This window comes from Streptomyces sp. Wb2n-11 (assembly GCF_001049855.1).
GTDB lineage: Bacteria > Actinomycetota > Actinomycetes > Streptomycetales > Streptomycetaceae > Streptomyces > Streptomyces altiplanensis.
Genome location: NZ_CVPB01000001.1, coordinates 3,339,631 through 3,396,794 on the forward strand (window position 1 = coordinate 3,339,631; position 57,164 = coordinate 3,396,794).

The window sequence follows — 57,164 nt, forward strand, 5'->3', positions numbered from 1 at the left end:
CGCCAGCGCTCGGCCGCCTGCTCCGCGCTCAGCTCGGTCAGGCCGATCTCCCGGCCGCGCGCCGCCGCCAGCACCCGCACCTTGTCGCGGACGGTCAGCGCCTCGGGACCGGTGATCAGGTACGTGCGCCCCGCGTGCCCGTCCTCGGCGAGCGCCACCGCCGCGACCGCGCCGATGTCGGCCTCGTGGACCATCGCGCTGACCCGGTCGACGAAGGGCTCCGCCACCTCGTCCTGGGTACGGATCGCCTCCGCCCACTCCAGCGTGTTGGCCATGAACTCGACCGGCATGACCAGGGTCCAGTCCACGTCCCCGGCCTCCACCGCGTCCTGGAGCGGGGTCGGGCCGCCCCCGTTGAGGACCGTGATGCGCCGTACGCCCGCCTTCGCCGCCAGTGCGACGATCTCGGGGCCCGTGGTCAGCGGCGCGAAGTACGCTCCCCCGAACGTGATCAGGTGCAGGCCCGTGACGCCTTCCAGCGCGGGGACCAGCGTCTCGGGGTCGGTCAGGTCTCCGCGTACGGTCTCGACCCCGGCCGGGAGGTCCGCCTTCGCCGGGTCACGGGTCAGCGCCCGCACCCGCTCGCCCCTGCGGAGCAGTTCGGCGACCACCTGGCGGCCCACGGTCCCTGTCGCTCCGGTCACGAGAAACGTCATTGCAGGCTCCTTGGCTCGGCTTCTTCCACCACCGTAGGAACCCTTGCGGACAGCTCCTGTCCGCAAGAACGACGCGACCGGTGCTCAGTACGCGAGTTGCTCGATCTCCTCCGCGACCACCGCGCACGCGTCCGCCGCCGGGTCGATCAGCGGGAAGTGCCCGACGTCCTCCAGCAGGGTCAGCCAGACCGGCTCACCCGCCTTCACCGCCGCGTCGGTGTAGGCCTCGGCGACCGCCTGCGGTACGACGACGTCGGTGCGGCCCTGCACCAGGACCGTGGCGATACCGGTCGGCAGCAGCGCGGCCGGATCGGCGTACGGCCTGCGCTCGTCGAAGTCCTCCTTGCCGCCTACGAACTCGACGGCCGCCCCCGCGCACACGTCCAGCTCGCGCGCGGTCCCGAAGTCCGCGATCGGCGCGAGCGCGACGACGCCGCGCAGCGCGGGCGCCGCCGGCAGGTGCCACGGCGCGTCGGGGGGCAGTACGTGCCGGGCGGCCGCCCACAGCGCGAGGTGACCGCCGGCCGAGTGGCCCGTGAGGACGGTGCGCCGGATGTCGGCGCCGGGCAGGGCCTCCCGTACGAGACCGGGCAGCAGGTCCATCGCCGCGGCCACGTCGTCGAACGTCTCCGGCCAGCGCCCCGCCACCGGGCCTTCCCCACCGTGCCGGCGCGGCGGCTCCCCGCCCCGCCGGTACTCGACGTTGGCGACGGCGAAGCCCCGGCGGGCCAGGAAGTCCGCGAACGGCGTGATGTGCTGCCGGTCGTACCGGGCCCGCCAGGCGCCGCCGTGCAGGACGACGACGAGCGGGGCCCGGTCCCGGCCGTCGCGCGGCGCGTAGAAGTCGACCACCTGATCGGGGTGTTCGCCGTACGCGGCGGTCGCGTCGGGCACGACCGCCGCGTGGGAGAAGGCCGACTCCGCCTCGACAGCGTCCCGTTCGGCTGAGGGGTCCGGCATGCGGGGACCAACCCTTCGGTGCGTACAGCCCATCGATCCAGGTGTCGGGACGCTACCAGCCCTCAGGCCCGCGCTTCTCCCAGGTCCTCACCCGCGAGGCGACGCAGGACCTGGCCCAGCTCCCGGGCCGCCCGCTCCGCGTCCGCGAAGCCGACGTACAGCGGTGTGAAGCCGAAGCGCAGCACGTCGGGGCGGCGGAAATCGCCCACCACTCCGCGCGCGATCAGCTCCCGCATGACCTCGCCCGCGTCCACACCGTCCTCGCACCGCAGCGAGACCTGGCTGCCGCGCTCGTGGTGCGGGGCCGGGGTCACCGAAGTGACCCGGCCCGCGGGCGCGTAGCTGTCCACGCACTCCAGGAAGAAGTCCGTCAGAGCGAGCGACTTCTCGCGCACGTCCTCGACGGCGACGCCCTCCCACACGTCGAGCGCGGCCTCCAGCGCCAGCATCGACAGGATGTCGGGGGTACCGACCCGGCCCCGCGCCGCACCGTCCGCCGGGGCGTAGCCGGGCGTCATGCCGAAGGGGTCGACGTGCGAGTGCCAGCCCGGCAGCGGGGAGTCGAAGGCGGCCTGGTGGCGCTGCGCGACGTACAGGTAGGCGGGCGCGCCGGGACCGCCGTTGAGGTACTTGTACGTGCAGCCGACCGCGAAGTCGACGCCGTGCGCGTCGAGCCCGACCGGCAGCGCGCCCGCGCTGTGGCACAGGTCCCAGACCGTCAGCGCCCCGGCCGCGTGGGCGGCGGCGGTGAGTCCCGGCAGGTCCTGGAGGCGGCCCGTGCGGTAGTCGACGTGGTTGACGAGGGCCACGGCGGTACGCGGGCCGAGGGCGGCCGCGAGGTCCTCGGGGGCGACGGGGACGACCCGGCGGCCCGTCATCCGGGCCGCGGACTCGGCGATGTAGCCGTCCGTGGGGAAGGTCGAGGCGTCGACGAGGATCTCGTCCCTGGCCTCCGGCGCCAGCCGGACCGCACCCACAACCGCCTTGAAGACGTTGACACTTGTGGAGTCGCCGGCCACGATCCGGCCCGCGGCCGCGCCGACGAGCGGTGCTATCCGGTCGCCGATCCGCTCGGGCGCGGCCCACCAGCCGCTCTCGTCCCAGGAGCGGATGCGCATCTCGCCCCACTGCCGGGTGATGACGTCGGCCATCCGCTCCGGCACGTGGCGCGGCAGCGCGCCCAGCGAGTTGCCGTCCAGGTAGATGCCCTCGTCGTCGAGCGCGAACAGCTCGCGGTGCTTGGCGAGACCGTCGGCGGAGTCGAGCGCGGCCGCCCGCTCCTGAAGGTCCGCGGAGTTCGGGAAACCGGTGGAATCAGACATGGCTACGGGCCGTCCAGAGCTCGGGGAAGACGTTCTTCGTGGCGCGCTTCTCCAGCCAGGCCACACCGGCGGAGCCGCCGGTGCCGACCTTGGAGCCCATGGCGCGCCGGGTCGCGACGAGGTGGTCGTTGCGCCATCGCCACACCAGCTCGCCGACGTCGGTCAGCAGCTCGCCCAGGCGTACCAGTTCGGCGTTCTGGTCGCCCTGGTAGATCTCGGTCCAGACCGCTTCGACCTCGGGCGAGGGCTCGTACTTCTGCGACAGGTCGCGATCGAGCACGGAGTCGGGCACCGGCAGACCGCGCCGTGCGAGCAGCCGCAGCGTTTCGTCGTACAGGCTCGGCTCGTGCAGCGCCTTCTCCAGCTCGGCGTGCACGCGCGGCGCACCGCGGTGCGGGACGAGCATCGAGGCGGACTTGTCGCCGAGCAGGAACTCCATCCGCCGGTACATCGCGGACTGGAATCCGGAGCCCTCGCCGAGCGCGCTGCGGTACGAGTTGAACTGCGCGGGGGTGAGGTGGGCGAGCGGCCGCCAGGAGGCGTTGAGGGCCTCCAGTTCGCGCAGGGAGCGCTTGAGCGCGTCCGTGGCGACCCGCAGGTCGTCCTGTCCGAGCGCCTTCGCCGCGGTTTCCCACTCGTGGACGATGACGGTGAACCACAACTCCATGACCTGGGTCGTCACCAGGAAGACCATCTCCCCGGGGTCGTCGGAGAGGGGGTGCTGGAGGTGGGTGAGGACGTCCGCCTGGACGTAGTCCTCGTAGGGGGTGGTGCCCGCGAAATCGAGGTTCGGGGTGTCCGAACCTGCCGCCTGGGCATCGGGGTTTTGTGACATCGCTGTCTCCTCGACACGAACTTCCAGGTAGCGGTCCGCCCCTTCCTTGTGGCTACGGAGCCCCGGTCCCTTCCCGGCATCATAAGACGTAGCCGCGGAACGCGGGAGGCCCGCGCCTGACGGCACGGGCCTCCGCGGCTGTCACCCCTGGTCAGCCGAGGGTGTCGGCCGCCGCCGGGGACGAGTCCCGCAGGAAGGACGAGCAGCGCTCGTACTCCTCCTGCTCACCGATCGACTGCGCGGCGCGGGCGAGCGCGTGCAGCGCGCGCAGGAAGCCGCGGTTCGGCTCGTGGTCCCACGGCACGGGGCCGTGGCCCTTCCAGCCGGCGCGGCGCAGCGCGTCGAGGCCGCGGTGGTAGCCGGTGCGGGCGTAGGCGTACGACTCGACGACCCGGCCGTTCTCGAACGCCTCGTCGGCGAGCTGGGCCCAGGCGAGCGAGGACGCGGGGTACTTCGCGGCGACGTCGGACGGCGCCGTGCCGTTCGCGAGCAGCTCGCGCGGCTCCGGGTCGTCGGGCAGGTGGGTCGGGGGCGGTCCCCCGAGCAGGTCTTGGTGAATGGCCATGGGCCCCAGTCTGCCTGGCGCGCGGCGCGGCCGCCGCCAGGGGGCACCGGCCGCCGCGCGGAGCGCCCCGCGGACGTGTCCCCGGCCGGCACGACGCCGCCGGGCCCGGCACCCCTCGGGGAGGGGTGCCGGGCCCGGCGTACACACCGCACCGCACTGCGCGGACGCCGCGCAGTGCGATCGCGCCTACTTCAGCTTCGTGCCGGTGGAGCGCAGGTTCGCGCACGCCTCGGTGACGCGCTTGGCCATCGACGCCTCGGCCAGCTTGCCCCAGGTGCGCGGGTCGTACGTCTTCTTCGAGCCGACCTCGCCGTCGACCTTCAGGACGCCGTCGTAGTTGCGGAACATGTGGTCCGCGATCGGGCGGGTGAAGGCGTACTGGGTGTCGGTGTCGAGGTTCATCTTCACGACGCCGTTCTCCAGCGCGGTGGCGATCTCCTCGGCCGTGGAGCCGGAGCCGCCGTGGAAGACGAAGTCGAACGGGGACGTCTTGCCGTACTTCTCGCCCACGCCCTCCTGGAGGTCCTTCAGCAGCTCGGGGCGGAGCACGACGTTGCCCGGCTTGTAGACGCCGTGCACGTTGCCGAACGAGGCGGCCAGCAGGTAGCGGCCCTTCTCGCCCAGGCCCAGCGCCTCGGCGGTGCGCAGCGCGTCGTCGACGGTCGTGTAGAGCTCGTCGTTGATCTCGTGGGTGACGCCGTCCTCCTCGCCGCCGGTCGGGGTGATCTCGACCTCAAGGATGATCTTCGCGGCGGCGGCCTTCGCGAGCAGTTCCTGGCCGATGGCCAGGTTGTCGGCGAGGGTCTCGGCGGAGCCGTCCCACATGTGCGACTGGAAGAGCGGGTTCAGACCCTTGGCGACGCGCTCGGCCGACACGTCGATCAGCGGACGCACGTACGTGTCCAGCTTGTCCTTGGGGCAGTGGTCCGTGTGCAGCGCGATCGTCACCGGGTACTTCTCGGCGACGATGTGCGCGAACTCGGCCAGCGCGACGGCGCCGGTCACCATGTCCTTGGAGTACTGGCCGCCCAGGAACTCGGCGCCACCGGTGGAGATCTGGATGATGCCGTCGCTCTCGGCCTCCGCGAATCCGCGCAGTGCCGCGTGCAAGGTCTGGGTCGAGGTCACGTTGATGGCCGGGTAGGCGAACTTGCCTGCCTTCGCCCGGTCGAGCATCTCGTTGTAGACCTCGGGGGTTGCGATGGGCATCTGTCCGCTCCTTATGACGTGCGGGTGTGTGGTGCTGGGCCCTGACCTGGGGGCGACGTCATCGTCGCCCCTATCTTTCCAGACTCTCGCCGCGGCTCCACCCTGCGTACGGTCCGGACATGGGGGAAGGGCGGACCGTTTCACATGAAACAATCCGCCCTCGAACGAACACGCAGGTCAGGGTGGCTGCGGGTCGCGGTTACGCGAGCCCGAGTTCCTCCAGCGAGTAGGCGTTGACGTACGGAAGGCCCGCCTCCGCGATCTTCGGGGCCGCGCCCCGCTCCACGATCACCGCGACACCGACGACCTCGCCGCCCGCCTCGCGGACCGCCTCGACGGCGGTCAGCGGCGAGCCGCCGGTCGTCGAGACGTCCTCGACGACCAGGCAGCGGCGGCCCTTGACGTCCGTGCCCTCGATGCGGCGCTGCATGCCGTGCGCCTTGCCCGCCTTGCGGACGACGAAGGCGTCGAGCCGCTGCCCGCGCGCGTGCGACGCGTGCAGCATGGAGGTGGCCACCGGGTCGGCGCCCAGCGTCAGACCGCCCACGCAGTCGTAGTCCAGCTCGGCGGTGGCGTCGAGCATCACCTGGCCGACCATCGGCGCGGCCTCGCCGTCCAGCGTGATCCGGCGCAGGTCGATGTACCAGTCGGCTTCGATCCCCGAAGACAGGGTCACCTTGCCGTGCACCACGGCCTTGTCCTTGATCTGCTGGAGCAGCTCACCACGTACGTCAGTCATGCCCATGAGCTTAAAGCCGTCGTCGCCGCCGCCGTGTCACAGCCGCCGCCAGGTCCAGGTGGTCTCGGTCTCCAGCGGCTCGATGGGGGTCACGTACCGCGGCATCGTGTTGAGCCCGTTCGGCGGCCCGGTCTGCGGCTCCACGCACACCGCTTCGGCCTGCTCGTCGTACACGACGACCCACTCGGCGCGGCTGGTCACCCTCAGCTCCAGCTGCCCCGGCCAGGTGAGCGTGACGTCCACGCCGTCCGGCATCCCGAAGCAGTCGTCCCACGGGCCGGGCCGGGGCTCGGTCCGCCGCCCGGTGGGGAGGTGGTCGTCGCCGCGCTCCTCCTGCCAGGCGGGGGTGAAGTCGATCCGCACGTCCTCCCCGCCGAGGTTGCGGAGGAACCAGGGGTGCCAGCCGGCCTGCGCCGGGAAGGAGTCGCTGTACGTCTCGACCCCCATCGTCAGGGTGAGGGAGTCCCCGGTCAGCCCGAAGGCCTGGGTGACCCGGCCCTGGTACGGCCACGGGTCGGCCAGGTCGTACGTGAACGCGGCCTCGCTCTTCTCGGCGCGGGCCGTGTGCCAGGCGGTGTCCCGGCCCGTGCCGTGGATCGCGTGGGGCGGGGAGTTGAGGGGCATCTGGTGCAGGGTCGCGCCGCTGAGGAACCTGCCGTGGTCGATGCGCCCGCACCACGGCACCATCGGGAAGCAGCCGTACCGCTCCCCCTGCCGCAGCAGTTCGGTTCCGCCGATGCGCAGGCCGGTGATGCGGCAGCCGTTGTCCTGGGCGATGGTCAGCTCGGCGTCGCCCGCCGCCAGTCGCGTCTCTTGGGTGCTCACGTTCCCGACCCTAAGGTCTGCCGCCCGGCGGGGCGTGCGCGACGGCGCTGTCGCACCGCGTTCCACCGCCGCCGGGGCTCAGCGCCTGCGCCGCAGCACCCGTCCCACCACGACCGCCGAGGCCAGCACGAGTGCGGCGGCGGGGGCGACCCAGCGCAGGGTGTCGGTCGTCGACGTCGACTGCGGGGCGGGGACCGGGGCGTACCGCCCGCGCGGCGGCGCGTGGTCGACCTCCTCCGCACTGCGGCCGATCATGGTGCGCCGCGCATGGGCCGCCTCGGCCGGCGGCTCCGCCGGCGAGGGGACCCCGGGCACGTCCTCCAGGCCGGGTACGTCGGCCTGCGGATCCAGCGACGGCGGCGGCACCTCGGTGTCGAAGACCGACGGCCGCGGCTCGCCGCCCCCTTCGGCATCGGCATCGGCGCCGACCCCGGCGTCGGCCTCGGCCGGGCCGGAACCGGGGCCGGGGTCGGCGTCGCCCGCCGTGCGCGCGTCCGCCCGCGTGCCGCCGGCCGGGGTTTCCGCCAGGCGGGTGGTGAAGCGGTCCAGCAGGCGGTGGGACGCGGACAGCGTCGCCGGCGCGTCGAGCTCCGCGATGCGGCCCTCGCCGCTCGCCGTGCCCGTGTACGTCACCGTCGTACCGCCGTCGGCCTCCTTCAGCCGTGCCGTCAGCACCACCTTGACCGCCCCCGTGCCACGGACCTCCGTGCCCTCGCCCTCGACGGCGAAGGTGCCGTCAGGGCGGCCGGTGACCCGCAGGGTTCCCCGGTACGTGATCGTGTGACCGCCGATGCGGACCCTCAGCCGCCCGGTGAGCGGACCGGACGCCTCGTCGGCGTCCTGCTGGAGGCCGGGCACGCAGCGCGCGACCCGGGCGGGGTCCCCCAGCGCGTGTCGCAGGGCCTCTGCCGGAACCGGAACGAACACTTCATGCTCCATGGGACCCGAGCCTACTCACGCATGCCCGCCCGCACCCGCCCCTGCGAGGAATCCGCACAAGTGATCCGGCGGGTGCCACGGGCGGTCAGTGCGCGTACCGCGGGTGCACCAGGGTCGACGCCACCGCTCCCGGCACCCGCGCCTCCTGTGCCGACCGCTCCCCGGCCCGGAGCACCGCCGGTGTCAGCGACCGCAGCCGGGGGGCGTCGGCCGCGAGGCCGAGGCCGGGGCGCGCGTCCCGCGCGGCGAGTACGAAGCCCCAGTCGTGCGGGGCCACCGCCGTGCCCGGGTCGCGGTCGGGGCCCCCGACGAAGCCGGAGAGGCGGCCGGTCGTACGGTACGGACGCGTCCGCAACCCCGCGGCCCGCAGCGTCGCGTCGACCGTCCAGTAGACCCGCGGCCGGGTCGCCAGCGGCCCCGCGTGGACGGCCATCCGTCCGCCGCTCGCCAGGACGCGTGACGCCAGCCCGAAGAACTCCTGGGAGTACAGCTTCGTGCTCGGTGTGATGCCGGGGTCGGGCAGGTCCGAGATGACCACGTCGTACGGCCGCCGGCCCTGTCCCTCGTACCGCAGCCAGGTGAACGCGTCGGCGGTCTCGACCCGCAGCCGCGGGTCCCGGTGGGCTCCTCCGTTCAGCGCCGACAGGGCGGGGTCGTCACGGGCCAGCCCGACGAGGTCCGGGTCCAGCTCCACCACCGTGAGCGACTCCACGTCCGGGTAGCGCAGCACCTCCCGCGCCGCCAGCCCGTCGCCGCCGCCCAGGATCACCACGCGCGCGTGGCGTCCGCGCATCGCGGGGTGGACCAGCGCCTCGTGGTAGCGGTGCTGGTCGCGGCCGCTGACCCGCAGCCGCCCGTCGAGGAAGACGTCGAGCCGCCCGTCCGGGCCGCTGGTGACGACGATCTCCTGCACGTCCGTCTGCACGGCGACTCGCACCCCTTCCCCGTACACCGCCCGCCGTACCGCCCGCTCGAAGTCGCCGACGAGGACCGTCGCGGTGGCGAGCAGCGCCAGCACCACCGTGTTCGCGACGACCAGCAGGCAGCGCTCGCGCCGCGTCAGTTCGCGCCGGAAGAGCCACAGCACCAGCGCCCCGCCCGCCACCGTGTTGACCGCCCCGGTCAGCAGTGCCCCGGTCAGCTGTCCGCACAGCGGCAGCAGGAGGAACGGGAAGGCGAGTCCGCCGGCCAGCGCCCCGACGTAGTCCGCGGCGAAGAGGTCCGCCACGTCGCCGCTCGTGTCCCGGCCCTCCCCGCGCCGGGCCACGCGCTGGATCAGCGTCATCAGCAGCGGGATCTCGGCGCCGATGAGCACCCCGATGGCCAGCGAGAAGCCGACCAGGACGTACCGTGCCCCGCCGAGCCAGGCGAACGTCGCGTAGAGCACCAGCGCCGAGGCGCCGCCGACCAGTGCCAGCGCGGCCTCCATCAGGCCGAACCCGACCGCGGCACGGCACCGCAGCCGCTTGGCGAGCAGCGAGCCGATGCCCATCGCGAAGACCATCACCGAGAGCACGACGGACGCCTGGGTGACGGAGTCGCCGATCAGGTACGACGCGAGGGCGACCAGTTCGAGTTCGTACACGAGACCGCACGCGGCGCAGACGAAGACCACACCGAGCACCAGGAAACGGCCGGTCCGCGGACGCACAGGCAGGGCCGCCGGGGCTTCCGGCGCCGAAAGCGGCACAGGTGCATCGATCACCATGGGAACGCTACGTCACAAGAAGCTGACCGCACGTCACCCATGGGAGTGCACTTACAGGGACGCATGCATACGTGCGCCGACCCGTGATCGCGTCGCCACCAGTCGGCCCTCCTGCGGGTACGCGTGCCAGGTGCGCCACCGCACCTGGCCCTCGCACCGCTGCGCCAGCATCGCCGTGAACGCGTGCGGACTGCCGGGAAACGTACCCGCCAGGCCGTGGGGGTGGTCGGCGACGAGCGCGAGGAGTTCCTGCGCCCGGCCCGCGAACTGCCTCCGGGAGAGCGTCTCCACGCGGGCGGCGAATTCGTACTCCCACGTTCCGACCCGTTTGGCCACACCCAGTGGCAACGGCGTACTGGTGTCGGCCATGCAGGCGACCGTCTCGGAACAGAAACTTTCGTCCCCCTCCAGAAGCACTTGGTGGGAGGCCCCGAGGAGCCTCAACTGGATTATCGCGCCGTTCAGTTGCAGGTCGAGGACGGCGAGGGCCGGCAGCGGCTCGCGCCCCAGCGCCCAGGCCAGATCGGCGGCGCGCGTGTCGGTGTAGGCGGTCTTGAGGGTCGTGAGCATGAGTGGGCTCCGCAAACAGGCGTTCAGAAAGGCGGACAGGGGTCACCCGGGGGTGCGTGGGGGAATTCGGGGACCGCCTGCTCGGGTCCACATGAGGTCCGAGGGCTGGTGTTCTCGACAGCGAGGGAATCACGGTGAGTGCTGCCGTCACAGCGCTTTTACCCAACTTGACGTGGTTTCCATCCCCCGGGTGACCACCCGGTTCAACTGTTCAACAGGAAAGCGCCCGGCGGGAGTTCACCTGCCGGGCGCGTGGGTCTGACGTTCTGCGCGGTGCTGTCGCGGTACGCGGAGCGAAGGCTTCGTCCCGCGGTGGCGGCGGAGGCGACGGCCCCGTGTCAGTCGCCTCCGCCGCCCCCTCCACCACCGCCGCAACCGCCACCGCCGCCCCAGGACGAACCGTCGTTCTGACTGCCCTCCCACCAGCTGCCGCCACCGCTGTAGCGGCCGCCCGATCCCCGGCCGCGCTTCCCCGCGAGCGCGGTCAGTCCCACGATCGCCAGCACCACGATCACCAGCAGGCCGAATCCCACGATCCCCACGGCCCCCACCGTCCTTCCGGTCCCCCGAAGCGAGGTGCTCGCTTCTTCCGTGTCTTGCGTGACCGGGTGATGCCCTCGGCGCTCCGGCGCCAAAGCAGACTTGAGCAACTTCAGAGGGTTCTATCGAAGGAACGGCCCCTGACCTGCATATATGTGCAGGTCAGGGGCCGTTCGCACACCACTGGGCCGTCTGCGGGCCGTGCTCTTTCCCAACGATTGTTCAGGCTCCGAGGTGTCCCCCGTCGCTGACGCCGAGGAGAGGGATCGTGAGCCGGCGTTCGACGGCGGTGGGCAGGGACCACAGCTCGGCACGCCGCCTTTGGTCCTCCGCCCCCTGACGGGCGGCGCGGCGGATACCGGACACGGCCAGGGGCAGGGCGGCCAGGGACACGGCGAGCCCGGTCCCGAGGAGCACACCGGCGAGTACGGCGCCGTCCGCCAGGGCGAACGGAAGCGCGAACCCGAGGCAGAGCGCGCCGAGGCCGCCGAGGACGGAAACCATCCACCACAGTGGCGTGAGCGGGTGCTCGTTGCGCAGGTGGTCGACCAACTGTCGGTCGGTGGGACGCCGCCGCGGGTGCCTTCCGGCGGCGATGAACAGCTCGGCCCGCCCGCGCAGCGCCCACACAGCGTGCACTCCCACCCATGCGACGGGCAGCACGAACAGCGTCACCAGCACCAGACCCGCCTGGATCGCCCGTGACACCGACACCCAGCCGGCGGCGCCGGCAACCATGGACGCCACGGCGGCTCCCACGAGTACGGCGCTCGCCGCGCTCGTGGCCACGAGCCATCGCCGGGCCCGCCGCACCCGAGCACTGAGAGGGAACTCGACCGCGTCCAACAACTTCTCCAATCGATGACCGCAAGCACTTTACGCAGCCCTCCCAGGAGGATGCGCCCCGATACGCACCGCCCCGGATGCGAACGGCCCTTGCCTGCGCAAAAGCGCAGTCCAAGGGCCGCCCGGGCCTCAGTGGACCGTCTGCGGGCCGTGATCTTCCCCAACGATGCGCCGGAACACCGAGTTGACGGCACGACGGGCACGCTCGCGGTCCCACGAACGTCTCGGTGGCTTGGGCGCTCCCGGCCAGGCCCAGCGTGCGTACGCCGCCGCAGTCGCGAGCGCGGCCGGGCGGGTGAGCACCCGTCACATCAGGAGCAGTCGGTTTTGGGGGTTTCCCGGTTCCCAGCGTCCCCACGCGTGCGCGGGAGAGCGGAAACTCCCGCCACGAAGCGTCGCGATGGGCCTCTCGGGCGTCAACCTACGCCGAAGGTGGCTGGACGGGCCATCCGCTCCGCGAGGCGGCCACGACCGCCCCCACGGCGGTCGAGGCGCGAGCGTGCGCTCTGCGTTCACCGCTTGTTGAACCCGCAATCAAGAGGTGCAGATAATTGCCGCAGAGCGGTGTTTATCTGCATATTTTGGTAACACGGATTAATGTCAAAGCGACTGCTGAGACGAGGGAGACAACCATGCGTAGAACCGCAGGCACCGCACTCATCGCCATTCTCTTGGCCATCGGCCCCGTAGGCGCAGCGGCCAGTCACGCCACCGAGCAAGTGAGCCCCACCGCCGCCACCGCCACCGTCCAGGCCCAGGAAACCAATGGCGACAAGGACGACAGTGACGACGGCCTTTGGGGCCTCTTCGGCCTTCTGGGACTCGCCGGCCTCATCCCCCGGCGCAAGAACCGCGAACACCAACCCCACAGGGACACCACCCGCTAGTACCGGCATGTGACCCGGAGAGCGCCACGGTGATCAAGAAGACGCACGAAATGGGCATCCGCAGCGGACACGCCTGCACGGCTGCCCTGGCCTCCATCGGCCTCACCGTGGCCGCCCGGGTCGGCTCCTTGAAGATGGAACCCGGCACCGGGCTCGCCCGCGCCGACCGCTGGGGTCCCTTCGTCGGCGAATGGGCACCCACGTTCTTCGGTCTGGGCCCCGCCCTCTCCCGCTACGAACAGCAGGACGGCACCCTCACCGGCGCCCACGTGCACGAGTTCCGCGAACGTCAAAGGGCCGGCTGAACAAGTCCGCGGCAGCGCCACCGCCAGAGGCGCTGTCGCGGCTTCACAAATACAAGATCATGAACACTTTCGACGACGGCCCCGGCCAAGTCCGACAACGCCCCGAGGGCGTGAGCGACACCATGGTGCGGGCCCTGGGACCACTGTCGAAGGCACTGGAAACAACAGAGCGGCCCCGCGCCGTTCGTCGCGATGCCGAGCGTCCGTCCCTCACTGCGCAGCGCTTCGAGGCCCTCCCGTACCCCTGGGAAGCAGCGCACCGGCCGAGCGATGCCGTCGACGTACTCGCGCCGGAGGTCGCCTGGGTCGTCGCTGAGCCCAAGTGCCTCCCGCAGATGGACGAAGCCCGCCGGGTGGGCCCGCTCCCGGAGCCGCTCGCCGATGACGGATTCCGCCCCCTGGCCAGTCTCCGCGACCGCGCAGAACCGCGGGCCCGGTCGACCAGGCTCCCGCGTCGGTCAACCAAGGTGCTGTCGGGATCGAAGAGTGCCAGCACACAGCGACGCTACGCGACCAGGGGCGGGTAGCGAGCCTTGGCCACTACCCGAGCGAGTACGAGCGTGACGGGCCCGGAGGAGCACGGCCCGGACACTCTGTCCGGGCCTTTGGTCTCCTGCTTCGCGCGTCGGGACCGGGCCGTCCGTGGGCCGTCCGAGGGTGGCCAACGACAACGGACGACGACAGTTGCCGACCACTCCCGCCCTGCTCGGAGACAGTGCGGTGGGTACCGTCGCAGGTGCCAGTCACCGTAGGCAAGTTGAGCAACTCCAGAGCTTCCGCCCAGGATGGCCGTCATGATGACGCCGACAGACCAAGCACGCGGCCGGGACCACGGCCGGCGCCCCCTGCTCAACCGCAGGCTGGCGGAGTTCGGGACGACGATCTTCGCGGAGATGTCGACACTGGCCCTGAGGACAGGTTCGATCAACCTCGGCCAGGGCTTCCCCGACACCGACGGCCCCGAGGAGATCAGGGAGGCGGCCGTCCGTGCCCTGCGCGACGGCCGCGGCAACCAGTACCCGCCCGGCCCCGGCGTCCCCGAACTGCGTACCGCGATCGCCGCCCATCGGGAGCGCTTCCACGGACTGGTCCACGATCCCGACACCGAGGTGCTCGTCACCGCCGGCGCCACCGAGGCGATCGCCGCGTCCCTCCTCGCCCTGGTGGAGCCCGGCGACGAGGTCGTCGCGCTGGAGCCGTACTACGACTCGTACGCCGCCTGCATCGCGATGGCGGGCGGCACCCGCGTCCCGGTCACCCTGCGCCCGCGGGAGAACCGGTACGTGCTCGACCTGGACGAGTTCCGCGCCGCCGTCACCCCCCGCACCCGCCTCCTCCTCCTCAACACCCCGCACAACCCCACCGGCACCGTCCTGACCCGTGAGGAGCTGACCGAGATCGCCGCGCTCGCGGTCGAGCGCGATCTCCTCGTCGTCACCGACGAGGTCTACGAGCACCTGGTCTTCGACGGCGAGCACATCCCGCTCGCGTCGCTGCCCGGCATGCGCGAGCGCACGGTCACCATCTCCTCCGCCGGCAAGACCTTCTCGTACACCGGATGGAAGGTCGGCTGGATCACCGCGTCCCCCGCCCTGGTGACGGCCGTCCGCAGCGCCAAGCAGTTCCTGACGTACGTGTCGGCCGGGCCCTTCCAGTACGCCGTCGCCGAGGCCCTGCGGCTGCCCGACACGTACTTCACCGGCCTCCTCGACGACCTGCGGGCCAAGCGCGACCTGCTGTCCGCCGGGCTCGCCGACGCCGGCTTCGAGGTCTACCGCCCGGCCGGCACGTACTTCGTCACCACCGACATCCGCCCGCTGGGCGAGACCGACGGCTTCGCCTTCTGCCGTGCGCTGCCGGAGCGGTGCGGAGTGGTCGCCATCCCGAACGCGGTCTTCTACGACCACCGGGAGGAGGGCGCGCCGTTCGTGCGGTTCGCCTTCTGCAAGCGGACCGACGTGCTCCAGGACGCGGTGGCCCGCCTGAGGGGCCTGGCCGGCGGCTAGCCCGGCAGACCGGCCGGCGGCCGGGCTGTCCGCCGCGGCCCGGCCGGCGGGCATGAGAAAGCCCGGCCGGGGGCCGCGGTCGTGGTGACCGCGGCCCGGCCGGGCTGCCGCTGAGCTGCGGGGCGCACCTGGTGACGGCCGCCCCGGTTCCGCCGTGGAGCGCGCCGCTCAGGCGCCGTCTTCGCTGTCGCCCTCGGCGGAGTCGACGTCCTTCTCCAGGCCGAGCTGCTCGACGAGCCACTTGTCGAACTCGATCGAGGCGCGCACCCAGCCGACCGTCGACGAGACGAAGTGCTCCAGGCTGACGCCGGTGCCGATCAGCATCTGCGCCTCACCGATGAGACGGACGGTGCCGTCGTCGTGGGTGTGGCTGTAGACCTTGGGCCACAACGTGCGGCGGTTCCAGTCGTCGATCAGTTCGAGGAGCTGGACCTTCTCCTCGATCGCGTGCGGCCGGTCGTAGAAGGTCCGTACCGAGAAGACCTGCTGGTCGTCCTCGCCGCGGAACATGAAGTACGTGCGGAATTCCTCCCACGGCGCGGCGAGGTCGCCCTCGTCGTCGACGACGTACTTCAGCTCCATCTGGTCGAGCAGCTGCTTGACGAGGTCCTGGTCCGGGACGACGGGGCCGGCCGGCCCTTCCGGCTGCGGTTCGGGCTGGCCCCCGAAGTCGGGAATCGAGGACGGGTCGATAGACATGTTCAGTACTCCTGGGATCTCGCGTGTGGGGTCTCGGGTGGCTGCCTGACATCGACCCTAGTCGCGAAAGCGGGCCGGGGTCCTTCGCCCTCCGCTGAACTCCGCCGAAACCACTACCGCGCGGCGCCCACGGTCAGTCCGTCCTCGGAGCGGTCCACCCGTACCGTGTCGCCGTCGGTGATCTCGCCCGCCAGGATCTCCTTCGCGAGCCGGTCGCCGATCGCCGTCTGGATGAGGCGGCGCAGCGGCCGGGCGCCGTAGGCCGGGTCGTTCCCCTTGTCCGCCAGCCAGGCCAGGGCGGCCGGGGTGACGTCGAGGGTGAGGCGGCGGTCGGCGAGGCGCTTGGCGAGGCGGCCGATCTGGAGCTCGGCGATGTGCGCCAGCTCGTCCCCCGACAGGGCGGAGAAGACGACCAGGTCGTCGAGGCGGTTGAGGAACTCCGGCTTGAAGGAGGCCCGCACGACCTCCAGGACCTGCTCCTTCTTCACTTCCGCGCTGGTCAGCGGCTCGACGAGGTACTGACTGCCGAGGTTGGAGGTCAGGATCAGGATGGTGTTGCGGAAGTCCACCGTCCGGCCCTGACCGTCGGTGAGGCGGCCGTCGTCGAGGACCTGGAGCAGGATGTCGAAGACCTCGGGGTGCGCCTTCTCGACCTCGTCGAGGAGCACGACGCTGTACGGGCGGCGGCGGACCGCCTCCGTGAGCTGGCCGCCCTCCTCGTAGCCGACGTAGCCGGGCGGGGCGCCGACCAGCCGGGCGACGCTGTGCTTCTCGCTGTACTCGCTCATGTCGATGCGGACCATGGCCCGCTCGTCGTCGAAGAGGAAGTCCGCGAGCGCCTTGGCCAGCTCGGTCTTGCCGACACCGGTCGGGCCGAGGAAGAGGAACGAGCCGGTCGGACGGTCGGGGTCGGCGATGCCGGCGCGGCTGCGGCGCACCGCGTCCGAGACCGCCCGTACCGCCTCGTGCTGTCCGATCAGGCGCCTGCCGAGCTCGTCCTCCATGCGCAGCAGCTTCTGCGTCTCGCCCTCGAGCAGGCGTCCGGCGGGGATGCCGGTCCAGGAGCCGACCACGTCCGCGATGTCGTCGGGGCCGACCTCCTCCTTGACCATGGTGTCGGTACGGGCCTCGGCCTCGGCGGCGGCGGCTTCCTCCAGCTCGCGCTCCAGGCCGGGGATCTCGCCGTACAGCAGCTTGGAGGCGGTGTCGAAGTCGCCGTCGCGCTGGGCGCGCTCGGCCTGGCCGCGCAGGTCGTCCAGCCTCTCCTTCAGCTCACCGACGCGGTTGAGGCCCTGCTTCTCCTTCTCCCAGCGGGCGTTGAGGCCGCGCAGCTCCTCCTCCTTGTCGGCGAGGTCGCGGCGCAGCTTCTCCAGGCGCTGCTTGCTCGCCGGGTCGGACTCGTTCTTGAGCGCGAGTTCCTCCATCTTCAGCCGGTCGACGGAGCGCTGGAGTTCGTCGATCTCGACGGGCGAGGAGTCGATCTCCATGCGCAGGCGCGAGGCGGCCTCGTCGACGAGGTCGATGGCCTTGTCGGGGAGGAAGCGGGAGGTGATGTACCGGTCGGAGAGGGCCGCGGCGGCCACCAGCGCGGAGTCCGCGATCTGCACCTTGTGGTGGGCCTCGTACCGGCCCTTGAGGCCGCGGAGGATCGCGATGGTGTCCTCCACGGTCGGCTCGGCGACCAGCACCTGCTGGAAGCGGCGCTCCAGGGCGGGGTCCTTCTCGATCCGCTCGCGGTACTCGTCGAGGGTCGTCGCGCCGACCATGCGCAGCTCGCCGCGGGCCAGCATCGGCTTGAGCATGTTGCCCGCGTCCATGGCGGAGTCGCCGCCGGCGCCGGCGCCCACGACGGTGTGCAGCTCGTCGATGAAGGTGATGATCTGGCCGTCGCTCTCCTTGATCTCGGAGAGGACGGTCTTGAGCCGCTCCTCGAACTCGCCGCGGTACTTGGCCCCGGCGACCATCGCGCCCAGGTCCAGCGACACCAGCCGCTTGTTCTTCAGCGACTCGGGCACGTCGCCCTTGACGATGCGCTGGGCGAGCCCTTCGACCACGGCCGTCTTGCCGACGCCGGGCTCACCGATCAGCACCGGGTTGTTCTTCGTACGCCGCGACAGCACCTGCACGACGCGCCGGATCTCCTGGTCCCGCCCGATGACCGGGTCGAGCTTGCCTTCGCGCGCGGCCGCCGTGAAGTCGGTGCCGAACTTCTCCAGGGCCTTGTACTGGCCCTCCGGGTCGGGTGTGGTCACCCGGCGCCCTCCCCTGATCTTCTCGAACGTCTCCAGCAGTTTCGCGGCGCTCGCGCCCTCCTGGGAGAGTACGTCCCCGGCCTTGCCGCCCTTGGCCGCGATGCCGATGAGCAGGTGCTCGGTGGAGAGGTAGTCGTCGCCCAGTTCCTTCGCCCGCTGCGAGGCGTCGGCGATGACCGCGAGCAGCTCGCGGTTGGGCTGCGGCGGGGCCACGGTCGACCCCGTCACGCTGGGCAGCGCGGCGAGCGCGCGCTCGGCCCCGGCCCGTACGGCCGCCTGGTCCGCCTCGACGGCGGCCAGCAGGTCGATGATGTTCTCGTTGTCCTCGCCCGCGAGCAGGGCCAGCAGCAGATGCGCGGGGGTGAGGTCCGCGTGCCCGTCCTGCACGGCTCGATTGCTTGCCGACTGGATCGCGTCCCGGCTCTTGTTGGTCAGCTCTGCGTCCACTGCGCTCTCTCCTCCTCGGCGGGGCGGGGAGCTTTCTCCCTCAGCTATGACTTGTTCAGCATCCGCAAAGTTGAGTCTATTCCACTCAAGGCGAAGAAGGACAGCACGGCTACGCTGCCACCATGGCCATCGACGTACGCAACCCCGGTCCGGAGTACCTCGCCTTCTGGCGCGAGTACCACTTGTGCACGCTGACAACCCCGCGCCCGGACGGCTCGCCGCACGTCGTCCCGGTCGGCGTGACGTACGACCCCGAGGCGGGGCTCGCCCGCGTCATCACCAACAAGACCAGCACGAAGGTCGCGAACGTGCAGGCGGCGGGGTCGGACGGGGCGCGGGTCGCCGTCTGCCAGGTCAAGGGCGGTCACTGGGCGACGCTGGAGGGGCGGGCGGTCGTCCGTACCGAACCGGAACTGATCGCGGAGGCGGTACGCCGCTACGCCGAGCGGTACGAGCGCACGCCGGCGCCGAACCCGGACCGCGTGCTGATCGAGATCACCCTGGACCGCGCGATGGGCCGGGTTCCGGGCGCGGTCTGATCGGGGTCCGGTCCCGGATCCGGGACCGGGTCAGGGCCCGGACTCCGATCCGCGTGCGGACAGCACAGCGGCGCCACCGTGTTCAGGTCCACGGTGACGCCGCTGTGTGGGGGAGCGCCTGAGCGATTTGTAACGACGGGGGAATCGCTTCAGGCGCTGCGGGGGGTGGCAGTGCTGGTTTCTGGTTCGAACAGCTGATGGTCACGCTGGTCGAGATTGACGAACACCATGCCGTAGCGCACGACACAGCGAACGGGCTTCGGCGCCCCCCGGGGCCTGCGGAGGCACCGGTAGGCACGGACGTCCTCATCCTCTTCACGCGCGACCAGGATGGGCTCGCCGAACAGGGTGACCATCAGCGAGTCGCCACGGTGGGGAATGGCCGTGACCAGGTCGATGAAGTGCCACCCCGAGCGGTAGGCGGTGGCCATCTCGCGCCTGAAGGTGCGGTCGTCCGGTGGGACGGTCATGCGTCCGTCTCGGCCGGCGCGACGCCCCAGCCGGTGTCCGACGGACCTTCCGCCTGTACGTTGCCCCAGCCGGTGTCCGGCGGGCCGGACAGCTGAGAGTTGCCCCAGCCGGTGTCCGGCGGCGAGTCCATCACGCCGCTGCCACCCAGGGCCCCGAAAGCCACGGCCACAGAGAAAGCAACGGCAAGCGCCGAGCGAAGCAATATTTTGTACATGGTCGGCTTCGTCCTCACTTGAAGGTTTCCTCTCCCCCGTGTCACAAAGACGATGGCTCATTCAGGCACGTCAACGCCACAGAACCGATGCATCATGTTCCTGCATGTTCAGGACCCTGGGGGGTGGAGATTTGCCTATAAATGAATCAAAACCGACACATCCCCATGCCGTCACCGAGCTGTGTGACGACGGAGCGGAGTTCTATGCCAGCGCCCTGAGCGCGGGACGGATAGCGCGCGCCGAGGTGCATACGGCCCCGTGTCTGCTGGATTTCGCCTTGCTGCATCCCGATCCGGACGACGAAACGTGGCTCCGTCCGGTTCCACCGTCCGTCGCACTGGCGCAGCGGCTCCACCCCCTGGAACGGGAGATCCAGGACCGGAGACGCCATTCCCTCGAACTGACCGAATCCTTCGAGCCGTTCATGGCCATCAGCGCCCAGGACCCGGCGCCCACGCACGCGATCACCGTGCTGGAAGGCTTCGCCCGGATCAACGCGGCGCTCAACCTCGCCACCGCGGAGTGCCGCAACGAAGTACTGACGATCCAGCCCGGCGGACGGCGCACCGAGCACATTCTCAACCAGGCCCTCGAACGCGACAGGCCGCTGATAGACCGCGGGGTCCGGATGCGCACCCTGTACCAGCACACCGTCCGGCACAGCCAGGGCACGATGGCCTACGTGGACCGGATAGCCGACGGAAAGGTCGAGATCCGGACGCTCGAAGAACTCGTCGAGCGGCTCATCATCTGCGATCAGACGGTCGCCTTCATCCCGGCCCGCGACGACCAGCAGGTCGCTCTGGAACTCCGCCACCCCGGCCTCGTCCAGTACCTGATCGGCGTCTTCGAGCAGTTCTGGCAACGGGGCGTGCCCCTCCAGGAGCAGGTCTCCTACAAGCACACCCCCGACGGCATATCCGGTGTCCAGCGCTCCATCGCCAAGCTCCTCGTCGAGGGGTACGTCGACGAGGCCATCGCCCGCCGGCTCGGCATGAACGTACGGACCGCCCGCGCGCACATAGCCAAGCTCGCCGCCACCCTCGGCAGCGGAAGCCGCGCCCAACTCGGCTACCTCATCGCCCAGTCCGGCATCCTGGAGCAGGACCACTGACCACCCTCCTCTCCTGACCACGGTTTCGCCACCGCCATCTTGTTGCACCGCAAAGACGGGGGAGCCCGGATGAGCGGGGACGGGGAGGAACCAGCGCGTTCACCTGGCGACCGGGAACGGCGCGGCGCCGCGATCCGGCTCCACACCGGAGCACTCCTGCCCCGGTGTCCCCCAGCACTCCCGTCACCGCCGTGCAGCGCAGCATCACGCGGCCCCCCGACCGGGGAAGGCACCGCCGAGGCGGTGGCCCGCAGGACGGGCACCGGCGTACGGACCTGCCGCGCCCGCATCTTCCCCAACTCGGCCTGGCGAAGCGGTAGTTTCACACCATCTCCATCTGTAAAGTCGTCCTCCCCCCACGTCTGTGACTCCTCTTCTCCAACAGAAAGAGCTGCCGGCCGTGTACGTGGACACCCGCACCTCCCTGCGCGCCGTCGCCACGGCCACCGCGCTCGCCATGAGCACCGGAGCGCTGTACGCACTCGGCGTCACCCCGGCCTCCGCCGCCTGCGCCCCGCCCACCTGGCAGGCGCAGTTCTTCGCCAACACGACGTTCACCGGGACGCCCGCCGCGACCGTCTGCGACGCCGCCGTCAGCGAGGACTACGGCACCGGCGACCCGGCCGGGGTCACCCTCCCCCCGGACGGCTTCGGCGTCCGATGGTCCCTGACCCGCGACTTCGGCTCCGGCGGCCCCTTCACGCTCACCGCCGAGGCGCTCGACGGCATCAGGGTGTACGTCGACGGAGTGCGCCGGATCGACCTGTGGCAGGACGTCACCACCGTCCGGAGGAAGACGGCCGACATCACCATCCCCCGGGGCGTCCACACCCTGCGCGTCGACTACGCCGCCTTCACCGGCTCAGCGAGCGTCAGGTTCGGCTACGCGCCGCGCACTTCGCCCGACGTGGACACGGTGCCGCCGCTCGCCCCCGCGGGCGCGAGGACGGCGTACGACACGGCCACACGCAGGGCCACCGTCACCTGGTCGCCGAACGCCGAGATGGACCTGGCCGGGTACCGCGTCTTCCGCCGCCTCAAGGGCTCCGGCACGTACCTCGACGTCACGGGCGCGCCCCACATCACCGGCACGACGTACACCGGCGTCCCGCCCGCGACCGGCGAGGTCTGGTACTACGAGGTCCGCGCCGTCGACAAGGCCGGCCGCGAGGGTCCCGGCAGCGCCGACATGCCCGTCACCACCGTCGACAGGACGCCTCCCGCGGCCCCCGCCGGCCTCGCGGGGAAGCAGGAGGGCGGCGACACCAACTCCCTGACCTGGCAGGCGGTCACGGACGCGGTGAAGTACGAGGTGTACCGCGCGGCCGGGGACTCGCGCGAGTACGCGAAGACCGCGACGGTGGAGACCCCGGCACACACCGATTCCGGCCTCGACCCGGCGGTGGCGTCGTACAAGTACACGGTCAAGGCCCTGGACGCGGCCGGGAACGCGTCGCCGTACGCCCCGCACATCACCCTCTCCCACGACACCGCCCCGCCCCCGCCGCCCACCGCGCCCGCCGTCACCGCCGAGGACGACACGGGAGTCACCCTCTCCTGGCGGAGCGGGGCCACCGCCGGCACCGAGGCGTACACCGTCTACCGCGCTCCCGAGGACCTCGACGTCGAGACGGTGGTCGGCACGACGGAGGCGCTCACCCTCCAGGACACCACCGGCCAGGCGGGGCAGCGCTTCCGTTACCGCGTCGCGGCCGTCGACGCGGTGGGCAACGAGTCGGCGAGGACGGAGTGGGTGTACGGTCGGCGGGCGGTCGGCCCGGACGCCGTACCGACCGCGCCGCAGGAGCTGACGGGCACGCTCACGGGCGGCCGGCTGGAACTGGGGTGGGCGGCGGGCCCGTACGTCCCGGTGACCGGGTACCGCGTCTACAGGAGCGCGACGAGCCCCGTCCCCACCGGCGCCGGCGCGGAGCCCTACCGCGTCACGCGGGACCCCGCCCTGGCCGTCGACGACGTCCCTGCCGACGAGCGCGGCCACTTCTACGCGGTCGTCGCCGTGACCCGGTACGGCGTCGCCTCGCCCGCCTCGGGCTCCTTCAGGCCCGTGTACCAGGCGCACCGGCCGCCCGCCGCGACCCGGATCTACGACGTGTCCGGCCACGACGGGATGGTGTGGTTCGTCTGGGACCACGTGGAGGCCGACGAGGGCGCGCCCGCGGTCACCGGCTACCGCGTCTACCGGGCGACGGAGCCCGGTGTCACGAAGGAGAACGCGACCGCACTGCCCCTGACCACGGACAACGAGTTCAGGGACACGGACGTGACCAACGGGGCGGCGTACTACTACGCGGTGGCCGCGGTCGACGCGGAAGGCGGCGAGGCACCGCTGTCGGCGGAGGTCTCCGCGACGCCGGAGGCCGACGCGGCCCCCTGACCGGGGGCCGCCGCCGGAGCGCCGGGCCCGCGGGGTGATCACGTCCGGCGTTCCCCCGCGCGGACCCGGTGCCACGCCCCGGACACGCCGAAGGGGCCGGCGGACACGAGGTCCGCCGGCCCCTTCGGCCGGCCCGCGGGGCTACGGCCTGTTCAGGTCTTCTGCTCACCCGGGCGTCTGCCCGGCCGCCAGACCACCAGCGCGCTCGCCTGCTGCACGTCCTCGTACCGGACCAGGTCGCGCCGGTACGACGCGTGCACCTGCGCCTCGCGCTGCTGCAACGCGACCGCCGCGCCCTCCACCGCCGCCGAGAGTTCGGCGACGCGCTGCTGGAGCGCGATCACCTGGTTCTCCAGCTCGATGATGCGCTTGATGCCGGCCAGGTTGATGCCCTCGTCCTGCGACAGCTGCTGCACCTGGCGGAGCATCTGGATGTCACGGGCCGAGTAGCGCCGGCCACGCCCGGCCGTGCGGTCGGGGGAGACCAGGCCGAGGCGGTCGTACTGCCGCAGGGTCTGCGGGTGCAGACCGGAGAGCTGTGCCGCGACCGAGATGACGTACACCGGCGTCTCGTCGGTCAGCTGGTACGGATTACGGCGCTGGCGCGGGTCCATCTCATGCTCCCTTCGCGGCCTGGAACAGCTCCGCCCGCGGGTCCTCCCCCGCGGTCGCCTCACGGTAGGACTCCAGTGCCTGGCGGGCCTTGTCGTCAAGGCTCTTGGGCACTTCGACCTCCACGGTGACCAGCAGGTCGCCGCGGGTGCCGTCCTTGCGGACCGCGCCCTTGCCGCGGGCGCGCATCGTGCGACCGCCCGGCGTACCGGCCGGCAGCTTGAGGGTGACCGGCGGCCCGCCCAGCGTCGGGACCTTCACCTCGCCGCCGAGCGCCGCCTCCACGAAGGTGACGGGCACGGTGACGGTGAGGTTGTCGCCCTTGCGGCCGAAGACGGGGTGCGGGTCCACGTGGACCACGACGTACAGGTCGCCGGCCGGACCGCCCCGTTCACCGGGACTGCCCTTGCCGCGCAGCCGGATCCGCTGGCCGTCGGAGACACCCGCCGGGATGCGGACCTGCATGGTGCGCGAGGACTTGGCGCGGCCGCTGCCCTTGCACACGTCGCAGGGGTCCTGGGCGATGAGCCCGCGGCCCCGGCAGTCGACGCACGGGTCGGTGAGCGAGAAGCCGCCACCGCCACCGCGCGACACCTGTCCCGTACCGACGCAGGTCGGGCACACGCGGGGCGTGCCGTTCTTGTCGCCGGTGCCGGAACACGCCTTGCAGGGTGCCTGGCTGGACATCCGGAGCGGGACCGTGGCCCCGTCGACCGCCTCGGTGAAGCTGAGCGTCACCTCGGACTCGATGTCCTGGCCGCGGCGCGGCTGCGTCCGCGCACCCGGACCGGCACCCCGGTTGAACAGGCCCCCGAACACGTCCCCGAGGCCGCCGCCGAACCCGCCGGCACCGCCGGTCTGGGCCCCGCCCTGGGCGCCTCCGAAGAGGTCGCCCAGGTCGAAGTTGAAGGTGCCGCCACCGGCGCCCGGGCCCGGACGGAATCCGCCGTTCCCGAACAGAGCACGCGCTTCGTCGTACTCCTTGCGCCGCTTGGGGTCGCCGAGGACGTCGTTCGCCTCGGAGATCTCCTTGAAGCGGTCCTCCGCCTTGGCGTCGCCCTTGTTGGCGTCCGGGTGGAACTCGCGGGCGAGCTTCCGGTACGCCTTCTTGATCTCGGCCTCGGTGGCGTCCTTCGGGACGCCGAGAACCTTGTAGTAGTCCTTCTCGACGAAGTCCTTCGTGCTCATCCCCGACGTCCCTCCTTCCTGCCGTTACGACATGTACTGCTCCTGGTCACGTCAGCCCTCTTCCGGGCCACCGCTCTCCTCGTCCGGCGCCTTGGCCGCGGGCTCGTCCGCCTTGGCGGGCGCGGCACCGGGCTGGGGCTCGGCCACCGCGACCCGCGCGGGACGGATGGTCCGCTCGCCGATCCGGTAGCCCGGCTGCAGGATCGCGACGCACGTCGTCTCCTCGACGTCCGGTGCGTACGAGTGCATCAGGGCCTCGTGGATCGTCGGGTCGAAGGGCTCGCCCTCCTTGCCGAACTGCTGCAGGCCCATCTTGGCGGCGACCGTCTCCAGCGATTCGGCCACCGACTTGAACCCGCCCACCAGCTCGCCGTGCTCACGGGCGCGGCCGATGTCGTCGAGGGTCGGGAGGAGCTCGCTCAGGAGGTTCGCGACGGCGATCTCCTTGACCGTGACCCGGTCCCGCTCCACGCGGCGACGGTAGTTCTGGTACTCCGCCTGGAGCCGCTGGAGGTCCGCGGTGCGCTCGTTGAGCGCCATGCGTACCTGGTCCAGCTGCGCCGTCAGAGCTACGTCCTGTACGTCCCCGGCCGGGGCTGCCGGGCCCGACTCCTCGGTGGAGTCGGCCCCTGCCTTCTCGGGCACGGCAGCCTGCGGTTCGGCGTCTTCGGGAGTGGCGCCTGAGGGGACGTCGGGCTTCTCCTCGAAGCCCGGAGTCTCCTCGGTCATGCGGCGCCTCCCTGCCGGCCGGCGTCCTTCTCGTCGTCGACGATCTCGGCGTCGACGACGTCGTCGTCCGCCTTGGCCTGCTCGGCGCCGGGAGCGTCGCCGCCCGCGGCCTGAGCGCCCTCGGCGTTGGCGTACATGGCCTGGCCCAGCTTCTGGGAGACGGCCGCGACCTTCTCCGTCGCCGTGCGGATCTCGGCGGTGTTGTCGCCCTCGGCGGACTCGCCCTTGAGCTTGTCCTTCAGCTCGGTGACGGCGGTCTCGACCTCGGTCTTCACGTCACCCGGGACCTTGTCCTCGTTGTCCTTGAGGAACTTCTCCGTCTGGTAGACGAGCTGCTCGGCCTGGTTGCGCGTCTCGGCGGCCTCGCGGCGCCTGTGGTCCTCGTCCGCGTACTTCTCGGCCTCTTCGCGCATCCGGTTGACCTCGTCCTTCGGCAGCGAGGAGCCACCGGTGACGGTCATCTTCTGCTCCTTGCCCGTGCCGAGGTCCTTCGCGGCGACGTGCATGATGCCGTTGGCGTCGATGTCGAAGGCGACCTCGATCTGCGGGACGCCGCGCGGAGCCGGCGGCAGACCGGTCAGCTCGAACATGCCGAGCTTCTTGTTGTACGCCGCGATCTCGCGCTCGCCCTGGTAGACCTGGATCTGCACCGACGGCTGGTTGTCCTCGGCCGTCGTGAAGATCTCGGACCGCTTGGTCGGGATCGTGGTGTTGCGCTCGATGAGCTTGGTCATGATGCCGCCCTTGGTCTCGATACCGAGGGACAGGGGCGTGACGTCGAGGAGCAGGACGTCCTTGACCTCACCCTTGAGGACACCGGCCTGGAGCGAGGCGCCGATGGCGACGACCTCGTCCGGGTTCACACCCTTGTTGGCGTCCTGGCCGCCCGTGAGCTCCTTGACGAGCTCGGCGACGGCCGGCATGCGGGTCGAGCCGCCGACGAGAACGACGTGGTCGATCTCGGAGAGCTGGATGCCCGCGTCCTTGATGACGTTGTGGAACGGCGTCTTGCAGCGGTCCAGCAGGTCGGCGGTCAGCTGCTGGAACTGCGAGCGCGTGAGCTTCTCGTCCAGGTGCAGCGGGCCCTCGGCCGACGCGGTGATGTAGGGGAGGTTGATCGACGTCTCGGTGGAGGACGACAGCTCGATCTTCGCCTTCTCCGCGGCCTCGCGGAGACGCTGGAGCGCCATCTTGTCCTTGGAGAGGTCCACGCCGTGGCCGGAGTGGAACTGCTTCACGAGGTAGTCGACGACGCGCTGGTCCCAGTCGTCACCACCGAGGTGGTTGTCACCGTTGGTGGCCTTCACCTCGACGACGCCGTCGCCGATCTCCAGCAGCGAGACGTCGAAGGTGCCGCCACCGAGGTCGAAGACGAGGATCGTCTGGTCGTCCTTGTCGAGGCCGTACGCCAGGGCGGCGGCGGTCGGCTCGTTGACGATGCGCAGGACGTTCAGGCCCGCGATCTCGCCGGCCTCCTTCGTCGCCTGACGCTCGGAGTCGTTGAAGTACGCCGGGACGGTGATGACCGCGTCGGCCACCTTCTCGCCCAGGTACGCCTCGGCGTCGCGCTTCAGCTTCTGCAGGATGAAGGCGCTCATCTGCTGCGGGTTGAACTTCTTGCCGTCGAGCTCGATGTTCCAGTCGGTGCCCATGTGGCGCTTGACCGACCGGATCGTCCTGTCGACGTTGGTGACCGCCTGGCGCTTGGCAACCTCGCCTACCAGCACTTCACCGTTCTTCGCGAAAGCGACGACGGACGGCGTGGTCCTGGCCCCTTCGGCGTTGGTGATGACGGTGGGCTCGCCGCCCTCCAGAACGCTGACGACGGAGTTGGTGGTGCCCAGGTCGATGCCGACCGCACGTGCCATTTCGATTCCTCCAGCTGACTTGAGTGGAACAGACTCAAGGATGCATGACGGATCCCGCCGCGTCAACAGACCTGAGTCTTGGAGACTCAATTCTTATGCCGCCATTATGGGCAGGCGCACGGCACGCCGCCACTCGATGGAGTGCGATCTCGGGACGAAAAGCATGAAAAAGTACACCACATGCCCGCGAAGCGGATCTTCGACCTGACGGTCGCCCCCGTCCTGCTGCTGCTCGCCCTCCCCGTCCTGCTCCTCACCGCCGCGGCCGCGGCCGTAACGTCGCCGGGCCCGGTTCTCGTACGCCGGACCCGCACCGGCCTGGCCGGGCGCCCCTTCGGCCTGCTGACGCTCCGCACCGATCACCGCACCGCGACCGGCCGGCTGCTGCGCCGGTCGCGCCTCGACCTGCTCCCCCACCTGTTCCACGTGGTACGGGGGGAGATGTCCCTGGTCGGACCGTGCGCGCTGCCCCCGGGCCATCCGTCGGCCACCCGGGTACGCCTGCTGGTGCGGCCGGGCATCACCGGCCTGTGGCAGATCAGAGGGCGGCCGGGCCTGCCGTGGGAGGAGATGGAGATACTGGATCTGCACTACATCGAGCACCACTGGCTCGGCCTCGATCTGGCGATCCTCGCCCGCACCCCCGCGGCGGTCCTCGCCGCCCGGGGCTGAGGGAACCCTTACGCGACACAGATCACCGCTTGCGCAACTACAGTGCGGCGGCATAAGTGGGTACGCTCAGCACGGACTGATTAAGTTACCGCTTAGTAATCCCATAAAATCCCACCCTCGCACGCCCGAGGAGCCCCCTCATGCAACTCGCCGCGATCATCGTGTCGTTGGTCCTGACCGTGGTCGGCGTTGCGCTCATCGCCCGAGCCGTCGCGCAGATCTACCGGTTCGTCAAGCTGGGCCAGCCCGTCCCCGCGGGCAGCCGCACCGGCAACCCGAAGCAGCGCACGATCACCCTGGCCAAGGAATTCCTCGGCCACAGCCGGATGAACAAGTGGGGGATCGTCGGCGTCGCGCACTGGTTCGTCGCGATCGGCTTCCTGACGCTGCCGCCGACCCTCGCCCAGGCGTACGGTCAGCTCTTCCAGGCGGACTGGGTGCTGCCGGTCGTCGGCGGCTTCCTGCCGTTCGAGATGTACATCGAGTTCATCGGCCTGATGACGGTGGTGGGCATCGTCGTCCTGATGGCGATCCGGCTGCTCAACCTGCCCTCCCGGGCCGGCCGCAAGTCGCGTTTCGCGGGCTCCAAGGCCTGGCAGGCGTACTTCGTCGAGTACATCATCCTGACGATCGGCCTGGCGATCCTGGTGCTGCGCGGCCTCGAAGGCGCGATCCACCACGTCGACGGCTACGGCCCCGCGTACTTCGTCTCGTACCCGCTCGTCCTGGCCTTCGACGGCCTGAGCGTCTCCACCCTCCAGACGCTGATCTACTTCACCGCGATGATCAAGATCGGCACCTCCCTGATCTGGATGATCACGGTCTCGCTCAACACCAACATGGGTGTGGCGTGGCACCGCTTCCTCGCCTTCCCCAACATCTGGTTCAAGCGTGAGGACGACGGTTCCGTCGCCCTGGGCGCGCTCCGGCCGATGACCAGCGGCGGCAAGGAGATCGACTTCGAGGACCCGGGCGAGGACGACACCTTCGGCGTCAGCCAGGTCGAGCAGTTCTCGTGGAAGGGCATCCTCGACTTCTCCACCTGCACCGAGTGCGGCCGCTGCCAGTCGCAGTGCCCCGCCTGGAACACCGGCAAGCCGCTCTCCCCCAAGCTCCTCGTCATGTCGCTGCGCGACCACGCGCACGCCAAGGCGCCGTACCTGCTCGCGGGCGGCGGCAAGACCACGGAGGGCGACGAGAAGGCGACGGCCGAGCAGCTGAAGGACGTGCCCGCGTCCGCGCTGGCCGAGGCCGAGCGGCCGCTGATCGGGACGCTGGAGGAGAACGGCGTCATCGACCCGGACGTGCTGTGGTCCTGCACCACCTGCGGCGCCTGTGTCGAGCAGTGCCCGGTCGACATCGAGCACATCGACCACATCGTCGACATGCGCCGCTACCAGGTGATGATCGAGTCCGCCTTCCCGTCCGAGGCCGGCACGATGCTCAAGAACCTGGAGAAGAAGGGCAACCCCTGGGGGCTGGCCAAGAAGCAGCGCGTCGAGTGGACCAAGGAGGTCGATTTCGAGGTGCCGATCGTCGGCAAGACGATCGAGGACCTGTCCGAGGTCGAGTACCTGTACTGGGTCGGCTGCGCGGGCGCCCTGGAGGACCGGGCCAAGAAGACCACCAAGGCCTTCGCCGAGCTGCTCCACATGGCGGGCGTCAAGTTCGCGATCATGGGCGGCGACGAGAAGTGCACCGGTGACTCCGCCCGCCGCCTGGGCAACGAGCCGCTGTTCCAGCAGCTCGGCCAGGAGAACGTCGCGATGCTGAACATGGCGTACGGCGAAGACGACGAAGACCCGTCGACCCGCAAGCCCAAGTCGTCGAAGAAGATCGTCGCGACCTGCCCGCACTGCTTCAACACGATCGCGAACGAGTACCCGCAGCTGGGCGGCGAGTTCGAGGTCATCCACCACACGCAGCTGCTCCAGCACCTCATCGACGAGGGCAAGCTGGTCCCCGTCACCCCGGTCGAGGGCCTCATCACGTACCACGACCCGTGCTACCTGGGCCGCCACAACAAGGTCTACACACCCCCGCGCGAGATCATGTCGGCCGTCCCGGGCCTGCGCCAGCAGGAGATGCACCGCCACAAGGAGCGCGGCTTCTGCTGCGGCGCCGGCGGCGCGCGGATGTGGATGGAGGAGCGGATCGGCAAGCGCATCAACACCGAGCGCGTCGACGAGGCCCTGTCCCTCAACCCGGACATCGTCTCGACGGCCTGCCCGTTCTGCCTGGTCATGCTCACCGACTCGGTCAACGGCAAGAAGAACGACGGCACCGCGAAGGAATCCCTCCAGGTCGTGGACGTGGCGCAGTTGCTCCTCGACTCGGTGAAGACCCCGGCCGACCCGTCCGGTACGGAAGAGCCCGAGCCGGCCCCGGATCAGCAGCCCGTTCCGTAACCGCCTCCCGCACACCGACGGCCGGTCCCGCCTTCCCGGTGGGGCCGGCCGTCGGCGTACGGGGCGCGCCGCCACAGACTCCTCGGGCATTCACTCGGGCCCCGTGCAACTCTCCTGCCCCACCGATGGTCTCCTCTGCGCCGCACACCTCATGTCTGCACCGGCGACCCGGCGCGAACACGGGCGTGACGCACCCCAGCGAACGGATGCCCCGCGCATCCCGGCATGCCGCAGGAGAACCCCGCATGCACCAGAGGCTCCGCACCGCCCTGGCCACCGCCGCCGTGGCCGCCTCCGCCCCGGCCGGTGGCAACGGGTCCGGCGCGGCCTCCGGCCGCTGATCCGTACGTACGCGGCGCACGTGACCGCACATGACGTACGCGCGCCGGACGGCACAGGACCTCCACCGGCCGACAACCGGTGTCCTGTGCCGTCCGGACCGGTCCGTCGCCTCAACGCGACGGCCGAAAGCGAGCATCACGTGCCGGCCGACAACTCGCGGTACGGACGAGGTGGGCCGTGCGACCAGGGATCCCGGTGACAGCGGTGAGCTGCGCGGTACCGCCGGCAGCGGCTCCCCGGGCACCCGGGCGGTACGTACACCTGCAAGGCGGTGAAGCCGCGGCCCGCGGGCGACCTCCCGGCGGGCGAGGAGCCGGTCGTCACCGGCGTCCCGCGCCACGCGGACTTCGACGGCGGCAAGAAGGCGGACACGGTGGTGCGTACGCACCGGGGCGGGACGGCGGACCTGATCGCACTGCACCCCTCGGCCCCTCGGTCGCCGAGGGCCGCGTCACCTTCTCCACGGCGGTCCTCTCCAGCGGCCGGCGCTGCCCCGTACGGCCCTCCGGCCTCCCCCGAGACCCCCTAGGGGATGTCACAGCTCGGCCGCAAAGCCGGGCCTGTTGCCGCAGGCCCGGCATGCCACCCATCCGGACCAGGTACGTTCGATTCGTGGCTGGATTCAGGATCGGACGCGGCCGGGACAACCGCACCCCGCAACAACAACCGCAGCGGCAACCGCAGCAACGGCAGCAACAGCCGTACGGGCAGCAGGCAGCACCGCCTCAGGCCCCGTACGGCCAGCAGCAGTGGCCGCAGGCACCGCAGTACGGCGGACAGCACGGCGAGCCCGAATACTTCGGCGACCCGCACCCGCACCCGGGCCACGCCCAGGGCGGTCACGGCAGCCACGGCGCTCCCGCCGGAGGTGACCCGTACGCCAACAGCAACAACAATCCGGGGCACACCCAGGCGTTCAGCATCGGCGAGGACCCGTACGGCGACGGCAGCACCTACCACGCCGGCGACAGCCCCGCCCCGCCCGCGGGCCCGCGCCTGCACTGGAAGCAGCTGCTGAGCGGCATGGTGCTGCGCCCGGGACCGACGTTCTGGCAGATGCGCGACTACCCGGTCTGGGGCCCGGCCCTGGCCGTGACGTTCCTCTACGGGCTGCTCGCGATCTTCGGCTTCGACAAGGCCCGCGAAGAGGTCATCAACGCGACCCTGTCCAACGCCATCCCGTACGTCCTCACCACCGGTGTCGCGGTGGTCGTCTGCGGTCTGATCCTGGGCGCGGTGACGCACACCCTCGCCCGCCAGCTCGGCGGCACCGGTTCCTGGCAGCCGACCGTCGGCCTCTCGATGCTGATCATGTCCCTGTCGGACGCCCCGCGCCTGGTCTTCGCGCTGTTCCTGGGCGGCGAGAACGGGCTGGTCCAGGTGCTCGGCTGGGTGACCTGGCTGGCGGCGGGCGCCCTGTTCACCTCGATGGTGAGCAAGTCGCACGACCTGCCGTGGCAGAAGGCCCTGGGCGCGTCCGCGATCCAGCTGGTGGCGCTGTTGTCCCTGATCAAGCTGGGCACGATCTGACGCACCACGCACGGCAACGGAGGAAGGGCCCCGGCGCGACACCGCGCCGGGGCCCTTCCCACTTCTCCGCTTCTCCGCTTCTCCGCGGTGTCAGGCGTCGAGGACCTGTCCCGCCCGGCGGATCACCGGCGGAGCGACCGACCAGGGGAAGTTGATCCACTCGTCGGTGCGCTTCCATACGTACTCGCACTTCACGAGCGAGTGCGCCTTCTCGTAGATGACCGCGCTGCGCACCTCCGCCACATGATCGAGGCAGAAGTCGTGCACGAGCTTGAGCGTCTTGCCCGTGTCCGCCACGTCGTCGGCGATCAGCACCTTCTTGTTGCTGAAGTCGATCACGTTCGGCACGGGCGCCAGCATCACCGGCATCTCCAGGGTCGTACCGACCCCGGTGTAGAACTCGACGTTGACCAGGTGGATGTTCTTGACGTCGAGCGCGTACGCCAGCCCGCCCGCCACGAAGACCCCGCCGCGCGCGATGCTCAGCACGATGTCGGGCTCGTACCCGTCATCGGCGATGGTCTGCGCGAGTTCGCGCACCGCGTTGCCGAACCCCTCGTAGGTCAGGTTCTCCCGCACGTCACTCTTACCCATACCCGGTATCACACCTGCGTCCGATGGAAGTTGAGGAAGGACCGCGAGGCCGTCGGCCCGCGCTGTCCCTGATAACGCGACCCGTACCGCTCGGAGCCGTACGGGAACTCGGTGGGCGAACTCAGCTGGAACATGCACAGCTGCCCGATCTTCATACCGGGCCACAGCTTGATCGGCAACGTCGCCAGATTCGACAGTTCGAGCGTCACGTGCCCGGAGAATCCGGGGTCGATGAACCCGGCGGTCGAGTGCGTGACGAGCCCGAGCCGTCCGAGCGAGCTCTTGCCCTCCAGCCGCGACGCGAGATTGTCCGGCAGCGTGATCGTCTCGTACGTCGACGCCAGCACGAACTCACCGGGGTGCAGGATGAACGCCTCGTCCCCCTCCGGCTCCACCTCCCGCGTCAGATCCGACTGCTCCACAGCCGGGTCGATATGCGGGTAACGGTGATTCTCGAACACCCGGAAGTAGCGGTCGAGCCGCACGTCGATGCTCGAGGGCTGCACCATGGATTCGTCGTACGGATCAATACGCACGCGTCCGGCGTCGATCTCGGCCCGGATGTCCTTGTCTGAGAGAAGCACGCCCCGAGGATACGCAGAACGCGCGGGCCCGCCCCAATCGAACGGTCCCGCGCGCCCCTCACTCCCTGCGCTAACGCCGCTCCAGCACCACCGGCACGGCATTCCGCAGCCGGGCACAGCGCGGACAGCGGATGAGCCGTCCCGGCCCGATCCGGCCGGCTCCGAGCCGCTGCAGTGGGAACGATGCGGTGCTGAACACATGCCCTTCGGCACAACGGACGACGGTGGGCTCCATCAAGTCCCTTCCCCAACAAAGCCTGGACGATAACGCCACATTAGGGGATGAAGAGGACGCCCCTCCAGGCGGCACTCCGCCCTCCGAGGTACGCCCCCACCCGAACACGAAAACCGCCACCACAGACACGGGGCCGGGGGTGGGGTACACTGTCCGACGACGCGGTGCCGATCAACGGCCCGCCGCGCGGGTGTAGTTTAATGGTAGAACATGAGCTTCCCAAGCTCAGAGCGCGAGTTCGATTCTCGTCACCCGCTCCATACAGAAACCCCAGGCCGGCGGCCCGGGGTTTTCTTGCTGTTCAGACCGGTCTGACCATTCCGTACCGCCTCCGCGCCTTGACCCTCTTCCCGCTGTTCAGCGCCCTTCCACCCGAGCGGCAACGGGCCATCACGCCCCGAGCCTGGCTTCAGGCCACATCTCCAAGGCGAGTCCGGTCTGGCGCGTCGACATGCGTCGACTGCCGGTGGCGCGCGGATGCAGCCCTGCCACGCACGCCACCCGGCGCCCGCCACTGACGTCGATCGACCCTGGGCGCCGACAAGTCGGCGTGCCAGAACACGGGCCCACCGTATGCAAGCCGGCCTTGATCTCCTCCCAGTCCCACGGGCGTCGGCACCAGCCGCACAGGAAGCATTGCATTTATGCAACTTTCATTCAGGAAAGTAGCCTGTCTGCAGGGAATGAACGATCGGCGAGGTGGAACCTGTGAACGGATTCGTTGGGCGTCGTACGGAGCTCGGCCTTCTGGATGACCTACTGACCCCTGTACGGACCGGCGGACGCAGCGGGCGGCCCGGACGCGCCGTACTGATCCGAGGGCGGCGGCGCGTCGGCAAGTCCCGGCTCGTGGAGGAATTCCTGGAACGCTCCGGGCTTCCTCATGTCTTCTTCACCGCAGTCGGCGGCTCGAAGGCCGAGGATCTGGCAGGCTTCGCCGCCGAGCTCGCCGCCTCTCCGCTCCCCGACGCCGGACGGGTCGCGGACTTCGCCACCCCGCAGACCTGGGACGCGGCTTTGAGCCTGCTTGCCAGCGTCCTGCCTCCGGCCACACTCAGCGTGGTCGTGCTCGACGAGATGCCCTACCTCGTACGCGATGACCCCACTTTCGAGGGCGCGCTACAGAAGGCATTCGATCGGACATTGTCCAAGCTCCCCGTACTGCTCGTCCTCATCGGCTCGGACATCGCGATGATGGAGCAGCTGAACACCTACGGTCGCCCCTTCTACCAGCGCGGCACCGAGATGGTCGTACCTCCGCTCAATCCGGCCGAGGTCGCCGCCATGCTCGACCTCCCGGCGGCTGAAGCGTTCGACGCCTTTCTCGTCTCCGGCGGCCTCCCGCTCATCCTTGAGGAATGGCCTCCAGGCGCCACTCTCTGGGACTACCTGGAACAGGCACTGGTCCGTCCGACATCCGCCCTCCTCGTCAGTGGCGAGCGCACTCTGGCCGCCGAATTCCCCACCGAGGCGCAGGCCCGCACCGTACTGAGCGCCATCGGACACGGGGAACGCACCTTCACCCTCATCGGCCGGGCAGCCGGCGACCTCAATCCAGGCTCCGTGAAACGATCCCTGGAACTCCTCACCAGCCGACGCATGGTGGCGGCCGACCTTCCCCTGTCCACCAGGCCGAGCCGTGAGAGCCGCTACCACGTCGCCGATCCGTACCTGCGCTTCTGGCTCTCCTTCATCGGGCCCGGCATCCCCATGATCGAGCGCGGGCGTGGAGACCGTGTACTCGAGTCGATCCGCACCAGTTGGACGTCCTGGCGGGGCCGCGCCGTCGAACCTGTGATCCGCGAGGCCCTGTGGCGTCTGACCGACGACCGGCTGCCTGAGGCCACCCACGTGATCGGCGGCTACTGGACCCGCACCAACGACCCCGAAATCGACCTCGTCGGCGCCGACCGCTCCCCCATCGCCAAGAAGATCACCTTCGTCGGATCCATCAAGTGGCTGGAGAGCAAGCCCTTCGACAACCGCGACCTCGCCCGCCTCGTCACCCACCGCTCACAACTGCCCGGCACCGACGACTCCACCCCCCTGCTCGCCGTCGCCCGCAGCGGAAGCAGCGCCAACGGCATCCTCAACCTCACCCCCGACGACCTCATCACCGCTTGGGCGTGACACACCAAGGGCCGCTCCCCGGCAGTAACCGCGTTCGTGCCCCCATCCGTGCCCTTCGGAGCGGACAGCAGCGGACAAGTACGGCTACCAGAGGCCGCACCGACCTTGCCCGCACCCACCAAACGTGCAGGCCAGAGCAGCTTCGTCTTCTCAAGAACCGTTGATTCCCAAGCTCAGAGCGCGAGTTCGACTCTCGTCACCCGCTCCAAGCAAAAGCCCCAGGCCAGCGGCCCGGGGCTTCTTTGTTGTCTGGAGCGGCTCAGGCGTAGCGCACCCTCCGAGCCCCTCCTGCGGACTCCAAGCCCCGCGGAAAGCGTCAGTTGGCGCCCCCGGGCCCCGTCCGGAGGGGCAAGTCGTCGGGCAGGACTCGGAACGTTTTGTGGCGGCCGAGAGGGCGGACGGCACGGAAGTCGCGTCGGTCCAGGGTGAGAATCGCATCGGTGTCGTAGTCGGCCGCCAGGGCCACATTCACCGCGTCAGCCAGGTCGAGATCGAGTCCCGAGTAGCGGGCACGGACGGATTGGGCAACGCCCAGGCGTTCTTCGGTGATCTCGGGTACGGAGACCCGGCCGCGGCGCATCCAGCCCCGGATGTCCTCGATCGCGCTCACCGCGGCCTCGCGGCCGAGTTCCCGGGCAGCCACATGATCGAGTTCGGCCAGCAGCAGCGGGGACATGACGAGCAGCCCGGCGGCCATGATCGCTTCCTGGGCCGCCCCACCCTCCGGGTGCGTCGAATCGAGGGCGGCCAGCAGGCCGGACGTATCGGCGATGACGACGATCACGCGGCGGTCCCGGGATCCCTCTCGCGCCGGACGGCGTCGGCGACGGCGTCACGCACGTCGTCTTTGCGAAGGGTGCGCCCCGGGCCGGGGAAGGTACGGGAGAACAGCGGCTCGTCCCACACCCGGTTGGCCATCGCGGCGAGATGGATGCCCTGCCTGATGATCTCAGCCTCGCTTACACCCCGGCGCTTGGCCGCTTCCTTGATGATCGCGAGGTCTTCCGGGTCGGCGTAGACGTTGGTGCGCTTCATCGACATGTACCAACCGTAGTCCATGTACCAGAGTGATGTATGCCTGGGCGTGCCGATCAAGGCTCCACGAGCCGGAGACGCCGCACGAAGACCGACGACCTCGCGGGTGCCGCCCGCGCGATGAAGACGTACTTCGTGACCGGTTCCCCACCGCCCAGCCGTGCCCCGTCCGCGCCCTTCGCCCTTTCAAGCGGAACAAGCAGGTCAGAGGTGTTTCGGTGGGGCAAGCGACGTTGCTTCCCAAGCTCAGAGCGCGAGTTCGATTCTCGTCACCCGCTCCGGACCGAAGCCCCGGGCCGGAGGTCCGGGGCTTCTCCGTGGGCGGCGCCGCGCGGCTCGGCACGGGTCGGACGAAAGGCTGTCGGCTCAGTGGTTGAGATTTCATGCATCCCGGTACGGGCTTGGTAAGGCTTGCCTTATATGCTGACACGACTTCCGGATCGCCCGGCACGCCGGAAGCGTCGGCATACCCGTACGACAGGACACCTCTCACCATGCGCACCCCCACCCGCGGTCTGATCGCAGTACTCGCGCTCTCGCCCCTCCTTGCCGGCTGTTTCGCGGCGAGCGACGGCGACTCCGGTTCGGCCTCGGGCGGCGCGAAGCGCCTGCGGGTCGCGCTCGCCGTCCCGCCCGTCCAGGCCCTCTCCCCGTACAGCAATGACGCCACCGTGCTCAGCAAGCTGTCCGTCGCGGAGGGGCTGACCACGCTCGGCCAGGACGGCACCGCGCGGGCAGCGCTCGCCAAGTCCTGGAAGCGGGTCGACGGCACCACGTGGACCTTCGAGCTGCGCAAGGCGTCGTTCCAGGACGGCACCGCGGTCACCGCCGAGTCCGTGGTCAACGCCCTCGACCACGCGAACGGGTCCGCGACCAAGCCGCGCGTACTCAGTGATGTCACGCTGACCGCCAAGGCCGACGACGCCGACACGGTACGGATCACCACCAGCGCGGCGGACCCCGTGCTCCCCCTGCGGCTGGCCAGCCCGGCGCTCGGCATCCTCTCCGCCAAGGCGTACGCGAAGGACGGCACCGTCAGCCCGGTCGGCACCGGCACCGGCGCCTTCACCATCACCAAGCTGACCGGCAAGTCCAAGGCCACCCTCAACCGCTTCGACGGCTACTGGGGCGGAAAGGCGAAGACCGCCGGTGTCGACGTGACGTGGATCGCCGACGGCACCGCACGCGCCAACGCGCTGCGGAGCGGCGATGTCGACATCGCCGAGTGGATCCCCACCTCGCAGGCGAAGCTGCTCGCCGAGGACACCCGCCACGAGGTGCCGTCCGTACGCACCGACAGCCTCGTCCTGAACACCGGCAGCGGCATCTTCACCGATGCCGCCCTGCGCGCCGCCGCCCGTGAGTCCGTCGACGGTTCGGTGCTCGTCGACTCCGTGTTCGGCGGGTACGCCGACGCGCCCACGGGCCTGTTCGGCCCGGGCGTCTCCTGGGCCGCGGACGCGCGGGCCGAGGTGACCGGTCGCGCGAAGGCCGCGAGCACTTCGCAGGTGAGGTCCAAGACCAGGGGCAAGACGCTCCGGCTGGCCACCTACACCAACCGCAGCGAACTGCCCGAGGCCGCGACCGTGCTCCAGCAGCAGCTCGAGAAGGCCGGGTTCACGGTGAAGCAGGACGTCCGCGAGTACACACAGATGGAGGCGGACCTGCTCGCCGGGAAGTACGACGCGCTGGTCTTTTCCCGGGTGACGCTGCTGGACACCGGGGACGCGGTGTCGTACCTCGCCAGCGACTACATGGCCAAGGGCGTCTACAACATCGCCGGCCTCGAGGACCCGGCGGTGGACAAGGCGATCACGGCGGCCGCCGAAGAGGGCGACACCGAGAAGCGGCGACAGAAGATCATGGCCGCCGAGGCGGAGATCCTGCGCACCGACGCCGTGCTGCCACTGGTGCACGAGAAGGTCGTGCAGGGCATCGCCGCCGATGTCGAGGGCGTACTGCTCGACCCGCGCGAGCGCTCCCTGATCGACGCCGACACGCACCTGCGCTAGATGAGCGACACGACTCCCACGGCCCCGGTCCGCCGCTTCGCGTTCGCGTGGCGGGCCGGGGCCGGGCGTGTCCTCGCGGGCGCCGCACTGCTGGTCACGGTCGCGCTGCTGCCCTGGCTCTCGCGCACCGACCCCGCGCTGACCGTACTGCGGACCCGCTCGGCCGAGCAGGACCCGACGCCGGAGGCGCTCGCCGCCGTACGGGAACAACTCGGCTTGGAAGAAGGGCCGTTCGCACTCCTCGGGCAATGGCTGGGCGGGCTGCTGCGCGGGGACGCCGGGACCTCCTGGGTGTCCGGCGAGCCGGTGCTGCCGGAGCTGACGACCGCGCTCGGGGTCTCGCTCACGCTGGTGCTCGGAGCGCTGCTGGTCACCGTCGCGGTCGCCGCTCTCGTCTCCGCCCGTACGGTCTTCCTGGGTTCCCGGCGGCGGCTGCGGCACGGCCGGGCGGGCACCGGGGCCGCCGTGCTCGCGGCGCTGCCGAAGTTCCTGCTGGCCTCCGTGCTGGCCACGGTGCTCGGGGTCTGGCTGGGCTGGTTCCCGTCGAGCGGCTGGGACGGGCCCGCGTCGATGGTGCTGCCCGCGCTGGCGCTCGGGGTGCCGTCGGGCGCGATGATCGGCGGGCTGCTCGACCAGTCGCTGCCCGCCGCGTTCAACGAGCCCTGGGCGCGCACCTGGTACGCCGTCGGCTTCCCGCCGGGCCACACGGTCCGGCACGCGCTGCGCCGCACCCTGCCCGGGGTGCTGCCGCAGCTTCTGCCCACGGTCGTCGCGCTCGTCGGCGGCGCCGTCGCGGTGGAGAGGGTCTTCAACATCCCCGGGGTCGGCCGGCTGGTCCTGGACGCCGCCATCGCCCAGGACCTGCCGGTGCTGCAGGCCGGCACGCTCACGCTGATCCTGCTGGGGACGGCCGCGGGGCTCGGGCTGCGGGCCGTGCGGCACCGGCTGCTCGGCCCCGCCCTGCGCGAAGGCGCGCTGCCCACGCTGCACCGCCCGCCGCAGCCCGTCCCGGGGTCGTCGCGGTACGTCGCCGGGGCCTGCGTCCTCGTACTGCTGGCGCTGGTCACGGCGGGACTGCTGCGTGATCCCCTGCACGTGGACACGGCGGCGCGGCTGCTCCCGCCGTCTCCGGAGCATCCACTGGGGACGGACTCGCTGGGCCGCGACCTGCTGGCCCGCCTCGCCCACGGCGCCCTGCGCACGGCGGCCGTCGCGTCGGCCGTGACCGCGGTCAGTGTGGTCCTCGGCGTCCTGCTCGGCATGGCGGCGCGGGCGAGCGCGGGGCTGACGGACGTGGTGGCGACGCTGCCCGCCGTGCTGGCCGGGCTGCTGGTCACCGGCCTCACCGGGCCCTCGGTCCTCGGCGCCGCCCTCGCGGTGTGCGTGGTCGGCTGGAGCCCGTACGCCGCCCAGACCTCGGCGCTCCTCCAGCAGGAGCGGGCGAGCGGCCACATCGCGGCGGCGGTCGCGCTGGGCGCCGGGCGGTGGCACCTGCTGCGCCGCCACCTGCTGCCCGCGCTGGTGCCGCCGCTGCTGCGCAACGCCCTGCTGCGGCTGCCCACCGCCGTCCTGGTACTGGCCTCGCTCGGCTTCCTGGGCCTGGGACAGCAACCGCCCGCGCCGGAGTGGGGGCGGCTGCTGTCGGAGAACCAGCCCTACGCCGAGCTGGCGCCCTGGACCGTGCTGGGGCCCGCCGCCGCGCTCGTGGTGCTGGCCGTGCTCGCGGTCACGGCCGCCATGGTCGTGCGAGGGGACGGAAGAACCTCCCGATGAGCACCACGACGGCCCGGCGTTCACGGGTACCGCTGACCGGTCCGCCCCAGCTGCCGCCGCACTGACCGCCTGCCGGCCCATCGGCTCGCTTCCGGCATCGGCTTCCGCGCCGCCCTGCTCTGCCCTGTTCTGCCTTGCCCGTCCACGCGTCCGGGGCGGGAACCCGGGCCTGTGGACCGGCTGACCGGGCCTGTGCCGGGACCGCGTCCGCCGGGGCCGGCCGGGTGTGGGCTGCGGCGCCGTCGTGGGTACGGGCGCGGGGCGGCCGTTCCACCGTCGGTGCGTCCGTCCGGCTCGGCCCGGTACGCGTCGTCTCCCTCCGCCCACTCCCGTACGAGACGCGGAGACGGGCGGGGGGCAATGCGGGGCAGCGCTCGTCCGGCGTCCTCGGGGCCTGTCCACACCCTCCGCCGGTCTCCTCCGTACGGCTGTGGACAACGCGTGGCCACCCCGCCGTACGGGCTGCCGGCCCGGCGTGGGGAGCGGTGTGGAGGGTGATGTTGAGGGTGATGTGGTGAGTGGTGTGGAGGGCGGGGTCCGGGCCGGTCAGCGGATGCCGTTGAAGTCCGCGCCCAGGACGAGGGTGACGGCGCCGGCCACCGCGCTCGCGTCCTGCTTCGCCGTGACACCGGGCAGCCGGGACGCGAGTACCCCGGCCTGCTTCTCCAGCCCCCGGGGATAGGTGACCGTGCTCTTGGGTGCGGCGGCGGGCGCGTTGCCGGTGCCGGTGACGGTGTAGCCGGCGGACCTCAGCGTCTGGGCGACCTTCGCGGCCTGGCCGGGCACCCCGCTGCCGTTGAGGACCTGCACCCGCACCGTGGCGGCGTACACCGGCCCCGCCGAGTCGGCCGCCAGCTTCTCCTTGTCCACCTCCCGGTCCCTGGCCAGCGAGGCGAACAGGCCGGCCGCCTGCGGGTACTGCCACACCACATTGGCCCGGTCGGAGGGAACGTCCGCCTCACGCCCGTAGTTCGGCACCGTCAAGAAGGTCAGCCGGTCGCCCGGGATGCCCTTGATCTCGTTCGCGAGACCGGTCAGCGGCTTGATCCCCGCCAGCTTCGCGTCCGTGGTCAGGGACTTGGTGGCCGCGTCCAGGAACCCGTACAGATCGGCCGGACTGGTCAGCTTCTGCTTCGCCCTGGCCGCCAGCGCCTGCATGAACTCCTGCTGGCGGCCGATGCGGCCCAGGTCCGAACCGTCACCGACGCTGTAGCGGGTCCGCACGTACCCCAGCGCCTTCTCGTCCCGGACCGTCTGGCACCCGGCCGCCAGGTCCAGATGAGCCTTCCTGTCCCGGATCGCCGTCCGGGGACAGACCTCGATACCGCCCAGAGCGTTGACCATGCCCTTGAAGCCCTGGAAGTCGACGGACATGAAATGGTCGATCCGCAGACCGGTGGACTGCTCCACCGTCTTGATCGTGCAGGCGGCGGCCCCCGCCACCTCACCGCCCGTGCCGCCGACCGCGAAGGAAGTGTTGATCTTGGCATGGCCGGGGGCGGACGTCGTCCCGTCACCGCGGTCGCAGGCCGGCAGGCTCACCCACGAATCACGCGGCAGCGACACCACGGTCGCCCACTCCCGGTCCGCCGACAGGTGCATCACCATCAGCGTGTCCGAGTGCATGGTGTCCAGGTCGCGGCCGTACTTCGCGTTCTTGCCGTCCCGCGAGTCGGACCCCACCACCAGGATGTTCTTCGACCCCGGACTCAGATTGACCGGCCGGTCACCCCCCAGCCGGTCCTCCACGTCCGCGGAACCGATGTTCCCGTCCAGCCCCGCATAGACCCAGCCCCCCGCCCCGGCCGCCACCAGCACCGCAGCGGCCAGCGCCCCGCCGGCCCACAGCGCTATTCGCCCGCGCCGGGTCAGCCGGGCCGGCCGCCCCTCCACCCTGCGCCGCCGCCGCGCCGGCTGCGCCCGGCGACCGTGCCGCCTCCTGTCCTGCGTAACCACTCTGGCGTCCTCCGGGCCTTCGTCTTCGTCCGTCCTCGACCGCCACTGCATGCGATGCGTGAACTTTACAGTCGCGTAGAGGGGGCAAATCCGTCAGCCGAAGACCCTCCTCGGCCAATGCGCAGGACTGTCGGCTCCATTGAGGGGGGTTCCCGGGGCCGTCGGAGGAGCGGACCGTCGGGCAGGAACCGGAACACCCCGGGGGAACGGGGCGCCGTTCAGTCCCATGTCGCGCCGGCGGGCTCCTGGACGGTGGCGTTGAGCCGGTTGAAGAAATTGGTGGTGGCGATCATGAGGATGAGGGCGGCGAGCTGCTCCTCGTCGAAGTGGTCGGCGGCCTCGTCCCAGACGGCGTCCGGTACCGCCTGGCCGGTACGGTCGGCGATCCGTGTGGCGGCTTCGGCGAGGGCGAGGGCGGCGCGTTCGGCGTCGGTGAAGAACGGGGCCTCGCGCCAGGCGGCGACGGCGTGAAGCCTTTCGTCGCTCTCACCGGCCTTCTTGGCACTGGCCACACCGCCGTGCACACAGGCGCTGCACCCGTTGATCTGACTGACCCGCAGGTGGGCCAGTTCCATGGTCCGCTGCGGCACGCCGCCCTGGTGCATGGCCTTGAGGAGGTTCTGGACCCCCCTCATGGCGTCGGGCAGCACCATCGCGGGGTTCTTCATGCGGGCTTTCACGGTGTTTTCCTCCAAGTCGCTGCCGAGCAGCGGTCGTTGAGCCGGTCGGCTACCGTCCTTCACTGCTCTGACGGATCAGGACACGGGGATGTGACAGGTGAGCGGGGAAGACTTTCTGGCGCAGCGGTTCGAGGAGCACCGCCCTCACCTGCGGGCGGTGGCCTACCGGATGCTGGGCTCGCTCAGCGAGGCGGACGACGTCGTACAGGAGACCTGGCTCAGGCTGAGCCGCTCCGACGCCGCCGCGGTGGAGAACTTGGGCGGCTGGCTGACCACGGTGGCCGGCCGGGTGTGCCTGGACCTGCTGCGTTCGCGCAGCACACGACGCGAGGACCCGCTCCACGACCAGGACGGGCAGGTCCGACTCCCCGATCCGGTCATCAGCAGCACGGCCGGTCCCGACCCCGAGCAGGAGGTACTCCTGGCCGACTCGGTCGGCATGGCCCTGATGATCGTCCTGGAGACCCTCGGTCCCGCCGAACGCCTCGCCTTCGTCCTGCACGACATGTTCGCCGTGCCCTTCGACGAGATCGCCCCGGTCCTCGGCCGCACCTCCGCCTCGGTCCGGCAGCTCGCCAGCCGCGCCCGCCGCCGCGTCCAGGGCGCGGTGCCCGCTCCCGGCGACGGCTCGGCCCTTCCTCGGCCTCCGGCCGGGGGGACGCCCGTGCGCCAGGTCGTCGACGCCTTCCTCGCCGCCGCGCGCGACGGAGACTTCGACGCACTCGTCGCCGTACTCGACCCCGAGGTCGTCGTCCGCTCCGACGGCGGCACCCTGCGCCCGAGTCTGCTCCGCCGCGGTGCGGCCCAGGTCGCCTCCCAGGCGATCACCTTCGCCCGGTACGCCGAAGCCGCGCACCCCGTACTGGTCAACGGCACCCCGGGCGTGGTCGCGACGGCACAGGGCCGGCCGCTCTCGGTCATGGCCTTCACCGTCCGGGGCGACAGGATCACCGCCCTCGACATCCTCACCGACCCCGAGCGCCTCGCGCGTATCGACCTGAGCGTTCTCGGCCGCTGAGCCACCGGGCGCACCGCGTCGACGGCTTCGGCCGGTTCCTGCTCGTGACCAGGATCGCCGGTGGCCCTACCGCATGATGCCCGCCTGACGGTTCGGGGGAAGTTCGTGGCTGTCGACGTCCGTACCAAGGAGAAGGCCCTGCGGCTGTGCGTTCGGGGCGAGGAGGTCCTCGTACTACCGAGCGCGTGGGACGCGGGCAGCGCGGCCGTGGACGTGCCGGTGACCGGCGAGGCCGAGGGCGGCTGCGACGACGTAGCGGCGACGGTACGGGGGGTGGCCGCCGCCGGTGCGGCCGGCATCAGCCCCGAGGAGTCCAGGGCTGCGGTCGGCCCGCTGTTCACCGCCGGGGAGCAGGCGGAGCGCGTCCGCGCCGTCCGCGCCGTGGCGACCGGTGCCGGGCTGCCGGACCTGGTCGTCAACGCCCGTACCGGTGTCTGCCTGTTCGGCATCGGTGAGGAGGGCGGCCGTCTCGCCGGGGTGACCGCCGGGACCGCGGCGGAGGCGGGGGCGGCCGAAGCCGGGGTGCGCCGCATCAGCGTCGGCACGGGCGTGACGCAGGCCGCGTACACCGCGGCTCGTGACGCCGCCCTGGAGCTGCTGGGCGAGGGAAGTTACGGAGCGCTGGACGGTTCGTTGGACGGTTCGCCGGGCTTCTCCGCGCTGAACGGCCTGTCCAGCAGGTGACTGTACGGGCGGTTGGCGGTGGGCCGACGTCTGCCGGGCCGGGGAGCCGGGCCTCATGCGCGCAGGCGCAGGCGCTGTCCGGGGTAGATCCGGTCCGGGCCCTCGTTGAGGATGCGCCTGTTCAGTTCGTACAGGGCCTTGGTGCCGCCGGGGACATCGGCGCGGTACGCGATGGCGGAGAGGCAGTCGCCCTCGCGCACGACGTAGGTGGTTCCGCTGATGGCTTCGCCGGAGCGCTGCGCCGGTACCCGGGACACCGCCGGGGGCTGGTAGGTGCTGCCGTCGGCACCCGTGCTCGGGGTCCGGGGGGCGCTGCTGCCGGACCTCGTGCTCGGGGCCTGGGGGGTGAGGTCGGAGGCTCCCGAGTTTCCGGTGTGGGACGCCGCGCGGCGCCCGCACTGGGGCCAGGCGGACAGACCGACGTCCTGGGCCACCCGCTGGGCCACGGCGATCTGCTCCGACCGTGAGGCGAGGTCGGCGCGGGGGGCGTACTGGTGGCCGCCGTAGGCGCGCCAGGTGGAGGGGGCGAACTGCAGGCCGCCGTAGTAGCCGTTGCCTGTGTTGATGTTCCAGCGGCCGTTGCTCTCGCAGGCGGCGATCGTCTCCCAGTCGGTTCCCGACGGGGCGGATCGCGCATCGGTCCGTACATCGGCTCGCGCAGCGCTCTGTCCGGCGAGGCCCAGAACGCTCAACAGGGCCAACAGCAGAGGCAGGATCGTTTCAGCAGTCCGCTTGACGAGGGGTGAAGGCGACATCTGGGTTTCCTCCGCTGTGCTCCGGCAGCGCCGTGACGCAGTGGTCGTCACGGCCAATGGGCATGCAAGGAATAACCCACCGATATGCTTTTAGGGGGGTATGCGGAGTTCGACGTGCGGGTTTTCACCCGGGTGGAGGCTTGCCGCGAGCGGCGGCCGGCCCCCTTTGACCGCCGCCGTTGTGGCGGCGGACGGCCGGTCGGCCGGCCGGCCGGCCGGTGGGTCCGGTGGGCCCGGTGGGCCCGGCGAAGGACGCGTGCCCGTCAGAGCACCTTCTTGACCAGGTCGGACAGCTCGGCGACCTCGGCTTCGGTGAGGTCGGTGAGGGGGGTGCGCACCGGGCCCGCGGGGTGGCCGGCGACCGTCATGCCGGCCTTGACGATGCTCACGGCGTAACCGGGGCGGCGGCGCCGGATCGCGCAGTAGGGCAGGACGAAGTCGTCGAGGCGCCGGCGGACCCCGGCGCTGTCGCGCGCGCGTACGGCGTCGTAGAAGTCGAGGGCGAACCGCGGCAGGAAGTTGAAGATGGCGGACGAGTACGTGGTGACGCCCATCTCCAGGTAGGGCAGGGCGAACATCTCGGCGGTGGGCAGTCCGCCGATGTAGACGAGGCGGTCGCCGAGACGGGAGTGGATGCGGGTCATCAGCTCCAGGTCGCCGACGCCGTCCTTGAAGCCGATCAGGTTCGGGCAGGAGTCGGCGAGTTCGGCCACGGTCGTCTCGTCGTAGACGGCGTTGGCCCGGCTGTAGAGGATGACGCCGAGACGCGTCGCGCGGCACACCGCCTTCACGTGCGCGGCCAGGCCCTCCTGCGACGCCTCGGTCAGGTACGGGGGCAGCAGCAGGATGCCGTGGGCGCCGTCGCGTTCGGCCTGCTGGGCGAGTTCGACGGCGGTCGCGGTGCCGCCGCCGGCCGGGGCGACGACGGGCAGCCCTTCGGGGGCCTCCCGCACCGTGGCGGCGACGACCTCGGCGACCTCCCGGCCGGTGAGGGAGAAGAACTCACCGGTGCCGCCCGCCGCGAAGAGCCCCGCGGGTGAGAAAGCGCCGAGCCGGGCGATGTTCTCCCGGTAGGCCGCCTCGTCGAAGGAGAAGTCGGCGCGGAAGTGGGTGACGGGGAAGGACAGCAGCCCGGATCCCAGCTTCCTGGCGGCCTCGTCGGGCGAAAACTGTGACATGGTCTCGGGTCTCCTCGTGCAGACGGTGTACGGGTGGGTGCGCCGGACCGTTCGGCACCGTGTCGCCGGGCGCGCTTCTGAGGCTAGGATCGCGCAACGATTCCCGTCCAACACGAAAAACGCATCCACCGATACCGAGAGAGCATCATTGTTCACCCTCACCCAGTTGACGAACTTCGTGGCCGTCGCCGAAGAGCTCCATTTCGGACGGGCCGCCGAGCGGCTCCAGATGACCCAGCCGCCCCTCAGCCGGCAGGTCCAGCTCCTGGAGGGCTACCTGCGGGTCCAGCTCTTCGACCGTACGAACCGGTCCGTACGGCTGACGCCCGCCGGGCGCGCGTTCCTGCACGAGGCCCGGCGCATCCTGCGCCAGTCCGAACAGGCCACCCTCGCCGTCCGCCAGGTCTCCACCGGCGAGGCCGGCAGCATCGCCATAGGCTTCACCGCCGCCAGCGCGTACTCCATGCTCGACGCCCTCCTGGACACCGCCCGCACCGTGGTGCCGGGGGTGGAGATCGTGCTCCGCGAGATGGTCACCCGAGACCAGTTGGAAGCGCTCACCGAATCCAGCCTGGACCTGGGCCTGGTGCGGCCGCCCGTGACCGACACCGATCTGTGTTCCCGGCCGGCCGCGGAGGAACGGCTCGTCGCCGCGCTCCCCGCCGGACATCCGCTCGCGCGGGCCGAGGAGCCCCTCGGCATCGCCGCCTTCCACGGCCAGGACGTCCTGATGTACTCACCGGTCGAGGCGCGCTACTTCCACGAACTCCTGATCAGCGTCTTCCGCGCGGCCCGCATCACCCCGGTGTTCTCCCAGTACCTCAGCCAGGTGCACAGCATCCTCGCCCTGGTCAACGGCGGCTGGGGCGTCGCCCTGGTCCCCGAGGCCGCCACCCGGCTGCGCTATGCCGGGGTCGTCTTCCGGGAGGTGCGGCTCGCCGCCCCCGCCCCGGTCGAGCTGTCCCTCACCTGGCGGAAGAACAACGACAACCCGGCCCTGCACGCCCTGCTCAAGCACCTCTGAGGCATCTCCACCGATTCAATTTCGGCATCGCAGCATACGAAACAAGTGTTGGACCTGCATGCGTGCGGCTCCTAGCTTCCTCTGTAGCGAGAGCTCGCCGGAACTCCATCCGGGACGGGTGCCCCCCGGCGAGTTGAGCCGCACCCCGCAGGTGCCTGAGGAGAAGGGGCGTCCATGCCCTCCGCTCGTGTCACGCGCGCCGATACCCCCGTCGACAGCGCCGTCGCCAAAGTCTTCCGCCGTGTGGTCCCGCTGTTCATCGTCATGCTGATCTGCAATCAGCTCAACCGCTCCAACATCGGTTACGCCCAGGTCCACCTGGAGGCGGACGTCGGCATCGGCGCCGCCGCGTACGGGCTGGGCGCCGGTCTGTTCTTCGTCGCGTACGCCCTCTTCGAGCTGCCCAGCAACGTGCTCATGGAGCGGTACGGGCCCAAGGTCTGGCTGACCCGCATCATGGTCAGCTGGGGCCTCGTCTCGGCCGCGACGGCCTTCGTCAACGGCCCCGCCATGTTCTACGTGCTGCGGTTCCTGCTCGGCGTGGCCGAGGCGGGCTTCTTCCCCGCCATCATCTTCTACTTCTCCCGCTGGCTGCCCGGCTCCCACCGGGGCCGCGCCACCGCCATGTTCGTCGCCGGATCATCCATCGCCGCCGCCGTCTCGGGACCGGTCTCCGGCCCCCTGCTCGCGCTCGACGGAATGGGCGGGGCAGCGGGCTGGCAATGGCTGTTCGGCCTCGAAGGGCTGCTGTCCGTCGTCGTCGGCTGCATCGCCTACCGCCTGCTCGACTCCAGGATCGAGGACGCCCGCTGGCTGACCCGCGCGGAGCAGCGGGCCCTCGCGGACACCGTGGAGCGGGAGGACGACGTACGGCGCGCCGAAGCGGGCGCCGAGGCCGGCACGGTGTCGCGCTGGAAACTGCTCCTCAACCCGCAGGTCCTGGTCTTCTGCGGCATCTACTTCGCCATCCAGCTGTCGATCTACGCCAACACCTTCTGGCTCCCCGGCATCGTGCGCCGCATCGACGGCGTGAACGACATCACCGTCGGCCTGCTCTCCTCGCTGCCCTGGATCTGCGCGGTGGTCGCCATGTACCTGGCCGGCCGGGCCTCGGACCGCCTGGGCCGCAGCAAGCCGCTGCTCGTCGCGGCGCTGCTCGTCGCGGCCGCCGGCACCTACCTGGCGGCCATCACGTCACCCGCGCTCGCCCTGGTGTTCCTGTGCGTCGCCGCCATGGGCTTCAAGAGCGCCAGCCCGCTGTTCTGGACCATTCCGCAGGGCACCATGCACCCGGCCGTGCTCGCACCGGCCATCGCGCTCGTCAACTCGTTGGGAAACCTCGGCGGTTTCGTGGCCCCGTACGGCTTCGGCCTCGTCAAGGAAGCCACCGGGCAGGTCACGTACGGCCTGTACGCGCTGGCACTGTCCTCCGTGGCCGGCGCCGCGCTGGTGCTCCTGATCCGCCGGGACCGCTCCCCGGGGGCCCCGGAACCCGGTGCCGCCGTACCGCCCGCGCCGTCCGCCTCCCCCCGCCCGGCGGCCTGACGCCCGCCGTCCCGACGCACCGACGCATCCGCCTCCCGTACGCACCCGAAGGACTCCCCATGAGCGCCCCGCACCCCAGCGCCCCGCCCCCGTCCGTCGTCTCCCTGCGCGTCGTCCCCGTCGCCGGCCGGGACAGCATGCTGCTCAACCTCAGCGGCGCGCACGCCCCGTACTTCACCCGCAACCTGGTCGTCCTGACCGACTCCGAAGGCCGCACCGGCGTCGGAGAGGTCCCCGGCGGCGAGCCCATCCGCAGCACGCTGGAGGAGGCCCGGGACCTGGTGGTGGGGCAGCGCGTCGGCGACCACCACGCGGTGCTCCGGGCGGTGCGCACCCGCTTCGGCGACCGGGACTCGGGCGGCCGCGGCGCGCAGACCTTCGACCTGCGGGTGACGGTGCACGCCGTGACCGCCCTGGAGTCCGCCCTGCTCGACCTCCTCGGACAGCACCTGGGCGTGCCCGTCAGCGCACTGCTGGGCGAGGGGCGGCAGCGCGACCGGGTGCCCGTCCTCGGATACCTCTTCTACGTCGGTGACCGCGGACGCACCGACCTGCCCTACCGCGCCGAACCGGACGCCCGGGACGACTGGCTGAGGCTGCGCAACGAGGAGGCGCTCACCCCGGCGGCGATCGTACGGCTCGCCGAGGCCGCGCAGCGGCGCTACGGCTTCCAGGACTTCAAGCTCAAGGGCGGTGTCCTGCCGGGAGAGCAGGAGGCGGACGCCGTACGCGCGCTGGCCGAGCGCTTCCCGCGGGCGCGCGTCACCCTGGACCCCAACGGGGCCTGGCCCCTGGAGGAGGCCATCGCCCTGGGGCGCGGACTGCGCGACGTCCTCGCGTACGCGGAGGACCCCTGCGGCGCGGAGGGCGGCTACTCGGGCCGGGAGACCATGGCCGAGTTCCGCCGCGCGACCGGGCTGCGGACGGCGACGAACATGATCGCCACCGACTGGCGGCAGCTCGGCCACGCCGTGCGCGGCGACGCGGTCGACATTCCGCTGGCCGATCCGCACTTCTGGACCATGCACGGTTCGGTGCGCGTCGCCCAGCTCTGCGACTCCTGGGGACTGACCTGGGGTTCGCACTCCAACAACCACTTCGACGTGTCGCTCGCGATGTTCACACACGTCGCCGCGGCGGCCCCCGGTGACATCACCGCCATCGACACCCACTGGATCTGGCAGGACGGCCAGCGCCTCACCACCGCACCGTTCGAGATCGAGGACGGCATGCTCGACGTCCCGGACCGCCCGGGGCTGGGCGTCGAGCTCGACATGGAGCAGGTGGAGGCGGCGCACGAGCTCTACCGCGGCCTCGGTCTCGGTTCCCGCGACGACGCGGCGGCCATGCGCTGCCTGGTGCCCGGCTGGCAGTTCGACGGCAAGCGGCCCGCACTGGTGCGGTGACGTCCTGGCCCCCGGCCGGCGGGCCAGGACGTCAGGCCCCGGCCGCCACCACCGCGGCCTTCGTCCGGGCCACGCCGCAGAGGGCGCCTCCGGCCCCGCACCTGCGGCTCAGGCCCTTCTTCCCGTCGGCCGTCCTCATCCCGTAGGGCATCCGCAGGATGCACGTGCGGTCCCCGGCGGCCACGTCGCGCGTGCCCGGGCGGCCGTGGCCGCGCGGGCCGACGAGGATCTCGCGGCGCGCGTGCGCGCCCCCGCCCTCCCCCGGGCCCCCCGGACTCCTCCCCGGGCGAGGGCGACGGCCCCGCGGCCGGCGGCGTCCCGCACCGGACGACCGGTCACCCGTACACCGGGGCGGTGGCCGGCACCCGGCAGAGCCTGGCCAGGAGTCCGGCGTCGGCGGGTACGGCTCGACCAGCGGGCCCAGCGCCCGGAAACTGTGCCGGGCCTCGCCCCCCGGACTGCCCGGCGGCTCCGCCGCCCGTCGGGCAGAACTCGCCCGCCTCCTCCGGCAGGCGCGCCGGATCGTCGGACCCGGCCGCCGCGAAGACCCTCGTTGCCGCCCTCAGATGCAGGGGCCCCGTCCCGGTGAAGTAGGTTCAGCAGACTTGGGATTGTCAGAGTGAAATCGGGGTTGGTGCGCAAGTGCTGGTGGCGGACAGATACCGGCTGGACACACCCATCGGGCGGGGCGGGATGGGCGAGGTCTGGCGGGCCACGGACGAGGTGCTGGGCCGGCCGGTCGCCGTCAAGCTGCTGCTTGGCAACGGAGCCGACGCGTCGGCCGCGGCCCGGTTCCGCCTGGAGGCCCAGACCGCCGCCCGGTTGAGCCATCCGCACCTGGTGGCGGTGTTCGACTTCGGGGCGTGGGAGGACCAGTTCTATCTCGTCATGGAACTCGTCGAGGGGACGAGCCTGGCGCAGACACTGACCACCGAGGGCGCGCTGCGGGCCGACCGGGTCGCCTCGATCGCCGCCCAGGCGGCAGCCGGGCTGGCCGTGGCACACCGTCAGGGAGTCGTGCACCGGGACATCAAGCCCGGCAACCTGATGACGAGCTTCGACGGTACGGTCAAGATCGCCGACTTCGGCATCGCCCAGTTCGTCGACGACCCCGCCACCGCGCTCACCACCGCCGGCCAGATCGTGGGCACCAGCCTCTACCTGGCGCCGGAGCGCGCGCTGGGCCGGCCCGCGGGCCCGGCCTCCGACATGTACTCCCTCGGCTGCGTCCTCTACCAACTGCTGGCGGGCCGTCCGCCGTTCCAGGCCGACACCGCGACCGGCACGCTGTACCAGCACGTCGACGCCGCTCCCGTACCGCCGCGTGAGCTCGGCATCGACGTACCCGCCCCCTTCGAGGCGTACTTGCTGGGTCTGCTCGCCAAGCAGCCCGAGGACCGGCCCACGGCCGAGCAGGTGGCCGACTGGTTCCGTCAGGACACCTGGCGGGGACGCCCCCAGCCGCTCCCCGCGCCGCAGCGGCAGCCGGCGCCGCTGCCGGCGGACCAGCCCGCGTCCGGGGCCACGAACACGTACGCCCTCCCGTCGACGGGCACGGCGCGGCCGGCGTCCCGGCGCCGCGCGGCGCCCGTCCAGCGGCCCAGTACGCGGGTGTTCGTACGGCGCAGACCCCGGGTCGCGAGTGCGATCGCCGGTGCCATCGCCTTCCTCGTGGCGGTACTCGTCGGAATGGCCTGGATGTCGCCCGATACCGGCTCCGCCGAAACCCCGGAGCCCGGCCCCGGCATCACTGCGGAGTCCTCGCAGGACTGAGGCGCGGCAGGCGCGGTGAGGCACAGTGAGAAAGCTTATATTTCCGGTCATATGCTGACATGCGTGGACCGGTGCACCGCTCCCGCGGCAGCGGTGGGAGAAAAAATAAAAAAACTGACAGGAATGAGTGCTCCGGTCGCGGGCAGGAGCGCCCCTTGAAGGGTTTGCACGATTACTGGGAGGGCGAGGACATGACGACGATGCCTGTGGGAGCTACCGACGTGATGACGACGGACGCGCTGATGCCGCAGCCGCAGGCGGAGTTGATCGGTGACCTGCCCTGGATCGAGGACGCGGGCAAGATCGCCCCGAAGGACGCCCGGGCCCTGTCGCAGCTGTTCTTCGACCAGTTGCAGGTCCTCGAAGAGGGCACGCACGAGTACCAGTACGCCCGCAACACCCTCATCGAGATGAACCTCTCCCTGGTCCGGTTCGCCGCAGGCCGCTTCCGCAACCGCGGCAGCGGCGACATGGAGGACATCGTCCAGGTCGGCACCATCGGCCTCATCAAGGCCATCGACCGGTTCGACCTCTCCCGCGAAGTGGGATTCGCCACCTTCGCCGTGCCGTACATCGTCGGCGAGATCAAGCGGTTCTTCCGCGACACCAGCTGGGCCGTCCACGTCCCCCGGCGGCTCCAGGAGCTGCGCGTCGACCTGGCCAAGGCCAAGGAGGAACTCTCCCTGCGCCTGGACCGCGACCCGACGGTGCAGGAGCTCGCCGAGCACCTGTCCCTCTCCGAGGACGAGATCATCGAGGGCCTCGTCGCCTCCAACGGCTACACCGCCGGCTCCCTCGACGCCCCGGGCGACGGCGGTGAGGGTTCCGACGCGAACGGCCGGACGTTCGCCGACCGACTGGGCGAGCCGGACCCGGCGATGGAGAGCGTGGAGGACCTGCACACCCTGGCACCGCTCCTGGAGGAGCTCGACGACCGCGACCGCCGCATCCTCGAAATGCGTTTCGGCCAGGAGATGACCCAGTCGCAGATCGGCGAGGAGCTCGGCGTCTCCCAGATGCAGGTCTCCCGACTCCTGTCGCGCGTGCTGAAGCGGCTGCGCACCAAGATGCTGGTCGAGGACTGAGCGGAGAACGACGGTGAACCGTCCCCGGCCACCGGTGCCGGAGTACGGGCCGGTACCGGAGCACCGGCCCGTACTGACAGCACCGCCCCCGGGGTGGCACAGTGGAACGATGCCTCCCAGCCATCCGTCGTGCCCGCAAGACCTGGCGCACACCGCTTCCGACGTGACGGATCTGCTCGCGGTTCTCTGGGGAAGGGCGCAGCCGAAGGCTCCCGCCGGACCGATCTCGCCCTCGCAGCTTCGCGCGCTGCAGGCGATCGAGCGTCTGGAGGGCGGCAACCTGCGGACGCTGGGCGAGGCGCTGGGGTCCAGTCCTCCCGCCACGAGCCGGCTGTGCGACCGCCTGGAGGCGGCCGGCCTGGTGGAGCGGCGGCTCAGTCCGGCCAGCCGCCGCGAAGTGCAGTTGTACCTGAGCAGGCCGGGACGGGCGCTGCTGGGTGAGGTGCGCGAGTGCCAGGTGCGGGAACTCCGCCCCGTACTCGAGATGATGTCACCCGAAGCCCTGGCGCAGCTGGCCACCGGTCTCGCCGCGTTCGGGGACGCCGCCGCCTCGGTGATCCACGGCGGCGCCGCGGACGACGCACGTATGCGCGTGGTGCGCCCCGCCTGACAACCGGACGGAGACCCGGGTGTCCGAGCGCATCCCACACGGCAATTGTTGTCAAAAGACAAATAATCGTTCTACCCTCTTCACGGACGCACCGGGCGGCCCTGCGGACCAGGTCGGCCGCGGTGAGAGGAGGAACCCTGACATGGGGACCGTCTCCGATCCTGCCCACACCGCGCTGTGGAACTGGGAACAGCCGACCGTACTGCTCATCGAGGACGACCCCGGCGACGCGCTGCTCGTCGAGGAGCTGGTGGCCGACGGCGGCGTCTCCATAGAACTCCGCTGGGCCAGGTCGCTGGCGGACGCCCTCGACCAGCTGTCCTCGGAGATGCCCCACTGCATCCTGCTCGACCTCCACCTGCCGGACGCCCAGGGCCTGGAGGCCCTGCGGAAGGTCCTGGGCCACGCGGACGGCTCCGCGGTGGTGGTCCTGACCGGACTCGCCGAGGAGCAGTCCGGGCTGGCGGCGGTCGCGGCGGGCGCCCAGGACTACCTCATCAAGGGACGGCTGGAAGCGGACCTGTTCGTACGCGCCATCCGTTACGCGATCCAGCGCAAGCAGACCGAGCAGGCGGCCTCCGCCCTCCAGACCGGCCAGCTGCGCGCCCAGGAGAACGCCCGTCTCGAACGCGGCCTGCTGCCCACCCCCTCCTGCTCGACAAGAGCGTCGAGGTCTGCGCCCGCTACCAGCCCGGCCGCGCCCAGGCCCTCCTGGGCGGGGACTTCTACGACGTCGTGCAGACCCCCGACGGCACGACGCACGCGGTGGTGGGCGACGTGTCGGGCCACGGCCCCGACGAAGCCGCCCTGGGCGTGTGCCTGCGCGTGGCCTGGCGGTCGTTCGTACTGGCCGGGGCCCGCGGCGAGGAACTGCTGGGCCTGCTGGAGCGGATGCTCGTCGCGGAACGCTCCGGACCGGAGATCTTCGCCACCCTCACCTGCCTGAGCCACACCGCCGGGGAGAGCCACGTGAACGTGTTGCGGGCCGGTCACCCCGGCCTGCTGATGCGCTCGCCGGACGGCGGCGTACACCTGGAGGAGGTCCCGGGAGGCCCGGTGCTCGGGCTGCTGCCCGGTATGGCCAGGTGGCCGGTCACCCCCCTGCCGGTGGCCGTCGGCGAGGCCATGGTGCTGTTCACCGACGGCCTGATCGAAGGGCGCATCGGGCAGGGCACGGAGCGCCTGGGCGAGCAGGGGCTCCTCGACATCGCCCGCCGCCACGCGCACCGGCCCGCCGACGCCTTCGTCGACTCCCTCATCCACACCGCGCAGTCGCTCGCGGCGGACAGCGGCGGGCTGGCCGACGACGTCGCCGTACTTCACCTGGAATGGAAGAGCACCACGTGACACCCGTACAGCACCAGCACCCGGCCGCCGGCTCCGAGCCGTCCCGGCGCCTGACCGTGCGGGGCTGGTTCCTGCTCGCCCTGGCCGTCATGGGCACCCTGACCGTCGTCGCGGCCGGGGTGGGAGCGGCCGTGCTGTCGCGCACCGCCGAGGCCACGGACCACCTGGTCGACCGCATCGCCCCGGCCGGCGCCGAGGCCTTCCAGCTCCAGGCCGCCCTGCTGGACCAGGAGACCGGCGTACGGGGCTACCTCCTGACCGGCGACAAAAAGCTGCTGGAGCCCTACCGTCGCGGAATCACCGCCGAAACCCGCGCGCGCGAACGGCTGGTGGAGCTGACCCGCCACTCACCCCGCCAGGCCGCCGACCTCCGCGCGATCGACCGGGCGGTACGCACCTGGCGCGAGGACTTCGCCGCCCCGGCCATCGCCGGCGAGCGGGAGACCGACGACGCCGCCGCCTCCTCCGTGGCCGAGGGCAAGCATGCCTTCGACGTGGTACGCGAACGGCTCGATGCCCAGCAGGCCCGGCTGGAGCAGGACCGCGACCGGGCGCGCGCGGCCCTCGGCGAGGCACGTTCCGAGCGGGACCGCGCGCTCTACGCCGTCCTGGCCGCGTTCCTGCTGACCGGCGTGGCGCTGGCGGCCCTCCTGCACTTCACCGTCGTCCGCCCGCTCGCGGCGGTGCGCACCGCCGCCCGGCGCGTCGCGGGCGGGGACTTCGACCACCACATCCCCGCCCGGGGCCCCGCCGACCTCCAGGCGGTCGCCCGGGCGGTGGAGGCGATGCGCCTGCGCGTGGTCACCGAACTCACCACCTCCAAGACCAGCGAAGCCGCGCTGTCCCGGCAGGCGGCGGACCTCGACGCCCACGCCGTCGAACTGCGCCGGTCCAACGAGGAGCTGGAGCAGTTCGCCTACGTCGCCTCGCACGACCTCCAGGAACCGCTGCGGAAGGTCGCCTCCTTCTGCCAGCTGCTGGAGAAGCGCTACGGCGACCAGCTCGACGAGCGCGGCACCCAGTACATCGCCTTCGCGGTCGACGGCGCCAAGCGCATGCAGATCCTCATCAACGACCTGCTCACCTTCTCCCGCGTGGGCCGTCTCAACGACGCCCAGGAGACCGTGGCGCTGGACACGGTCGTCGACCGGGCCGTACGCAACCTGGCCGCCGCCATCGAGGAGAGCGACGCGCGCGTCGACCGGCCGCAGGAGCTGCCGCAGGTGACGGGGGACCCGACCCTGCTCACCATGCTGTGGCAGAACCTGATCGGCAACGCGATCAAGTTCCGCTCCCCGGAGCGCACGCCGCACGTCGAGGTCACCGTCGACCGCGGAGAGGAGCCGG

At 71.2% G+C, this 57,164-nt stretch carries 52 protein-coding genes, 1 tRNA gene and 1 pseudogene (2 of these 54 only partly in view); 25 read left to right on the plus strand and 29 right to left on the minus strand.

Annotation, left to right across the window (positions count from 1 at the left end; genetic code table 11):
• The 13 genes from BN1555_RS15155 to BN1555_RS15215 form a co-directional block, all read right to left on the minus strand.
• Nucleotides 1-656, minus strand: the 5' portion of a protein-coding gene (locus BN1555_RS15155) for an NAD(P)H-binding protein (protein ID WP_093799878.1). It extends 172 nt beyond the left edge of the window; the window shows 656 of its 828 coding nt (coding positions 1-656); the start codon lies at nt 654-656; the stop codon falls past the left edge of the window.
• A gap of 84 nt (nt 657-740) precedes the next feature.
• Nucleotides 741-1,616: an alpha/beta hydrolase gene (locus BN1555_RS15160; protein WP_093799879.1), complete on the minus strand. Its 876-nt coding sequence runs from the start codon at nt 1,614-1,616 to the stop codon at nt 741-743.
• Nucleotides 1,617-1,678: 62 nt separating this feature from the next.
• Nucleotides 1,679-2,938 carry a kynureninase gene (gene kynU, locus BN1555_RS15165; protein ID WP_093799880.1) on the minus strand — a complete coding sequence of 420 codons (1,260 nt, stop codon included), beginning with the start codon at nt 2,936-2,938 and terminating at the stop codon, nt 1,679-1,681.
• Nucleotides 2,931-3,773 (minus strand): tryptophan 2,3-dioxygenase family protein, encoded by an 843-nt coding sequence (locus BN1555_RS15170; protein WP_093799881.1) that lies wholly within the window; start codon nt 3,771-3,773, stop codon nt 2,931-2,933. The genes kynU and BN1555_RS15170 overlap by 8 nt, the downstream gene beginning before the upstream one ends.
• A gap of 151 nt (nt 3,774-3,924) precedes the next feature.
• A complete protein-coding gene (locus tag BN1555_RS15175) occupies nt 3,925-4,338 on the minus strand; it encodes a DUF3151 domain-containing protein (RefSeq protein ID WP_093799882.1) in 414 nt (137 codons plus the stop codon).
• Nucleotides 4,339-4,524: 186 nt separating this feature from the next.
• Nucleotides 4,525-5,547, minus strand: a complete 1,023-nt coding sequence (fbaA, locus tag BN1555_RS15180) for a class II fructose-bisphosphate aldolase (protein ID WP_093799883.1) — start codon at nt 5,545-5,547, stop codon at nt 4,525-4,527.
• 199 nt (nt 5,548-5,746) lie between these two features.
• Nucleotides 5,747-6,286: an orotate phosphoribosyltransferase gene (gene pyrE, locus BN1555_RS15185; RefSeq protein WP_093803415.1), complete on the minus strand. Its 540-nt coding sequence runs from the start codon at nt 6,284-6,286 to the stop codon at nt 5,747-5,749.
• Between the two features lie 36 nt (nt 6,287-6,322).
• Nucleotides 6,323-7,111 carry an aldose epimerase family protein gene (locus tag BN1555_RS15190; protein ID WP_093799884.1) on the minus strand — a complete coding sequence of 263 codons (789 nt, stop codon included), beginning with the start codon at nt 7,109-7,111 and terminating at the stop codon, nt 6,323-6,325.
• 78 nt (nt 7,112-7,189) lie between these two features.
• The gene (locus BN1555_RS15195) at nt 7,190-8,050 is read right to left on the minus strand and encodes an SRPBCC domain-containing protein (RefSeq protein WP_093799885.1); all 861 of its coding nucleotides are present in this window, start codon (nt 8,048-8,050) and stop codon (nt 7,190-7,192) included.
• Between the two features lie 85 nt (nt 8,051-8,135).
• Nucleotides 8,136-9,755: a polyamine aminopropyltransferase gene (locus BN1555_RS15200; RefSeq protein WP_255306045.1), complete on the minus strand. Its 1,620-nt coding sequence runs from the start codon at nt 9,753-9,755 to the stop codon at nt 8,136-8,138.
• 54 nt (nt 9,756-9,809) lie between these two features.
• A complete protein-coding gene (locus tag BN1555_RS15205; RefSeq protein WP_093799887.1) occupies nt 9,810-10,328 on the minus strand; it encodes a DUF2617 family protein in 519 nt (172 codons plus the stop codon).
• A 338-nt stretch (nt 10,329-10,666) separates the two neighbouring features.
• Complete coding sequence (locus BN1555_RS15210; RefSeq protein ID WP_176710043.1) at nt 10,667-10,870, minus strand: hypothetical protein; 204 nt, start codon at nt 10,868-10,870, stop codon at nt 10,667-10,669.
• 220 nt (nt 10,871-11,090) lie between these two features.
• A complete protein-coding gene (locus BN1555_RS15215) occupies nt 11,091-11,726 on the minus strand; it encodes a hypothetical protein (protein ID WP_141662855.1) in 636 nt (211 codons plus the stop codon).
• A gap of 620 nt (nt 11,727-12,346) precedes the next feature.
• Between BN1555_RS15215 and BN1555_RS15220 the strand changes: the two genes are divergently transcribed.
• From BN1555_RS15220 to BN1555_RS15235, 4 genes are all read left to right on the plus strand, one after another.
• Nucleotides 12,347-12,601, plus strand: a complete 255-nt coding sequence (locus BN1555_RS15220; protein ID WP_093799890.1) for a WGxxGxxG family protein — start codon at nt 12,347-12,349, stop codon at nt 12,599-12,601.
• Between the two features lie 29 nt (nt 12,602-12,630).
• Complete coding sequence (locus BN1555_RS15225; RefSeq protein WP_255306046.1) at nt 12,631-12,906, plus strand: hypothetical protein; 276 nt, start codon at nt 12,631-12,633, stop codon at nt 12,904-12,906.
• Between the two features lie 59 nt (nt 12,907-12,965).
• The gene (locus tag BN1555_RS37915; RefSeq protein WP_107081080.1) at nt 12,966-13,433 is read left to right on the plus strand and encodes a hypothetical protein; all 468 of its coding nucleotides are present in this window, start codon (nt 12,966-12,968) and stop codon (nt 13,431-13,433) included.
• 270 nt (nt 13,434-13,703) lie between these two features.
• Complete coding sequence (locus tag BN1555_RS15235; RefSeq protein WP_093803418.1) at nt 13,704-14,912, plus strand: pyridoxal phosphate-dependent aminotransferase; 1,209 nt, start codon at nt 13,704-13,706, stop codon at nt 14,910-14,912.
• Between the two features lie 168 nt (nt 14,913-15,080).
• Here the strand turns inward: BN1555_RS15235 and BN1555_RS15240 are convergent, their stop codons facing one another.
• Nucleotides 15,081-15,611 (minus strand): type III secretion system chaperone family protein, encoded by a 531-nt coding sequence (locus BN1555_RS15240; protein ID WP_093799891.1) that lies wholly within the window; start codon nt 15,609-15,611, stop codon nt 15,081-15,083.
• Nucleotides 15,612-15,724: 113 nt separating this feature from the next.
• The gene (gene clpB, locus BN1555_RS15245; RefSeq protein ID WP_093799892.1) at nt 15,725-18,310 is read right to left on the minus strand and encodes an ATP-dependent chaperone ClpB; all 2,586 of its coding nucleotides are present in this window, start codon (nt 18,308-18,310) and stop codon (nt 15,725-15,727) included.
• 122 nt (nt 18,311-18,432) lie between these two features.
• Between clpB and BN1555_RS15250 the strand changes: the two genes are divergently transcribed.
• A complete protein-coding gene (locus BN1555_RS15250; RefSeq protein ID WP_093799893.1) occupies nt 18,433-18,849 on the plus strand; it encodes a pyridoxamine 5'-phosphate oxidase family protein in 417 nt (138 codons plus the stop codon).
• A 149-nt stretch (nt 18,850-18,998) separates the two neighbouring features.
• Here the strand turns inward: BN1555_RS15250 and BN1555_RS15255 are convergent, their stop codons facing one another.
• Both BN1555_RS15255 and BN1555_RS15260 read right to left on the minus strand, forming a co-directional pair.
• Nucleotides 18,999-19,319 (minus strand): Rieske (2Fe-2S) protein, encoded by a 321-nt coding sequence (locus BN1555_RS15255; RefSeq protein ID WP_093799894.1) that lies wholly within the window; start codon nt 19,317-19,319, stop codon nt 18,999-19,001.
• Nucleotides 19,316-19,552 carry a hypothetical protein gene (locus BN1555_RS15260; protein WP_093799895.1) on the minus strand — a complete coding sequence of 79 codons (237 nt, stop codon included), beginning with the start codon at nt 19,550-19,552 and terminating at the stop codon, nt 19,316-19,318. Before BN1555_RS15260 ends, BN1555_RS15255 begins: the two co-directional genes overlap by 4 nt.
• Nucleotides 19,553-19,638: 86 nt before the next feature.
• Between BN1555_RS15260 and BN1555_RS15265 the strand changes: the two genes are divergently transcribed.
• Both BN1555_RS15265 and BN1555_RS15270 read left to right on the plus strand, forming a co-directional pair.
• Nucleotides 19,639-20,649, plus strand: a complete 1,011-nt coding sequence (locus tag BN1555_RS15265) for a helix-turn-helix transcriptional regulator (RefSeq protein ID WP_093799896.1) — start codon at nt 19,639-19,641, stop codon at nt 20,647-20,649.
• Nucleotides 20,650-21,049: 400 nt separating this feature from the next.
• Nucleotides 21,050-23,044, plus strand: coding sequence for a fibronectin type III domain-containing protein (locus BN1555_RS15270; protein WP_093799897.1), 1,995 nt, complete (start codon nt 21,050-21,052; stop codon nt 23,042-23,044).
• 152 nt (nt 23,045-23,196) lie between these two features.
• Here BN1555_RS15270 and BN1555_RS15275 read toward each other — a convergent pair whose 3' ends face one another.
• Genes BN1555_RS15275 through dnaK form a run of 4 tightly spaced genes read right to left on the minus strand, consistent with a single transcriptional unit; the run spans nt 23,197 to nt 27,441 of the window.
• Nucleotides 23,197-23,658, minus strand: a complete 462-nt coding sequence (locus tag BN1555_RS15275; RefSeq protein ID WP_093799898.1) for a heat shock protein transcriptional repressor HspR — start codon at nt 23,656-23,658, stop codon at nt 23,197-23,199.
• A gap of 1 nt (nt 23,659) precedes the next feature.
• Entirely contained in the window at nt 23,660-24,844 is a 1,185-nt protein-coding gene (dnaJ, locus tag BN1555_RS15280; protein WP_093799899.1) for a molecular chaperone DnaJ, read from the minus strand.
• A 51-nt stretch (nt 24,845-24,895) separates the two neighbouring features.
• Nucleotides 24,896-25,573 (minus strand): nucleotide exchange factor GrpE, encoded by a 678-nt coding sequence (gene grpE, locus BN1555_RS15285; protein ID WP_093799900.1) that lies wholly within the window; start codon nt 25,571-25,573, stop codon nt 24,896-24,898.
• Nucleotides 25,570-27,441: a molecular chaperone DnaK gene (gene dnaK, locus BN1555_RS15290; RefSeq protein ID WP_093799901.1), complete on the minus strand. Its 1,872-nt coding sequence runs from the start codon at nt 27,439-27,441 to the stop codon at nt 25,570-25,572. The genes grpE and dnaK overlap by 4 nt, the downstream gene beginning before the upstream one ends.
• Before the next feature lie 180 nt (nt 27,442-27,621).
• On the opposite strand from dnaK, the gene BN1555_RS15295 reads away from it, so the two are divergent.
• The 4 genes from BN1555_RS15295 to BN1555_RS15310 all read left to right on the plus strand — a co-directional run bounded on the left by BN1555_RS15295 (nt 27,622) and on the right by BN1555_RS15310 (nt 32,393).
• The gene (locus tag BN1555_RS15295; protein ID WP_093799902.1) at nt 27,622-28,113 is read left to right on the plus strand and encodes a sugar transferase; all 492 of its coding nucleotides are present in this window, start codon (nt 27,622-27,624) and stop codon (nt 28,111-28,113) included.
• 140 nt (nt 28,114-28,253) lie between these two features.
• Nucleotides 28,254-30,521, plus strand: a complete 2,268-nt coding sequence (locus BN1555_RS15300) for a (Fe-S)-binding protein (RefSeq protein WP_093799903.1) — start codon at nt 28,254-28,256, stop codon at nt 30,519-30,521.
• Nucleotides 30,522-31,134: 613 nt separating this feature from the next.
• Nucleotides 31,135-31,392, plus strand: a complete 258-nt coding sequence (locus tag BN1555_RS15305) for a hypothetical protein (protein ID WP_093799904.1) — start codon at nt 31,135-31,137, stop codon at nt 31,390-31,392.
• 83 nt (nt 31,393-31,475) lie between these two features.
• A complete protein-coding gene (locus BN1555_RS15310; RefSeq protein WP_093799905.1) occupies nt 31,476-32,393 on the plus strand; it encodes a Yip1 family protein in 918 nt (305 codons plus the stop codon).
• A 90-nt stretch (nt 32,394-32,483) separates the two neighbouring features.
• Here the strand turns inward: BN1555_RS15310 and BN1555_RS15315 are convergent, their stop codons facing one another.
• Both BN1555_RS15315 and dcd read right to left on the minus strand, forming a co-directional pair.
• The gene (locus BN1555_RS15315; protein WP_093799906.1) at nt 32,484-32,987 is read right to left on the minus strand and encodes a phosphoribosyltransferase; all 504 of its coding nucleotides are present in this window, start codon (nt 32,985-32,987) and stop codon (nt 32,484-32,486) included.
• A gap of 8 nt (nt 32,988-32,995) precedes the next feature.
• A complete protein-coding gene (gene dcd, locus BN1555_RS15320) occupies nt 32,996-33,571 on the minus strand; it encodes a dCTP deaminase (RefSeq protein WP_093799907.1) in 576 nt (191 codons plus the stop codon).
• Nucleotides 33,572-33,992: 421 nt separating this feature from the next.
• Between dcd and BN1555_RS15325 the strand changes: the two genes are divergently transcribed.
• Together BN1555_RS15325 and BN1555_RS15330 are read left to right on the plus strand one after the other, a co-directional pair.
• A tRNA-Gly gene (locus tag BN1555_RS15325) sits at nt 33,993-34,066 on the plus strand.
• A gap of 448 nt (nt 34,067-34,514) precedes the next feature.
• Nucleotides 34,515-35,936: an ATP-binding protein gene (locus BN1555_RS15330; protein WP_093799908.1), complete on the plus strand. Its 1,422-nt coding sequence runs from the start codon at nt 34,515-34,517 to the stop codon at nt 35,934-35,936.
• Between the two features lie 316 nt (nt 35,937-36,252).
• Here the strand turns inward: BN1555_RS15330 and BN1555_RS15335 are convergent, their stop codons facing one another.
• A complete protein-coding gene (locus BN1555_RS15335; RefSeq protein WP_093799909.1) occupies nt 36,253-36,720 on the minus strand; it encodes a PIN domain-containing protein in 468 nt (155 codons plus the stop codon).
• Nucleotides 36,717-36,977, minus strand: coding sequence for a ribbon-helix-helix domain-containing protein (locus tag BN1555_RS15340; protein WP_093803419.1), 261 nt, complete (start codon nt 36,975-36,977; stop codon nt 36,717-36,719). Before BN1555_RS15340 ends, BN1555_RS15335 begins: the two co-directional genes overlap by 4 nt.
• Before the next feature lie 488 nt (nt 36,978-37,465).
• Between BN1555_RS15340 and BN1555_RS15345 the strand changes: the two genes are divergently transcribed.
• Entirely contained in the window at nt 37,466-38,983 is a 1,518-nt protein-coding gene (locus tag BN1555_RS15345) for an ABC transporter substrate-binding protein (protein ID WP_093799910.1), read from the plus strand.
• Nucleotides 38,984-40,756, plus strand: coding sequence for an ABC transporter permease subunit (locus BN1555_RS15350; protein ID WP_093799911.1), 1,773 nt, complete (start codon nt 38,984-38,986; stop codon nt 40,754-40,756).
• 546 nt (nt 40,757-41,302) lie between these two features.
• Here BN1555_RS15350 and BN1555_RS15355 read toward each other — a convergent pair.
• Nucleotides 41,303-42,604, minus strand: a complete 1,302-nt coding sequence (locus BN1555_RS15355; protein ID WP_255306418.1) for an LCP family protein — start codon at nt 42,602-42,604, stop codon at nt 41,303-41,305.
• A gap of 326 nt (nt 42,605-42,930) precedes the next feature.
• Nucleotides 42,931-43,392 carry a carboxymuconolactone decarboxylase family protein gene (locus BN1555_RS15360; protein WP_093799913.1) on the minus strand — a complete coding sequence of 154 codons (462 nt, stop codon included), beginning with the start codon at nt 43,390-43,392 and terminating at the stop codon, nt 42,931-42,933.
• Between the two features lie 97 nt (nt 43,393-43,489).
• Between BN1555_RS15360 and BN1555_RS15365 the strand changes: the two genes are divergently transcribed.
• Together BN1555_RS15365 and BN1555_RS15370 are read left to right on the plus strand one after the other, a co-directional pair.
• Nucleotides 43,490-44,410: a sigma-70 family RNA polymerase sigma factor gene (locus BN1555_RS15365; protein ID WP_093799914.1), complete on the plus strand. Its 921-nt coding sequence runs from the start codon at nt 43,490-43,492 to the stop codon at nt 44,408-44,410.
• A gap of 105 nt (nt 44,411-44,515) precedes the next feature.
• Nucleotides 44,516-45,094: an isocitrate lyase/phosphoenolpyruvate mutase family protein gene (locus BN1555_RS15370; RefSeq protein WP_093799915.1), complete on the plus strand. Its 579-nt coding sequence runs from the start codon at nt 44,516-44,518 to the stop codon at nt 45,092-45,094.
• Between the two features lie 53 nt (nt 45,095-45,147).
• Here the strand turns inward: BN1555_RS15370 and BN1555_RS15375 are convergent, their stop codons facing one another.
• Together BN1555_RS15375 and kdgD are read right to left on the minus strand one after the other, a co-directional pair.
• Nucleotides 45,148-45,849 carry a transglycosylase family protein gene (locus BN1555_RS15375; RefSeq protein ID WP_093799916.1) on the minus strand — a complete coding sequence of 234 codons (702 nt, stop codon included), beginning with the start codon at nt 45,847-45,849 and terminating at the stop codon, nt 45,148-45,150.
• A 263-nt stretch (nt 45,850-46,112) separates the two neighbouring features.
• A complete protein-coding gene (gene kdgD / locus BN1555_RS15380) occupies nt 46,113-47,027 on the minus strand; it encodes a 5-dehydro-4-deoxyglucarate dehydratase (RefSeq protein ID WP_093799917.1) in 915 nt (304 codons plus the stop codon).
• Between the two features lie 148 nt (nt 47,028-47,175).
• Here kdgD and BN1555_RS15385 point away from each other — a divergent pair, with 148 nt between their 5' ends.
• The 8 genes and pseudogenes from BN1555_RS15385 to BN1555_RS15420 all read left to right on the plus strand — a co-directional run.
• Nucleotides 47,176-48,051, plus strand: coding sequence for a LysR substrate-binding domain-containing protein (locus BN1555_RS15385; RefSeq protein WP_093799918.1), 876 nt, complete (start codon nt 47,176-47,178; stop codon nt 48,049-48,051).
• A gap of 174 nt (nt 48,052-48,225) precedes the next feature.
• The gene (locus tag BN1555_RS15390) at nt 48,226-49,596 is read left to right on the plus strand and encodes an MFS transporter (protein ID WP_093799919.1); all 1,371 of its coding nucleotides are present in this window, start codon (nt 48,226-48,228) and stop codon (nt 49,594-49,596) included.
• Nucleotides 49,597-49,655: 59 nt separating this feature from the next.
• Complete coding sequence (gene gudD / locus BN1555_RS15395; RefSeq protein ID WP_093799920.1) at nt 49,656-51,002, plus strand: glucarate dehydratase; 1,347 nt, start codon at nt 49,656-49,658, stop codon at nt 51,000-51,002.
• A gap of 693 nt (nt 51,003-51,695) precedes the next feature.
• Complete coding sequence (locus BN1555_RS15400; RefSeq protein WP_093803420.1) at nt 51,696-52,775, plus strand: serine/threonine-protein kinase; 1,080 nt, start codon at nt 51,696-51,698, stop codon at nt 52,773-52,775.
• Nucleotides 52,776-53,017: 242 nt separating this feature from the next.
• Entirely contained in the window at nt 53,018-53,860 is an 843-nt protein-coding gene (locus BN1555_RS15405; RefSeq protein ID WP_255306419.1) for an RNA polymerase sigma factor SigF, read from the plus strand.
• Nucleotides 53,861-53,969: 109 nt separating this feature from the next.
• On the plus strand, nt 53,970-54,470 hold the full coding sequence (locus tag BN1555_RS15410) for a MarR family winged helix-turn-helix transcriptional regulator (RefSeq protein WP_093799921.1): 501 nt from the start codon (nt 53,970-53,972) through the stop codon (nt 54,468-54,470).
• Nucleotides 54,471-54,612: 142 nt separating this feature from the next.
• Nucleotides 54,613-55,817: pseudogene (locus BN1555_RS15415) on the plus strand (PP2C family protein-serine/threonine phosphatase).
• Between the two features lie 89 nt (nt 55,818-55,906).
• Nucleotides 55,907-57,164 carry the 5' portion of a sensor histidine kinase gene (locus tag BN1555_RS15420; protein ID WP_255306420.1) on the plus strand. The gene runs 302 nt beyond the window's last position, so 1,258 of the gene's 1,560 nt are visible here — the first part of the coding sequence; the start codon lies at nt 55,907-55,909; its stop codon lies off the right edge, out of view.

Excerpts from the sequence above, each read along its gene's own strand:
- BN1555_RS15160 (WP_093799879.1), bottom strand. The coding sequence starts at position 1,616 with ATGCCGGACCCCTCAGCCGAACGGGACGCTGTCGAGGCGGAGTCGGCC.
- kynU (WP_093799880.1), bottom strand. The coding sequence starts at position 2,938 with ATGTCTGATTCCACCGGTTTCCCGAACTCCGCGGACCTTCAGGAGCGG.
- BN1555_RS15170 (WP_093799881.1), bottom strand. The coding sequence starts at position 3,773 with ATGTCACAAAACCCCGATGCCCAGGCGGCAGGTTCGGACACCCCGAAC.
- BN1555_RS15175 (WP_093799882.1), bottom strand. The coding sequence starts at position 4,338 with ATGGCCATTCACCAAGACCTGCTCGGGGGACCGCCCCCGACCCACCTG.
- fbaA (WP_093799883.1), bottom strand. The coding sequence starts at position 5,547 with ATGCCCATCGCAACCCCCGAGGTCTACAACGAGATGCTCGACCGGGCG.
- pyrE (WP_093803415.1), bottom strand. The coding sequence starts at position 6,286 with ATGACTGACGTACGTGGTGAGCTGCTCCAGCAGATCAAGGACAAGGCC.
- BN1555_RS15195 (WP_093799885.1), bottom strand. The coding sequence starts at position 8,050 with ATGGAGCATGAAGTGTTCGTTCCGGTTCCGGCAGAGGCCCTGCGACAC.
- BN1555_RS15205 (WP_093799887.1), bottom strand. The coding sequence starts at position 10,328 with ATGCTCACGACCCTCAAGACCGCCTACACCGACACGCGCGCCGCCGAT.
- BN1555_RS15220 (WP_093799890.1), top strand. The coding sequence starts at position 12,347 with ATGCGTAGAACCGCAGGCACCGCACTCATCGCCATTCTCTTGGCCATC.
- BN1555_RS37915 (WP_107081080.1), top strand. The coding sequence starts at position 12,966 with ATGAACACTTTCGACGACGGCCCCGGCCAAGTCCGACAACGCCCCGAG.
- BN1555_RS15235 (WP_093803418.1), top strand. The coding sequence starts at position 13,704 with ATGACGCCGACAGACCAAGCACGCGGCCGGGACCACGGCCGGCGCCCC.
- BN1555_RS15240 (WP_093799891.1), bottom strand. The coding sequence starts at position 15,611 with ATGTCTATCGACCCGTCCTCGATTCCCGACTTCGGGGGCCAGCCCGAA.
- BN1555_RS15250 (WP_093799893.1), top strand. The coding sequence starts at position 18,433 with ATGGCCATCGACGTACGCAACCCCGGTCCGGAGTACCTCGCCTTCTGG.
- BN1555_RS15255 (WP_093799894.1), bottom strand. The coding sequence starts at position 19,319 with ATGACCGTCCCACCGGACGACCGCACCTTCAGGCGCGAGATGGCCACC.
- BN1555_RS15265 (WP_093799896.1), top strand. The coding sequence starts at position 19,639 with ATGTTCAGGACCCTGGGGGGTGGAGATTTGCCTATAAATGAATCAAAA.
- BN1555_RS15275 (WP_093799898.1), bottom strand. The coding sequence starts at position 23,658 with ATGGACCCGCGCCAGCGCCGTAATCCGTACCAGCTGACCGACGAGACG.
- dnaJ (WP_093799899.1), bottom strand. The coding sequence starts at position 24,844 with ATGAGCACGAAGGACTTCGTCGAGAAGGACTACTACAAGGTTCTCGGC.
- grpE (WP_093799900.1), bottom strand. The coding sequence starts at position 25,573 with ATGACCGAGGAGACTCCGGGCTTCGAGGAGAAGCCCGACGTCCCCTCA.
- dnaK (WP_093799901.1), bottom strand. The coding sequence starts at position 27,441 with ATGGCACGTGCGGTCGGCATCGACCTGGGCACCACCAACTCCGTCGTC.
- BN1555_RS15295 (WP_093799902.1), top strand. The coding sequence starts at position 27,622 with ATGCCCGCGAAGCGGATCTTCGACCTGACGGTCGCCCCCGTCCTGCTG.
- BN1555_RS15300 (WP_093799903.1), top strand. The coding sequence starts at position 28,254 with ATGCAACTCGCCGCGATCATCGTGTCGTTGGTCCTGACCGTGGTCGGC.
- BN1555_RS15315 (WP_093799906.1), bottom strand. The coding sequence starts at position 32,987 with ATGGGTAAGAGTGACGTGCGGGAGAACCTGACCTACGAGGGGTTCGGC.
- BN1555_RS15340 (WP_093803419.1), bottom strand. The coding sequence starts at position 36,977 with ATGTCGATGAAGCGCACCAACGTCTACGCCGACCCGGAAGACCTCGCG.
- BN1555_RS15345 (WP_093799910.1), top strand. The coding sequence starts at position 37,466 with ATGCGCACCCCCACCCGCGGTCTGATCGCAGTACTCGCGCTCTCGCCC.
- BN1555_RS15350 (WP_093799911.1), top strand. The coding sequence starts at position 38,984 with ATGAGCGACACGACTCCCACGGCCCCGGTCCGCCGCTTCGCGTTCGCG.
- BN1555_RS15375 (WP_093799916.1), bottom strand. The coding sequence starts at position 45,849 with ATGTCGCCTTCACCCCTCGTCAAGCGGACTGCTGAAACGATCCTGCCT.
- kdgD (WP_093799917.1), bottom strand. The coding sequence starts at position 47,027 with ATGTCACAGTTTTCGCCCGACGAGGCCGCCAGGAAGCTGGGATCCGGG.
- BN1555_RS15390 (WP_093799919.1), top strand. The coding sequence starts at position 48,226 with ATGCCCTCCGCTCGTGTCACGCGCGCCGATACCCCCGTCGACAGCGCC.
- gudD (WP_093799920.1), top strand. The coding sequence starts at position 49,656 with ATGAGCGCCCCGCACCCCAGCGCCCCGCCCCCGTCCGTCGTCTCCCTG.
- BN1555_RS15400 (WP_093803420.1), top strand. The coding sequence starts at position 51,696 with ATGGGCGAGGTCTGGCGGGCCACGGACGAGGTGCTGGGCCGGCCGGTC.
- BN1555_RS15405 (WP_255306419.1), top strand. The coding sequence starts at position 53,018 with ATGCCGCAGCCGCAGGCGGAGTTGATCGGTGACCTGCCCTGGATCGAG.
- BN1555_RS15410 (WP_093799921.1), top strand. The coding sequence starts at position 53,970 with ATGCCTCCCAGCCATCCGTCGTGCCCGCAAGACCTGGCGCACACCGCT.